This window comes from Shimazuella sp. NTD247 (assembly GCF_059510415.1).
Map to the genome: position 1 here is coordinate 806,504 of NZ_JCAJZU010000001.1, position 47,674 is coordinate 854,177.

General features: G+C 37.7%; 54 protein-coding genes, 1 tRNA gene, 1 pseudogene and 1 other annotated feature (1 of these 57 only partly in view). Of the genes and pseudogenes, 12 read left to right on the top strand and 44 right to left on the bottom strand.

Features of this window, described 5'->3' with window-relative positions:
- The 5 genes from AC5WOC_RS04015 to AC5WOC_RS04035 all read right to left on the bottom strand — a co-directional run.
- Positions 1-827: the 5' portion of a UbiA-like polyprenyltransferase gene (locus tag AC5WOC_RS04015; protein ID WP_496054079.1), read on the bottom strand. Its footprint begins 40 nt before the window's first position; 827 of the gene's 867 nt are visible here — the first part of the coding sequence; its start codon is at positions 825-827; its stop codon lies off the left edge, out of view.
- A gap of 15 nt (positions 828-842) precedes the next feature.
- On the bottom strand, positions 843-1,574 hold the full coding sequence (locus AC5WOC_RS04020; protein WP_496054080.1) for a demethylmenaquinone methyltransferase: 732 nt from the start codon (positions 1,572-1,574) through the stop codon (positions 843-845).
- Positions 1,571-2,227 (bottom strand): heptaprenyl diphosphate synthase component 1, encoded by a 657-nt coding sequence (locus AC5WOC_RS04025; protein WP_496054081.1) that lies wholly within the window; start codon positions 2,225-2,227, stop codon positions 1,571-1,573. Before AC5WOC_RS04025 ends, AC5WOC_RS04020 begins: the two co-directional genes overlap by 4 nt.
- A 146-nt stretch (positions 2,228-2,373) precedes the next feature.
- Positions 2,374-2,592, bottom strand: a complete 219-nt coding sequence (gene mtrB, locus AC5WOC_RS04030; RefSeq protein ID WP_496054082.1) for a trp RNA-binding attenuation protein MtrB — start codon at positions 2,590-2,592, stop codon at positions 2,374-2,376.
- Between the two features lie 59 nt (positions 2,593-2,651).
- A tRNA-Pro gene (locus AC5WOC_RS04035) sits at positions 2,652-2,728 on the bottom strand.
- A 143-nt stretch (positions 2,729-2,871) separates the two neighbouring features.
- Here AC5WOC_RS04035 and AC5WOC_RS04040 point away from each other — a divergent pair.
- The gene (locus tag AC5WOC_RS04040) at positions 2,872-3,072 is read left to right on the top strand and encodes a hypothetical protein (RefSeq protein ID WP_496054083.1); all 201 of its coding nucleotides are present in this window, start codon (positions 2,872-2,874) and stop codon (positions 3,070-3,072) included.
- Between the two features lie 81 nt (positions 3,073-3,153).
- Here AC5WOC_RS04040 and folE read toward each other — a convergent pair whose 3' ends face one another.
- From folE to AC5WOC_RS04070, 6 genes are all read right to left on the bottom strand, one after another.
- Positions 3,154-3,711 carry a GTP cyclohydrolase I FolE gene (folE, locus tag AC5WOC_RS04045; RefSeq protein WP_496054084.1) on the bottom strand — a complete coding sequence of 186 codons (558 nt, stop codon included), beginning with the start codon at positions 3,709-3,711 and terminating at the stop codon, positions 3,154-3,156.
- 97 nt (positions 3,712-3,808) lie between these two features.
- The gene (locus AC5WOC_RS04050) at positions 3,809-4,084 is read right to left on the bottom strand and encodes an HU family DNA-binding protein (protein ID WP_496054085.1); all 276 of its coding nucleotides are present in this window, start codon (positions 4,082-4,084) and stop codon (positions 3,809-3,811) included.
- Between the two features lie 160 nt (positions 4,085-4,244).
- Positions 4,245-5,723, bottom strand: a complete 1,479-nt coding sequence (spoIVA, locus tag AC5WOC_RS04055; RefSeq protein WP_496054086.1) for a stage IV sporulation protein A — start codon at positions 5,721-5,723, stop codon at positions 4,245-4,247.
- Between the two features lie 326 nt (positions 5,724-6,049).
- Positions 6,050-6,175: a hypothetical protein gene (locus AC5WOC_RS04060; RefSeq protein WP_496054087.1), complete on the bottom strand. Its 126-nt coding sequence runs from the start codon at positions 6,173-6,175 to the stop codon at positions 6,050-6,052.
- Positions 6,176-6,228: 53 nt separating this feature from the next.
- Positions 6,229-6,927, bottom strand: coding sequence for a YphF family lipoprotein (locus tag AC5WOC_RS04065; RefSeq protein ID WP_496054088.1), 699 nt, complete (start codon positions 6,925-6,927; stop codon positions 6,229-6,231).
- Between the two features lie 12 nt (positions 6,928-6,939).
- The gene (locus AC5WOC_RS04070; RefSeq protein ID WP_496054089.1) at positions 6,940-7,101 is read right to left on the bottom strand and encodes a hypothetical protein; all 162 of its coding nucleotides are present in this window, start codon (positions 7,099-7,101) and stop codon (positions 6,940-6,942) included.
- Between the two features lie 127 nt (positions 7,102-7,228).
- On the opposite strand from AC5WOC_RS04070, the gene AC5WOC_RS04075 reads away from it, so the two are divergent.
- A complete protein-coding gene (locus AC5WOC_RS04075) occupies positions 7,229-7,831 on the top strand; it encodes a hypothetical protein (RefSeq protein ID WP_496054090.1) in 603 nt (200 codons plus the stop codon).
- 162 nt (positions 7,832-7,993) lie between these two features.
- Here the strand turns inward: AC5WOC_RS04075 and AC5WOC_RS04080 are convergent, their stop codons facing one another.
- From AC5WOC_RS04080 to AC5WOC_RS04140, 13 genes and pseudogenes are all read right to left on the bottom strand, one after another.
- On the bottom strand, positions 7,994-9,013 hold the full coding sequence (locus tag AC5WOC_RS04080; RefSeq protein ID WP_496054091.1) for an NAD(P)H-dependent glycerol-3-phosphate dehydrogenase: 1,020 nt from the start codon (positions 9,011-9,013) through the stop codon (positions 7,994-7,996).
- Positions 9,010-9,627, bottom strand: coding sequence for a glycerol-3-phosphate 1-O-acyltransferase PlsY (gene plsY / locus AC5WOC_RS04085; protein ID WP_496054092.1), 618 nt, complete (start codon positions 9,625-9,627; stop codon positions 9,010-9,012). Before plsY ends, AC5WOC_RS04080 begins: the two co-directional genes overlap by 4 nt.
- A 15-nt stretch (positions 9,628-9,642) precedes the next feature.
- Positions 9,643-10,959: a ribosome biogenesis GTPase Der gene (der, locus tag AC5WOC_RS04090; RefSeq protein ID WP_496054093.1), complete on the bottom strand. Its 1,317-nt coding sequence runs from the start codon at positions 10,957-10,959 to the stop codon at positions 9,643-9,645.
- A gap of 82 nt (positions 10,960-11,041) precedes the next feature.
- A complete protein-coding gene (locus AC5WOC_RS04095) occupies positions 11,042-11,230 on the bottom strand; it encodes a capping complex subunit for YIEGIA (protein ID WP_496054094.1) in 189 nt (62 codons plus the stop codon).
- Complete coding sequence (locus AC5WOC_RS04100; RefSeq protein WP_496054095.1) at positions 11,231-12,106, bottom strand: YIEGIA family protein; 876 nt, start codon at positions 12,104-12,106, stop codon at positions 11,231-11,233.
- Positions 12,088-12,699, bottom strand: coding sequence for a hypothetical protein (locus tag AC5WOC_RS04105; RefSeq protein WP_496054096.1), 612 nt, complete (start codon positions 12,697-12,699; stop codon positions 12,088-12,090). Before AC5WOC_RS04105 ends, AC5WOC_RS04100 begins: the two co-directional genes overlap by 19 nt.
- A gap of 462 nt (positions 12,700-13,161) precedes the next feature.
- The gene (locus AC5WOC_RS04110; protein WP_496054097.1) at positions 13,162-13,551 is read right to left on the bottom strand and encodes a hypothetical protein; all 390 of its coding nucleotides are present in this window, start codon (positions 13,549-13,551) and stop codon (positions 13,162-13,164) included.
- Between the two features lie 181 nt (positions 13,552-13,732).
- Positions 13,733-14,875: a 30S ribosomal protein S1 gene (gene rpsA / locus AC5WOC_RS04115; protein WP_496054098.1), complete on the bottom strand. Its 1,143-nt coding sequence runs from the start codon at positions 14,873-14,875 to the stop codon at positions 13,733-13,735.
- Positions 14,876-14,969: 94 nt separating this feature from the next.
- The gene (locus tag AC5WOC_RS04120) at positions 14,970-15,566 is read right to left on the bottom strand and encodes a lysophospholipid acyltransferase family protein (protein ID WP_496054099.1); all 597 of its coding nucleotides are present in this window, start codon (positions 15,564-15,566) and stop codon (positions 14,970-14,972) included.
- 7 nt (positions 15,567-15,573) lie between these two features.
- Positions 15,574-16,242: a (d)CMP kinase gene (gene cmk / locus AC5WOC_RS04125; protein ID WP_496054100.1), complete on the bottom strand. Its 669-nt coding sequence runs from the start codon at positions 16,240-16,242 to the stop codon at positions 15,574-15,576.
- Between the two features lie 233 nt (positions 16,243-16,475).
- On the bottom strand, positions 16,476-17,819 hold the full coding sequence (gene ypeB, locus AC5WOC_RS04130) for a germination protein YpeB (protein ID WP_496054101.1): 1,344 nt from the start codon (positions 17,817-17,819) through the stop codon (positions 16,476-16,478).
- Positions 17,820-17,831: 12 nt separating this feature from the next.
- Positions 17,832-18,203, bottom strand: a pseudogene (locus AC5WOC_RS04135) (cell wall hydrolase); the annotation flags it as partial.
- A 205-nt stretch (positions 18,204-18,408) separates the two neighbouring features.
- Entirely contained in the window at positions 18,409-18,579 is a 171-nt protein-coding gene (locus AC5WOC_RS04140) for a hypothetical protein (RefSeq protein WP_496054102.1), read from the bottom strand.
- Positions 18,580-18,722: 143 nt separating this feature from the next.
- Between AC5WOC_RS04140 and AC5WOC_RS04145 the strand changes: the two genes are divergently transcribed.
- Together AC5WOC_RS04145 and AC5WOC_RS04150 are read left to right on the top strand one after the other, a co-directional pair.
- Positions 18,723-18,902, top strand: coding sequence for a hypothetical protein (locus tag AC5WOC_RS04145; RefSeq protein ID WP_496054103.1), 180 nt, complete (start codon positions 18,723-18,725; stop codon positions 18,900-18,902).
- A 106-nt stretch (positions 18,903-19,008) separates the two neighbouring features.
- Positions 19,009-19,626: a hypothetical protein gene (locus AC5WOC_RS04150; RefSeq protein WP_496054104.1), complete on the top strand. Its 618-nt coding sequence runs from the start codon at positions 19,009-19,011 to the stop codon at positions 19,624-19,626.
- 41 nt (positions 19,627-19,667) lie between these two features.
- On the opposite strand, the gene AC5WOC_RS04155 is transcribed toward AC5WOC_RS04150, so the two are convergent.
- The 3 genes from AC5WOC_RS04155 to AC5WOC_RS04165 all read right to left on the bottom strand — a co-directional run bounded on the left by AC5WOC_RS04155 (position 19,668) and on the right by AC5WOC_RS04165 (position 22,783).
- Positions 19,668-20,645 (bottom strand): YpdA family putative bacillithiol disulfide reductase, encoded by a 978-nt coding sequence (locus tag AC5WOC_RS04155; protein WP_496054105.1) that lies wholly within the window; start codon positions 20,643-20,645, stop codon positions 19,668-19,670.
- A 68-nt stretch (positions 20,646-20,713) separates the two neighbouring features.
- Positions 20,714-21,982 carry a Glu/Leu/Phe/Val family dehydrogenase gene (locus AC5WOC_RS04160; RefSeq protein WP_496054106.1) on the bottom strand — a complete coding sequence of 423 codons (1,269 nt, stop codon included), beginning with the start codon at positions 21,980-21,982 and terminating at the stop codon, positions 20,714-20,716.
- A gap of 210 nt (positions 21,983-22,192) precedes the next feature.
- On the bottom strand, positions 22,193-22,783 hold the full coding sequence (locus AC5WOC_RS04165; protein ID WP_496054107.1) for a genetic competence negative regulator: 591 nt from the start codon (positions 22,781-22,783) through the stop codon (positions 22,193-22,195).
- 676 nt (positions 22,784-23,459) lie between these two features.
- On the opposite strand from AC5WOC_RS04165, the gene AC5WOC_RS04170 reads away from it, so the two are divergent.
- Complete coding sequence (locus AC5WOC_RS04170) at positions 23,460-23,669, top strand: ferredoxin (RefSeq protein WP_496054108.1); 210 nt, start codon at positions 23,460-23,462, stop codon at positions 23,667-23,669.
- A 340-nt stretch (positions 23,670-24,009) separates the two neighbouring features.
- On the top strand, positions 24,010-24,501 hold the full coding sequence (locus AC5WOC_RS04175) for an inorganic diphosphatase (RefSeq protein WP_496054167.1): 492 nt from the start codon (positions 24,010-24,012) through the stop codon (positions 24,499-24,501).
- Between the two features lie 49 nt (positions 24,502-24,550).
- Here AC5WOC_RS04175 and AC5WOC_RS04180 read toward each other — a convergent pair whose 3' ends face one another.
- The 8 genes from AC5WOC_RS04180 to AC5WOC_RS04215 all read right to left on the bottom strand — a co-directional run bounded on the left by AC5WOC_RS04180 (position 24,551) and on the right by AC5WOC_RS04215 (position 31,775).
- Complete coding sequence (locus tag AC5WOC_RS04180; protein WP_496054109.1) at positions 24,551-24,922, bottom strand: EamA family transporter; 372 nt, start codon at positions 24,920-24,922, stop codon at positions 24,551-24,553.
- Positions 24,923-24,995: 73 nt separating this feature from the next.
- Positions 24,996-25,991, bottom strand: coding sequence for a DNA polymerase III delta subunit-related protein (locus AC5WOC_RS04185; RefSeq protein ID WP_496054168.1), 996 nt, complete (start codon positions 25,989-25,991; stop codon positions 24,996-24,998).
- Between the two features lie 140 nt (positions 25,992-26,131).
- Positions 26,132-27,043, bottom strand: coding sequence for a ribose ABC transporter substrate-binding protein RbsB (gene rbsB, locus AC5WOC_RS04190; RefSeq protein ID WP_496054110.1), 912 nt, complete (start codon positions 27,041-27,043; stop codon positions 26,132-26,134).
- 16 nt (positions 27,044-27,059) lie between these two features.
- On the bottom strand, positions 27,060-27,995 hold the full coding sequence (locus AC5WOC_RS04195) for an ABC transporter permease subunit (RefSeq protein WP_496054169.1): 936 nt from the start codon (positions 27,993-27,995) through the stop codon (positions 27,060-27,062).
- A gap of 5 nt (positions 27,996-28,000) precedes the next feature.
- A complete protein-coding gene (locus AC5WOC_RS04200; protein WP_496054111.1) occupies positions 28,001-29,494 on the bottom strand; it encodes a sugar ABC transporter ATP-binding protein in 1,494 nt (497 codons plus the stop codon).
- A 17-nt stretch (positions 29,495-29,511) separates the two neighbouring features.
- Complete coding sequence (gene rbsD / locus AC5WOC_RS04205; RefSeq protein WP_496054112.1) at positions 29,512-29,907, bottom strand: D-ribose pyranase; 396 nt, start codon at positions 29,905-29,907, stop codon at positions 29,512-29,514.
- Between the two features lie 9 nt (positions 29,908-29,916).
- Positions 29,917-30,792: a ribokinase gene (rbsK, locus tag AC5WOC_RS04210; RefSeq protein ID WP_496054113.1), complete on the bottom strand. Its 876-nt coding sequence runs from the start codon at positions 30,790-30,792 to the stop codon at positions 29,917-29,919.
- The gene (locus AC5WOC_RS04215) at positions 30,789-31,775 is read right to left on the bottom strand and encodes a LacI family DNA-binding transcriptional regulator (RefSeq protein ID WP_496054114.1); all 987 of its coding nucleotides are present in this window, start codon (positions 31,773-31,775) and stop codon (positions 30,789-30,791) included. The genes rbsK and AC5WOC_RS04215 overlap by 4 nt, the downstream gene beginning before the upstream one ends.
- Positions 31,776-32,536: 761 nt before the next feature.
- Positions 32,537-32,762, top strand: a binding site (T-box leader).
- Between the two features lie 54 nt (positions 32,763-32,816).
- Between AC5WOC_RS04215 and AC5WOC_RS04220 the strand changes: the two genes are divergently transcribed.
- Genes AC5WOC_RS04220 through AC5WOC_RS04230 form a run of 3 tightly spaced genes read left to right on the top strand, consistent with a single transcriptional unit; the run spans position 32,817 to position 36,263 of the window.
- On the top strand, positions 32,817-33,971 hold the full coding sequence (locus AC5WOC_RS04220) for a pyridoxal-phosphate-dependent aminotransferase family protein (protein WP_496054115.1): 1,155 nt from the start codon (positions 32,817-32,819) through the stop codon (positions 33,969-33,971).
- Positions 33,964-35,547 (top strand): phosphoglycerate dehydrogenase, encoded by a 1,584-nt coding sequence (serA, locus tag AC5WOC_RS04225; protein ID WP_496054116.1) that lies wholly within the window; start codon positions 33,964-33,966, stop codon positions 35,545-35,547. The genes AC5WOC_RS04220 and serA overlap by 8 nt, the downstream gene beginning before the upstream one ends.
- A 44-nt stretch (positions 35,548-35,591) precedes the next feature.
- Positions 35,592-36,263, top strand: coding sequence for an SDR family oxidoreductase (locus tag AC5WOC_RS04230; protein WP_496054117.1), 672 nt, complete (start codon positions 35,592-35,594; stop codon positions 36,261-36,263).
- A 110-nt stretch (positions 36,264-36,373) separates the two neighbouring features.
- Here the strand turns inward: AC5WOC_RS04230 and AC5WOC_RS04235 are convergent, their stop codons facing one another.
- The 9 genes from AC5WOC_RS04235 to AC5WOC_RS04275 all read right to left on the bottom strand — a co-directional run bounded on the left by AC5WOC_RS04235 (position 36,374) and on the right by AC5WOC_RS04275 (position 45,180).
- The gene (locus AC5WOC_RS04235) at positions 36,374-36,571 is read right to left on the bottom strand and encodes a hypothetical protein (RefSeq protein WP_496054118.1); all 198 of its coding nucleotides are present in this window, start codon (positions 36,569-36,571) and stop codon (positions 36,374-36,376) included.
- 92 nt (positions 36,572-36,663) lie between these two features.
- A complete protein-coding gene (locus tag AC5WOC_RS04240; protein WP_496054119.1) occupies positions 36,664-38,463 on the bottom strand; it encodes an ATP-binding protein in 1,800 nt (599 codons plus the stop codon).
- Entirely contained in the window at positions 38,460-39,188 is a 729-nt protein-coding gene (locus AC5WOC_RS04245; protein ID WP_496054120.1) for a response regulator transcription factor, read from the bottom strand. The genes AC5WOC_RS04240 and AC5WOC_RS04245 overlap by 4 nt, the downstream gene beginning before the upstream one ends.
- A 34-nt stretch (positions 39,189-39,222) precedes the next feature.
- Positions 39,223-40,410 carry a c-type cytochrome biogenesis protein CcsB gene (gene ccsB / locus AC5WOC_RS04250; RefSeq protein WP_496054121.1) on the bottom strand — a complete coding sequence of 396 codons (1,188 nt, stop codon included), beginning with the start codon at positions 40,408-40,410 and terminating at the stop codon, positions 39,223-39,225.
- Complete coding sequence (gene resB / locus AC5WOC_RS04255; RefSeq protein ID WP_496054122.1) at positions 40,407-41,975, bottom strand: cytochrome c biogenesis protein ResB; 1,569 nt, start codon at positions 41,973-41,975, stop codon at positions 40,407-40,409. Before resB ends, ccsB begins: the two co-directional genes overlap by 4 nt.
- Before the next feature lie 117 nt (positions 41,976-42,092).
- Positions 42,093-42,833 (bottom strand): pseudouridine synthase, encoded by a 741-nt coding sequence (locus tag AC5WOC_RS04260; RefSeq protein ID WP_496054123.1) that lies wholly within the window; start codon positions 42,831-42,833, stop codon positions 42,093-42,095.
- Between the two features lie 78 nt (positions 42,834-42,911).
- On the bottom strand, positions 42,912-43,442 hold the full coding sequence (locus AC5WOC_RS04265) for a spore maturation protein (protein WP_496054124.1): 531 nt from the start codon (positions 43,440-43,442) through the stop codon (positions 42,912-42,914).
- Positions 43,443-43,447: 5 nt separating this feature from the next.
- Entirely contained in the window at positions 43,448-44,035 is a 588-nt protein-coding gene (locus AC5WOC_RS04270) for a nucleoside recognition domain-containing protein (protein WP_496054125.1), read from the bottom strand.
- Positions 44,032-45,180 carry a D-alanyl-D-alanine carboxypeptidase family protein gene (locus AC5WOC_RS04275; RefSeq protein ID WP_496054126.1) on the bottom strand — a complete coding sequence of 383 codons (1,149 nt, stop codon included), beginning with the start codon at positions 45,178-45,180 and terminating at the stop codon, positions 44,032-44,034. Before AC5WOC_RS04275 ends, AC5WOC_RS04270 begins: the two co-directional genes overlap by 4 nt.
- Positions 45,181-45,310: 130 nt before the next feature.
- On the opposite strand from AC5WOC_RS04275, the gene AC5WOC_RS04280 reads away from it, so the two are divergent.
- From AC5WOC_RS04280 to AC5WOC_RS04290, 3 genes are all read left to right on the top strand, one after another.
- A complete protein-coding gene (locus AC5WOC_RS04280) occupies positions 45,311-45,673 on the top strand; it encodes a hypothetical protein (RefSeq protein ID WP_496054127.1) in 363 nt (120 codons plus the stop codon).
- A gap of 168 nt (positions 45,674-45,841) precedes the next feature.
- A complete protein-coding gene (locus AC5WOC_RS04285; protein WP_496054128.1) occupies positions 45,842-46,720 on the top strand; it encodes a glycoside hydrolase family 16 protein in 879 nt (292 codons plus the stop codon).
- Between the two features lie 153 nt (positions 46,721-46,873).
- Positions 46,874-47,650 carry an SMI1/KNR4 family protein gene (locus AC5WOC_RS04290; protein ID WP_496054129.1) on the top strand — a complete coding sequence of 259 codons (777 nt, stop codon included), beginning with the start codon at positions 46,874-46,876 and terminating at the stop codon, positions 47,648-47,650.
- Positions 47,651-47,674: the final 24 nt, after the last annotated feature.

Sequence of the window (47,674 nt, forward strand, 5' to 3'; positions counted from 1 at the left end):
ATTACGCTCAATACACCATTCATCGTGAAGAATGCAGTATTCAATCGAGAAAGATCATCATGTGAAACTATGGAATGCTCATAAATTAAAATAATCAATGCAACAATTACACCTAGTCCGAAGATAATTCCTAAATCAGTTAACCATAAAAGGGCAAACAACCCCAAAACTGTCCCAAAGTGCATCAATGAAGAGACTTGAAGACCTCTTTTAATACCAAATCTAGCAGGAATAGAGTGCAGCCCTTCTTTTCGATCAAACTCTACATCTTGACAAGCATAAATAACATCAAATCCGCCAATCCACAATGCTACTGTCAAAAAAAGCAATATACTTTTTATATCAATTTGTCCAGTTGTAGCAATCCACCCACCCAAAGGCCCCAACCCTGTCGCAATTCCTAAAATGATATGACAAGCCCATGTAAACCTTTTTGTATAGGAATAAAATACAAGGAAAAATACAGCGATTGGTAACAATTCCATCGCGAGTAAATTTAGTTGATAAGCGGCAATAAACAATACTACAAAAGAAGCAATAACAAATCCCCATGCAAAGGAGACAGGAATAAGCCCTTTTGGAATATGCCTCTCTGCAGTTCTTGGATTTCTCGCATCGATTTTTCGATCGATAATTCGATTTAATGCCATAGCAGCACTTCTAGCAGCTACCATTGCGATGGTAATCCAAATTATTTGCATCCAAGACGGAAACTCATTTTTCACTTCTAAACTCCCTAGAATTGCGCCCAGATAAGCAAAAGGAAGAGCGAAAATAGAGTGTTCAAATTTAATCATATCCAAAACGAGTTTTAATTTTTTTAACATGATGTATACCTTCTTCTACTTGTAGCCAATATGTAGAGCAGTAATGCCCCCTGATAAAGGATACACCTCTATCGAAGAAAATCCAACCTCTTGCTTCATCATTTGTTCTAATTCTTTGTAATCCGGAAATGATAACAGCGAAGTGGGAAGCCATTTATACTGCTCATAGCGATTTACAAATAGTTTACCCAATAAGGGCAAAATTCGTCCAAAATAGAAATAATAAAGAGCACGAAACGGCTTCCAAGTAGGTTTGGATAATTCAAGTGAAACTACTTTTCCACCTGGTTTTACAACTCTTTTCATTTCTTTTAAAACTGCAATTACATCAGGGACATTGCGAAGCGCAAATCCGATAGTTGCAAAATCAAAAGTATTATCTGGATAAGGTAATTCCAATGCATTTCCTTCAATCAAATTGACACTTTCTTGCAATCCTTCTTTTTCCAATTTTGACAATCCAATTGTAAGCATATTTGCACTAAAATCCAAGCCAATAATACTTCCTGTTTTGGATGCTTTTGCTAAAGCGATTGTCCAATCACAAGTTCCACAACATACATCCAATGCTGAATCACCTGGCAAAACATTCATTTTTTTCATCGCAAACTTTCTCCAAGCACGATGTCGTCGAAAGCTTAAGATACTATTCATTTTGTCATAATGGTCAGCAATATCTTCAAAAACTTGATGGACATATTTTTCTTTTTCTGTCCCTTTTAATGATACTCCTTTCGTTTCCTTCATTGGAGAGCCTCCCTTTCCATGAGCATTTGATCTAATACAGAACGAACTTCAAGATGATCGATGGTTTCCAAATATGCCAAGACATCTTTTCGTTCTATCTCTGGAATTCGATTGTGATCCAAATGAAGAAAATAAGACAAAAGTGAACACCAGATGTAATGCTTCTGAACATGAAAAAAATCGGCTAATGCCGTCAGCAATTGTCGTCCAGTCCAAACTTCTTGTGAAAAAGAGTCAAAAGTACCATCTATATGATGCTGCATATTTGCTTCACATATTTGAATTGCTGTTTTTGATAACATCTGCATACCATCGATTTCTTTGGCATTAGCTAATGTTTTATAAAATAAACTACTATAATAATCACCAGCTAATATCGTTAACTGCTTTTTTCGAACTAGATCATGGTCCTGTTCATCTTCAAGCGTCACTTGTTCATGCACAACAAGTCCCATGCGCAAAAGTGCAGTTGACACACCATACGTAACTATACGATCTGGATTTTCATGATTAGAAGTCAGCATTAGTTGAAGTATTTTTATAAATAGATCTGGTATACTAGGTTTTCCACATCTCTCCAGTAAGTAGTGATGGTCTGTTAATTGATAAAGATAATCAATAATCTCCTCTTGTTTCCTATGTATGGACGTCATTAAAGCGTCCTCCTATATTTGCTATATCTCCGATAGTATAACATAAGTGAGAATCAAAAATCATTTGTAACAAATTTGTAAATCTACCAGAATCCACTGTTCGCAATACACAACAAAAGCCAGAGTAGTTAACTCTAGCCAAATGTTTAATCGTCCGTATCTATTTTTCCAAAAGAAGTAATAATTTCAGCTTTTCCCCGAATTTTCACTGCAGATGTGTGTTCTGTAAACTGCGCAATCATCACTTCTCCTTTATCCAACTTCTCCGAGTGATGAAAACGTGTATCTTTCCCACGAGTAAGTCCTATCACATTCACACCATTTTCTTTTGCTTTTATCACAAAATAATCTACTTGATTACCCATTTTCATACCCCCATTTGTTTGGGAAAAAAAAACCCTCCCGAAACTTGGAAGGGATTTTATGGTCGGGCTAGCCAGATTTGAACTGACGACCTCTTGCGCCCCATGCAAGCACGCTACCAAGCTGCGCCATAGCCCGTTATAAGTGAACAAATAACATTTTATAACGAGCATCATCACGTGTCAATAAAAATGTGAGAATAGCCTATCACTTTCTATTACCATAAACCTTTACCTAGTGTTATACTTATAGAAATCAAGCGGATCGTTTTTGGAGCAAAAGTGAGTGAATCATTTGAGCAGATTGTTTGCCAGAATGATCTTGAAAGCGTAACGCTTCCAGCGATGAGAGGGGCCCTGCGTGATACAGCTAACGAGCACGATGAAGAAGTACAAGCGCACATCAATACGGCTTACGCAGACGACCCACTCCGCCGTCAAGATTGGCTCGATCTCTGGGAAGATCTGAAAAGAAAAATCTAGCCAAACTTCCTCAATCATCACGGCAAATTCCATATTCGATCTATTTGACCAGCTTCTTGTTTGGAGCTGGTCAATCGATTTTTACACACGGATCAAAGTTAATATTTCTGCTCGTTTTTCAGGAGATTCGGCAAATACTCCTCTTACAGCAGTAGTAATTGTTTTTGCTCCTGGTTTTTTTACTCCTCTCATTGTCATACACATATGTTCTGCCTCGATAACAATCATGACACCATGCGGCTCTAGTTTCGACATTATTGCATCAGCTACAGTTGCAGTTATCCGTTCTTGCAACTGTGGCCGTTTGGATAAAACCTCCACAGCACGCGCTAATTTACTGAGCCCTGTTACCCGTCCACTCTTTGGTATATACGCTACATGTGCATGTCCAAAAAATGGGATCAAATGATGTTCACAAATAGAATGAAAAGGAATATCTTTGACAAGTACCAACTCTTCATGTTCTTCACTAAAAACAACAGAGAAAAGTTCTTCTGGTTCTTCGGAAAGACCAGCAAATACTTCTTCATACATACTCGCCACTCTAGCAGGTGTATCGACCAATCCTTCTCTAGTCGGGTCTTCTCCTATTGCTTCTAAAATCATTTTTACAGCTTGTTCTAATTTTGCTTTATCCATCTTTCCATAATATCCCTTCTAATACACAAAAAGACCCGTAAAAAGGGTCCTTTTGTGTTTATATGTAGTCCCATCCGATGGATAGAAGAAGAAGAACCTACTTGTTGACTTCTTCTTTCAATTGCTTCCCTGGTTTGAAAGCTGGAACTTTCATTGCAGGAATATCAATTTCTTCACCAGTTTGCGGATTGCGCCCTTTACGAGCTGCACGCTCGCGGACTTCAAAGTTACCAAACCCGATCAGTTGAACTTTTTCTCCAGCACCTAGTGCATCAGAGATTGCAGACAATACTGCTTCTACTGATTGTGTAGCTTCTTTTTTAGTAGTTTCTGTAGCTTCTGCTACCTTGTTGATTAGATCGGTTTTGTTCATAACCGCACCTCCTGTACAAATCACCTATTGTCTTTCCTATGAGAGACAATACGTGGGACACATCTATACTAATACAAGCAAACCATGTAGTTCAAGTACTAACCGTGATTTTTCCATAAAAAAATCAGGCCGATAGATTTTAGCCTATCGACCTGGTCCTTTATAAGATAATTGCGATTAATCCACCAGAGCCTTCATTAATGATTCTTTCCAGTGTTTCTTGCAATTTATATCGTGCATTTTCCGGCATCATCGATAATTTTGCCTGTATTCCTTCACGTACAATGGAATTTAAGGAACGTCCAAAAATATCAGATTCCCAAATCCGCAATGGATCTTGTTCAAAATCTCTCATCAAATAATTGACAAGTTCTTCTGACTGTCTTTCTGTTCCTATAATGGGAGCAAATTCCGAATTGACATTCACCCGAATCATGTGAATGGATGGTGCCGTAGCTTTCAAACGAACTCCAAAACGGGATCCTTGTTTAATTAATTCAGGCTCATCAAGACTCATTTCTTCTAAAGTAGGTGCTGCTACCCCATAACCTGTTGTCTTTACCATCTGCAATGCATCAGAAACTTTATCATACTCCCGTTTTGCAATAGAAAAGTCTTGCATCAATTGTAATAAATGGTCTCGCCCTCGTATTTCCTCTCCTACTACTTCTGTCAATACACGATCGTACAGTTCGTCTGGTGCATATAGATCTATTTCCGCAACACCTTGCCCCATATGCATTCCAGAAAGTGAAGCTTTATCGATAAATTCATACTCATAAAACTTTCCAACCACGCGATCAACATCTCGTAATCGACGGATGTCTTTTACAGTTTCCCGCACCGAAACTTCAAATTCTTGGCGTAACCAATGCTTATCTTCTAATACCATGACCCAACTTGGTAAATTGACATTTACTTCATGCACAGGGAATTCAAACAAAACTTCTTTTAACACTGCAAGAATTTCTGTCTCATTCATACTGGCAACACTTACGGCAACTACTGGTATATCGTATTTTTCCACTAGGGATAAACGTAATTGTTCTGTTTCTTCGCTCTGTGGTTGCACAGAATTCAAAATCATAATAAAGGGTTTCCCTACTTCTTTTAATTCTTCAACCACACGTTCTTCCATTTCTTCATATGAACTTCTTGGAATGTCAGTGATACTTCCATCTGTTGTCACCACAATACCAAGTGTGGAATGTTCTTGTATGACTTTTCTAGTGCCTACTTCTGCAGCCTCTTGGAATGCAATTGGTTCTTCAAACCATGGAGTGTTAATCATTCTTGGGCCATTTTCATCTTCGTAGCCCTTCGCACCTTCAATCGCATATCCAACACAGTCCACCAATCGAATATTTACATCTAAACCTTCATCTACCATAACATTGATTGCTTGATTCGGAACAAATTTTGGTTCAATAGTCGTAATTGTTTTACCTGCACCACTATGCGGCAGTTCATCGATTGCTCTCGTTCGCTCGGATGTATCTGCTATGTTTGGTATGACTACTTGTTCCATAAAACGTTTGATAAAAGTTGACTTCCCGGTGCGCACCGCACCGACTACACCTAAGTAGATGTCTCCCCCTGTCCGTTCTGCAATATCTTTTAAGATATCTACTTTTTCCATCCAATACCCTCCTCAAAGGCTCATGCTTTGCTAGGTTTATTGCCGGTGCGAAGGCTTTATCCCTCCCTCCGGTTTTGCTATACGCTACTAATATATGAGCCTAATCTCTTAATATGATTAAAAGTAAAGAAAACTTGTCGATTGGCAAGTCGTTAGGCGTAGACAGAGACTTAGTTGCACTTATGCAGATGGAATTATCACTCCTCTTCTATTTCCATCTGCGAAAGAAAACTTGTCGATGTGTCTTGCCGTTAGGCGTAGACAGAGACTTAGTTGCACTTATACAGAAGAAAATAAATCATCTATCCAAAAAAAATAGAGCTACTTTATTCGTAGCTCTTCTCTTTTTCTTTTTGAACAGTATGAAATGCCACAATCCGTATACCTGCAAAAAGATAACCAAGCAAAAAAACGCCCGGAATGGTGATGAGATGAAACAGCCAAGTATTCATCTAACCCCCTACCTCTCTACTTATTACATCCATCTTATGATTCTTGTAATCATTTATGAAGAAAAAAGTATCTCGCCATTTTTTTTAATTTTTAAAACAGGGGAAAACGCTGGAACAAAAATGGAGTTTTCCGCCATAAATTTGCGAAGATCATCCTTTTCATCAGGCTTTTGCTTTGTTGTTTGTAGCAAACGTGTAACATCCCCTCGATAATCCAAAAAGATAAATCCATTTTTATCGACTAGCATAGGTAATTTAGAATCGGAGAAATATGGTGATGGAATCGAAATATCAGACATATTTATCGCTCCTAAATCAATGTCATAATATCCACCCGGTTCCTTTCCTTTAATTGGCAACTTCCCATTTTTCGTTTTAAAATTGATCACTGCCATTTGTACTTTCTCCACCTCATCATTTAGACGCATGTCAAATAGACGCACAAGCGGATTCTTTCCTTCTGCTCCAACAAATACATAGATGAAATTCCCTCCTTTTTCATAAGCTGTCAAGGGAGTTTCTGGCAATAATTGAAAATCAACCTGATAATGAGACGTAAATTTACGATCATCTGTAACATAACGATAAGGAAGCGTTTTATTCTGCCCAAGATACTGTTCTGACTGAGCCTGTACCCTTGCAATATGATTACTGACTTCTGACAATTGTTGTCTTTCTTCGTTAGGATACATACATGCAGTGAGACAAAAAAAACTGATAACAGCAAAAAAGACGGTAAAATATCGTTTCATTTCAAAAACCTCCTAAGAAGATAAAGCTCGAATACCAAATAATACTGCTATTATCAATGTTAAAACTGCAATAAAAAAAAGAAGAATCCGCAGCCAGCCTTTTTGCTGTTGCCTAGCAAACGCGACGAAAAAATTAACCAAAATCAGAAAAAAAATCGTTGCCATCAATGCCATCTTAGTCATTCCTTTCTTACAATAAGCAATTCCACTATTGCCTACTCCAATACGAGATAGAAGTCTAGACCCATGTTGTAAGCCCCGCATATGATAGATGGACTAACGCCTGAATGGAGGAGTAACATTGAAACAATCTCCTGTACGCTCAAGAAGAAACCATCGAAGACCAAGAATACCGACAGGTACTACTGCACGCAGACCTCTTCCTACTCCAGCTAGACTTCCCAACATTAACATTCTAAAGCTAATGGATGGATTTGTCTCGTTTCGTTCCACCGTCCAAAATTTAAGCCAATCGATCCAGCGTCTTGAGTCCATGATGGATCACACCACAAAGTTGTTTTCAGGAGGCAGAGATGCCCGAGCAGGAAGAACACCATTCGTACCACAGTTACCAAAACCACCAGTCAATAAAACTGATTTTGAAAAAGAATTCAAGGATGAGGAAATACCTGTCATACAATTGCCCCAAATGCCAGCAACTCGTTCCCCCTTATTTCAATCTCCGCTATTTCAATCTCCTCTCTTTCGTTTGTTGCAGTACGTAGATATGGGTAAATTATGGGGTATTCTGCAATCACCGATGGTACGTGGGTTTTTATCAAAGATGTTTGTTCCAAAAACAGCAACTACCAGTACACATTCTATCCAATCTTCCATTCCTAGAAAAAGGGTTGTTCGATCATCAGGAAGGAAAAATATTAGAAGAAAAAGGATAAAGCCTTAAGGCTTTACCCTTTTTTTTAAATCATCCTACACACAACAGCATCGAATCGAACTGATCCCTGTCCCAGATCCACCTATGCTCAAGTATTTGTAGGATAATATTTCGAACTACTCTAGAATATGTTTCTTCTCTGCCATGCGATATAGCAAAACGAAAAAAAATTTACCATCCTTGGGCCATTTCTTGCAATTCCCTTGTTTTTCCTCGATTCATTAAGTCTTCAACGGCAGCTTTAGGGTTTTTCCCCTCAAAAAGCACAGCATAAAGTTGTTCTGTGATGGGCATCTCAATATTGTATTTTTCTTTTAACGCATGCCCTGCTCTGGTTGTTTTTACTCCTTCAACTACCATTTTCATTTCAGACAAGATTTCAGATAAACTTTTACCTTGGCTTATAGAATAACCCGCTCTCCAATTACGGCTATGTTTGCTTGTACAAGTACCTATTAGATCACCTACTCCGGCTAGGCCAACAAATGTAATAGGCTCTGCACCCATCGCTGATCCAACACGAGCAATTTCTGCTAACCCTCTAGTCATCAATGCTGCCCTAGCATTATCCCCATAACCTAATCCATCTGCTAAGCCTGTAGCCAAAGCAATAATGTTTTTTAGTGCACCACCGATTTCTACTCCTACGATGTCTGGGTTGGTATATACACGAAAATAAGTATTGATAAATAATGTTTGTGTTAATTCAGCACTGTGCTGGCAGGAAGAAGCTACAACCACTGTTGTAGGAGAGCGCTGTATCACTTCTTCCGCATGACTTGGACCGGATAATACAACAATTCGATCATGCCATTCTGGTAGTTCTTCTGCAATCACTTCGGACATTCTTTTCCAAGATTCTTGCTCAAATCCTTTTGTAGCATGAATGATTAATGTGTCTTTTTGTACAAATGATTTTACCTGTACTAACATATCTCTCATTGCATGTGATGGTACAGCGAATAACACCACTTCCTTGTTTTTGACCACGTTTTCTAGTGAAGAGCTGGCAGCTAGATTCGAATGAAGTGCTGCTTCACCCAAGTAAGATGAGTTTCGGTGAGTATTATTTATTTCTTGCACAATCGCTTCTTTCCTAGCCCATATCGTCACATCATGACCATTATCCACAAGTACATTTGCTAAAACCGTTCCCCAACTACCTGCGCCTAAAACAGCGATTCGCCTCATTGTTTCTCTCCTTCTATCTGTCCAATTTTCCGTTCAGTACCTTGAAATAAACTCTTGATATTTCGCTTATGTCTGACAATGGCAAGAATAGCAATAATAATGCTCAGCCAAAGATAAGGCACTGGATAATGGGAATGAAGAGCTAAAACAGCGAAAGGCAAACCTACAGTAAAGACAAGGGAACCAAGTGAAACAAACCGGGTAATAACAATAAGTAGAATAGCAATAACCCCTGAGATAAGACCAGCATAAAACATCAAAGAAATAACAACACCAATTGTTGTTGCTACTCCTTTTCCGCCTCGAAAACGAAGAAAAACAGGCCAATTATGACCAAGAATAGCCATCAATCCACATAATGCTAAAACTACATCATTTTCCCCACTTAACAAATAGCCAATATAAATAGCAATAATTCCCTTTAAAGTATCTAAAAGTAAAACGATTATTGCTGGACCTTTCCCTAATACCCGGAGAGTGTTGGTTGCTCCTGCATTTCCACTGCCATGTTCACGGATGTCAACACCTTTCACCCATCTAGCCAAGAAATAACTAAAGCTGATCGATCCAATCAAGTACGCCAACACAACAGATGTAACAGAAAAAACGTTCATAAATCCTCCCCATCATTATTTATTCTTTTTTCTAAGTAGTATTCTTAACGGTGTCCCCTCAAATGCAAATGCCTCACGAAGTTGATTTTCCAAATATCGCAAATAACTAAAGTGTGCGAGTTCTGGATCATTGACGAATAAAACTATCGTTGGAGGTTTTACAGCTACTTGTGTAGCATATTGAACCTTAAATCTTCTACCCTTATCAGAGGGGGGTGGTGTTATCGTGATAGCATCTTGAATCACTTGATTAATCACTGATGTGGAAATACGCATCGCATGTTGTTCTGCAACTTCTTTTACTTTTGGTAATACTTTATTAACCCGTTGCTTTGTCTTTGCTGAAGTAAATAAAATAGGTGCATAAGGCATAAATTGAAATTGAAACCGTACTTCTTTGCGAAAACGATCCATTGTTTTCTCATCTTTTTCTACAGCATCCCACTTATTTACAACAAAAATAGCCGCTCTTCCAGCTTCATGCGCATACCCTGCTATTTTTTTGTCCTGCTCAGCTATACCACGTTCTCCATCTAATACGATCAGACATACATCAGACCGTTCAATTGCTTGCATTGCACGCAATACACTAAATTTTTCAATCGATTCGTACACTTTTCCACGTTTTCTTAGTCCTGCAGTATCAATAAGTACAAACGATTCATTATCATGGGTAAATGGTGTATCAATTGCATCTCTCGTTGTTCCAGCAACTGGACTTACGATAACACGTTCTTCTCCTAAAATAGCATTCACAAGAGAAGACTTTCCAACATTTGGTCTTCCAATTAAGGAAACTTTAATCGTTTCCTCATCATAGGTCTCTTCCATTTTATCAGGGAAAAGCGAAACTGTTAAATCCAACATATCTCCTGTTCCAGTACCATGTAATGAGGACACTGCAACAACATGTTCAAAACCTAGTTGATAAAATTCATATGCAAGATCAGCATGTTTATGGTGATCTATTTTATTGGCTACAATAATAACAGGTTTGTTCGTCTTATGTAATAGCCTTGCAACCTCCTCATCTCCCGAAGTAATACCTTCTCTGCCATCAACAACAAACAAAATAACATCAGATTCTTCTAATGCTAAGTCTGCTTGATTGCGAATATGATTTAAAATTTCATCTTGCTCCCCAAATTCTAAACCGCCAGTATCTATAACATGGAAACGTTCTCCGTTCCAATCACTCTGGCAATAAATTCGGTCTCTTGTTATTCCTGGTTCATCTTGCACAATGGCTATTCTCTCGCCTGCTAAGCGATTAAATATCGTTGACTTCCCGACATTTGGGCGGCCAACTATAGCAACAACTGGTAAACTCATGTAAACGATCCTCGTTTCTTTTCACTGTAATGTTCATGTCTTCCTCATTCAGTTTACCCATCGAAGGTTCTGACTTCAACTATTAATGCTTCACGATTATGTAGGTAGAATCATTCAATTGATGCGCCATCGCATCTAATATCTTTTCTAGAAGAAAAGCTCTATCCACTAATTCTTTGTCCGACTCTGTAATAAAAATAGGGGCTCCTCCACCAACTAAATCATGTTTCGTAGTGATAATCGCTAATATTTTTTCATTCAATGTTCTCACCTAATTTCCATCAAATTGATTTGGTTTGCGAACAGCACTCTCCAATACAGGAACATTTTGGATAATTTGAATCAACTTTGTGACATTCTTTTCCTGTGGTAATAAAACTAGTCCCAAGCGACCATCTTTCAAATCTAATTTTGCCAGTGGAGTTAAAGCTGGTTCACCGGAATCTCTTGTAACTCCGAGAATAGAAGAGACATCATGTAAAATTGCTTGCCTTTGTCCAAGATTAGAAATGGTTATCCTACTACTCGCATTCAGAGGTTTAATGATAATACCTACGCCAAAATCCAAAATACGCTTTCGATTGTCTTCTAATCCAATATTCATCAAATAAATATCTCCAGCATACAAACTGGGGCCATCCACACGCAGCGCCACTTCATAAACTTCTCCAATTTCACCTAATTTTTTACCAGATTTCAAAAAACTAGATATAACCACAACAATAACTCCGACTATAAACCCAGCTTTCCATCCGAAAAAAGTTACCACTGCACTTGTAAAAAGTGCAGCCAAAATAACAATATAATTCCTTCCTTCAAACACCATTGCAATTCCTTCAATATAGCTCAAACCACGAGGAACTAATTCCATTTCATCCAACTTTTGCAGGGTTTGTCTCTCCATGTTTCTCACATCACGAAATTGTTGAGCTGCTAACGTCAAAAAAGTGACTGCTGTATAATCTGGTTTCAACAGTGCTGGAATGGCAACAGCACCTAAAGCAGACGCAATCAGCCCAAGTGCCAGATTGATTATTTGTCCATGCGGATATGTAGGATATTGGCGGTAATCACTTTGTAACAACCGTACTCGTGTAATAAATCCAAATGCTACTCCAAATATAATTGCTAACGTTTCTTGATCCAATACACTAACCTCCAATTTCTCAATATCGCCGGCATCTGAAGCTGTATTCCTTTCACAACAATTAGGATGGAAACAATAAACCAAAATGTATCCATCTCTCCTAAACCAGGAAATATGATGGGACTAAGCCGATCTTGATATAAATAGCAGAGAATACATTGCGTAATCCACAACCCTCCAAATATCAAACTAAATTGTTCCACCAATCGATTTGAGGATACTACAGCTTCCCCAATGGATAAAAAAATAGTAAACCACTGAAACCCAGTTGATTTCCACAATAGCTGTGTTTGAGATACTTCATGAAACAAAAACAAAAGGCTGCCTAGCATAATCATTAGACTTACCAAACTCATCACACGCGGAAGTGAAATTTTCGTTAATGAATATACAAAAATAAAAAAAAGCAAAAGATAATCAAGTTTGATATCGATAGAAGATGTCACACTAACTGGTGGTAATAGAGAAGTACAACCAATAATTGTAAAAATAAGTGTAAATTCTTGTTTCGATAATGCAAATTGGGCTGGTAAATAATTAAGCCATCCCGTAGAAACCAAAATAAGAATAACAAATGGAATAAAAGTAGACATGTAACACCCCCTTTCGTTAGTATGGATAAAAACTTCAAAGAAAAACAAAAAACTTCCTTGATTAGGAAGTTTATCTTCATCTTTAACACTGTTTATAGAAATAGGTCAAAATTTTGACAACTCCATACGGCTAAAGCCGTTGGATTCTTGGGACGATAGCCTCATGACTATTTCATAACCAAGCTAACCCCGTGCGCCCCACGGTTTATGTTTGTTGATTTCTTCTTTGCCGCGAGCAAACTTGGTTTTCGTCTGTCATGACTATACATATATTACCATGGGAATGTTTGTTTGTAAGCTTGCTTTTTTCCAAAGGTTGAACTAGTGAAGGAAAATTCCTTACCCTCGTTCAACGCTCGCTTTCATCCCACGATTTAAACCGTGGGTTTTCTCGCTCGCAATGTTATAAGTACTGCCCGTCAGTCCACTAACGCAAACTAACGAGCAAAAGCTTGTGACTTACTATCCCCTAGCTCGAAAAAGATCAGCAATACAGTAGAAGTGACCGGAACCTAGACCCCAAATTAGTACACCAACACCATCCATTACATATCCCCATTTTTGAGGTTTATCCTCTAAACTGAAAGTCACTGTCTTACTAAAAGAGACACGCTTTCCATTAGGAGAAAGAAGAGACTTTGTAGTTTTGATATTGAGTTCCGTTCCCCCATCAGTTGTTTGTGGGCAAATCCACTCGTTTGAACGTCCGGCATAGTCGAGATCGGACTTGTTATTTGGGTCAAGAACGCGAAATTCGCCTTCAAATCGATATTCTGTTCCATCCTCAATAAGTTTTACATTTTTGAGATCAGTGAAATCAAAATATGAATTGCGATTTCCCCTACCACGCATTGTTGTCCCTTTCTTGATTTCTTTATTTTGGACTGTTTTAATATATCATGTTGTATTAATATTTGTACATGGAGTGCCCGAATAAAAGACGAAATTTTCGGACTCCCATTGCCATAAAAATGCCCACTTCTTATGAAATGGGCATTTTTATGCTGTTTCCCTATTTAGGGATAACAATCATTTATTTTAAATTGCGAAGTTCTGGATACATGTCTCCAAGCGTAACTCCAAAAGAACTACTGTCTTCTGTTTTTTCAGTTTCTTTAACTTCTTTTTTCACTGGTGCTGGCTGTTCCATAGCTTCTTTTATACTGAGGCTAATACGTTTTTGATCAGGTTGAATATCCAAAACTTTTACTTGAACTTCTTCGCCTTCTTTTAAAGCTTCGGATGGTGTGCCAATATGGCGATGAGAAATCTGAGAAATGTGCACAAGTCCCTCTACGCCTGGAAATACTTCGACAAATGCGCCGAAAGACACAAGTCTTTTCACTTCCCCTTTTACCACATCATCAACTTGGATTTCGCGAGCTACTTGTTGCCAAGGACCTTCTTGCGTCTCCTTAATGCTAAGGCTAATTCTTTCATTTTCGCGATTTACACTTAATATTTTCACGTTTACCTTATCACCAACATTTAACGCCTCAGATGGATGACCTACCCGATGCCAAGCGATCTGAGAAACGTGAACCAATCCATCTACTCCACCAATATCAATGAATGCCCCAAAGTCTGTCAAACGTTGAACGGTACCTTCTAGAACTGCACCTTCTTCAATATTATTAAGAATTTCGTCTTTCTTTTCATTTGCTTTTTCTTCTAGAACTGCTTTGCGAGATAAGATACATTTGTTTTTCTCTTTATCAAGTTCAACTACTTTTAATTCCAACTCTTTTCCTTTGTAATCAGAAAAATCTTCTACAAAGTGAAGTTCTACGAGAGAAGCAGGGATAAAACCACGAATACCGACATTCACTACTAACCCGCCTTTGACAACATCTGCTACTGTTGCAAAAATGGATTCTCCGGATTCGAATTTCACTTGTAATTCTCCCCAAGATGCTTCAGCATCAACAGCTTTTTTGGAGACAATAAATTGATCGTCTTCTTGATTATATCGGATCACTTTTACGTGAACCTCTTGATCTTCATTTAACTCATCTGCTACTTGTTCTACATGCAGACTAGATACTTCCGAGATTGGTAAAATAGCTTCTGATTTATAGCCTATATCAACTAAAGCTTGATTTTGCTCTACTTTCACTACTTTTCCATTAACGATATCTCCAACTTGCACAAATTCTGCTTTCATTTCCTCTGACATGCTGACAGACCTCCTCCATGAGATAAAACAAATGTGTCAAATTTATTTATTGTAATGATCATTGAGCAAAAACTGTACTCACATTATGATCCACTTACCGATACTTATTTACCAATATTTGAATTTTATCCATCATAATTTTGGTAACTTCTGTTATTACTTCTTTATCAATTTTTCCTGTCGTATATGGAGTCGTATCAATGGGCTCGCCAAAAATTACTCGAACAGATCGGAACATACGATATGGTCCAATCACTGCAACTGGAACAATAGGTGTTTTTGCTTTTAATGCAATATAAACTGCCCCTTCTTCCGCTTCTTCCGGTGCATCTGCTCTCTTACGCGTTCCCTCAGGAAAAATGCCCAATATTTCATTATTACGTAAGATAGTTATAGCAGTTTTAATCGCTTTCATATCACTCTTTCCACGCTTTACAGGAAAAGCATAAATCTTAGGTAAAATATAAGATAATACCGGTACTTTAAACAACTCTTCTTTTGCCATAAAATGGACTTTCCGTTTACAAGCACTTCCCACTAAAGGTGGATCTAATACACTGATATGATTGGAGCAAATAACTGCAGCACCCTCTGCGGGGACATGTTCCTGACCTTCTATTTTCCAACGGTAAACAGAAGCAAAAAGAACACGAAAACAACCTCTTAAAAACACATACCAGCGACTACTCATCCCCATACTACTCTTCACCGCCTACTTTGGTGCGACATAACTGAAGAATTTGATCAACAACCTCATTTGTCGTTAAATTGCTAGTATCTAAAAGAATAGCATCTTCAGCTTTGCATAATGGAGCAAACTGACGATTTTTATCATTAGCATCACGCGCAATAATTTCTTTGCGTAGAACATCTAAGGAAGGTTTCTGTCCTTTTCTTTTTAGCTCATGAAATCGACGTTGCACCCGTTTTTCCACAGACGCAGTTAAAAATATTTTAACATTTGCATTCGGCAATACATGAGTCCCAACATCTCTTCCATCCATAACAACTGAATGAATCCCCGCAAGCTGGCGCTGTTTATCAACCAGCACTTCTCGCACTCCACCTATTTTTGCAACAGCAGAGGCGAGCGCAGAAATTTTCTCTGTCCTTATTTCAGAAGTTAGATGGGTTCCATTTACTTCAATGCCTGAATCTGTAAATGAAAAACGCAATGATTCAGCCAAATGAAGAACTTGTTCCTCATTTTGTACATCGACGTTTTTTTTCAAAACCAACCATCCAACTGCTCGATACATTGCACCTGTATCGATATATTTTGCCCTCAGTTGTTTTGCTACCAATTTAGCTACTGTACTTTTACCAGCACCAGCTGGACCATCAATTGCTACCTGAATGGGCAACATATTTTAGTCGATCCTTTCCGTATGCATAAAAATAAAATGAGCAGGTCTTATAGCCTGCTCAAAGCGATGAACATATTATCATCTAGCTAATTCCATCGATAGACTTCGACCCGACATAACATCATATTTATGTAAACATTCGTGCTCGTTCTACAGGTATTATACTATACTTTGTCGAACTTGCAAGGGGTCAAAAGGTATTCTACTATGTCTGGTGATGCGGTTTTAACGTTCTAAACAGATGATATATCTGCTTTTGTGATCTTCTCAACATATTCTTCGTTTCCATTCTGCGCATTGATAAAGACACGATACTGATCTTTTCCAATGGTCCCAAGAAACTCATAGCATAATGCTTCTTTCGTATCTTCTCCATAAATATAAGCAAGATTGGTCTTCTGTATTTTTAAATGACGGCTGACAAATTTTCTTGCTTGTGCCTCACTGAGCTTTGGTTTACCTTTAACGGTTTCATGAAAATTAAACACATAGTCAGCTGCTTGAATCCCAACAATATTACCATTATCTAAAGCCACTTTCACCGTTAATGCTTGAGGATAAACCAAAATATCTCCTTCACGATGCACATAATTGAGTGAGAGTAAGTTATCCGATTCATTGTACGAGATGACCGACATGTCTGGGTATCCGATTCTTGTTAGGAAACGTCTTGCTCCTTCTTCTGCTTGCGCATATTTTAACTTTCTTTTACCAACTGGTCGTTCATCAATCATCCATACTACTTTCCCGCCAATTTTTGTGACATCTGTATAAACATCCCCAGATTTTAGTGAATAACGTACACTAAATGTTTGGTAATTACCTTTTTTATTCAAAACAGCAGTCATGTTTTTTGTTGTTGATCGGTTCATCAAATGAGCAACTTCTTGTTTTGCTTCTTCTGATGAAATTGTTTTCCCTTTCAAATTATTATACTTTTCTTTTTGTCTTACCTTTAAATTGTTTACAGTAGGTCCCCAATCAGCTTCTGGATATTGTTCCACCATTTTATTTACTTTGTGAAAACCATCAATTATCGTATTATCCATTGTTTTATCTTCTGAAGCTAAAGCCAATTCTACATCCATCCAACGAAGATTTTTATCCATGACTTTGGACTGAAGCTGATGCAGGTTCGTTCGTATTTCTTTTTGATGATTATACAATGACTGTAGTGATTTCCATTCGCTGTTGCTCATTCGTTCTTTATGAAGATCACGAACTCCAATTTTATAAGAAAAAGTACCCAGATCACTCAAAAATTCTTCTGCTTTATGAAAAGGCATTAGTGTCATCGGCAGCTGTGCAATGTCATTTTGAGCTGCATACGTCAAACGCCAAACATTTGTCATGGAGGTTGTTGTTTGTTTTGCAGAATTTATCGCTAATGATTTTCCCATCTCTGCATCCAATTGATCCATATGATCGTTCAGTTCATGGAAAGCTCTTTGGTATTGATTTTCCGCCTTAATCAATACAGAATCTTTATCTTGGCTTTCGTAGTAACCCCACACCCCGGTTGCAACCAAGGCAATTAACGTTACGGGAAATAAAACTGCTGAAATTTTCCTATACAAAGCCATTCGCTCCTATCTACAAAAAATGTGTTTACCAATCTTTTTCACTTGCGGCCTTGACCAGATCCATTTTGAAGTTGCGGTTTGTGGATTGAAGTAATAATTACATCCACTGGTTGGATCCATCCCATTAATTGCATCAAGTACTGCTTTTTTTGCAGTCGCATTCGGTGTTAAGTAAATTTGTCCATCTGCAACAGCTGTGAAAGCACCCGGCTGAAAAATCACACCAGAAACAGTATTAGGGAATCGTTTATCATCTAATCGATTTAAAATAACTGCGGCTACAGCTACTTGACCTATATATGGTTCTCCTCTAGATTCGCCATAGACAGCATTGGAAATTAAACGAATATCATTAGATGAAAATCCACTGCTGCTATTTCCTGCATTCCCTGCATAGGAAGGTTGAGAACCAACCAAAAGAAATAAACTTATGACAAAAAATAAAGGTAAAAAAATCAATTTTCCCATTTCTTCCTTAGCCCTCCCTACTTCCATTTTCAAAAGCATTACTTCTATCGAAATTTGATTTTACATTCTATTGTATTTTGAGCTGTTTTTCCTTTCCTTATACAAAAAAGAGGAGCTAAAAAAGCTCCTCATGGGTAATATCAAATAAATCTTGATTATCACACAAACATTTTTTGAAACCAGTTTCTATTTTCCCTTTCTTCCATCTACCTTTTAAGACAAATTGTTCACCGCATTGATTGCATTGTATATTTACAAGATATTTTGCTTGGTTGTTATCCATCATCGCATTCACCTCGTCTACATTAGTGTTGACAAAATAAAAATAAAAAATAAGTTATTTATGTGAAAATTATCTACAAGAATATACACATTAGAGGCAAAATGTTTTATACTTTAATATAATAAAGCAACGGGAGCTGCTGAAAAATGATCCTATATCAAACGGTCATGAACGGTCCCCAAAATCAAGAGAAATTGAAAGAGCTATTTCATAATCGAGATTACTATGATAACGAGACATTTGAAAAACAACTCCTATCCATCTTGATAGATAAAACCAAAGTTCATACCTTAATTCCATTCCCTTATAAGCAGACAGCTGGCTAGCTGTCTGCTTTTTGTGAATAAGAAACGAAAATAATAGGAAAAACTTGATAATTGGAAATAAATTTAGTTTAATTGGTAGTAGCCTTAGTCTATGGGAGGAGTAAGTTTGGCGGAATCAGACCATATTAAACCTTTAAAACGAAAAAGACCTAAAACACATTGGGTTTGGTATATTGGATGCATTATTGCATCATTAGGTATTGGCTTATCAATCGCTTATGCGATGCAACAAACTAAGGCTGCAGCAGAATTGAAAACATCAAAACCGACAAATGTAGCGTTGAAAAACACATCTAACAGAAATGCTGCCCCCATCACAATCACTCATTCTGCAAAATCAACTACATCGAATACAGCGGTCACACAAATTCCCGCAGCCGAAGACAAAGCACCTGTTTATCAAGTTCTTCCTACACCATCTCAAGCAAAAAAGAAAAATATATCAAAGATTTCCCCATCATCAACAGAAAAAAATGCAGGTAAAACGAATAAGTCAAAACTTAAACCAACAAAACCAGAAAATCATTCTGACAAAGGCACTACTTCAGCACCACCTAAAACAAATAAACCACCTACTCAAACACCAGAAATACCAAAGCCGGAAATACCAGAACCAGAGCCTAGTCAACCAACAAAACACAACAGTGGTCCTATCATAAAATTAGTAAAACGAGTAACAAATACAGTACAATACTTATTGACAGGAACAACTGAAAAAGATTAAAATAACCTCCACTCACTACGGGCGGAGGCTTTTCATCGTATTTATTCATATATGAATTCTTTTTGTTGTATACTTTCCGCTATTTGTTTTCCATGCAATCGACCATTCTCAATAAAAACTTTGCTAGTCTCGTCTCCACATATTACTACTCCAGCAATATATAAATTAGGAATAGTAGTCTCCATAGAACGAGAATAAATTGGTATGGTAGTATTTGCTTTAAATTGAACCCCGGCATTTTTCAACAGAGTAACATTAGGGCGGTATCCTGTCATTGCAAATACAAATTCAGCAGGAATTTTCTTATTCATACCTGAATGATTGACCAAAACTGCATCTTCTAGAATTTCTTCCACGTTTGAATCCCACATCATCTTTACTTTTCCACTAGCAATAGCAGATTCGATTAATGGTTTCACCCATGCTTTCACACTTGATTGGAAAGCGGATTGTCGATAAACCATTGTAACATTTGCATTCACATAAGATAGTTCTAATGCAGCATCAACTGCTGAGTTTTTACCCCCTATTACGACAACATCTCTTCCAGCAAAGGGATGTGCTTCTCGAAAATAATGATGGACATGAGAGAGATCTTCACCAGGTATACCGAGTAAATTTGGTTTTCCATAATAACCAGTAGCTACAATGACATATCTTGACTGAAAGATTTGTTTTTGTCCTCGGTATGTCGTCCAAATCTCAAAATGATCGCTACTTACCTTTATCTCATCAACTGGTTGATACTGCCGGATACGTAATTGATAATGTTCCACCAATCTGCGGTAATAGGTCAAACCTTCAGACCGGGTAGGTTTTTCATGTATAGTAGGAAATGGAATATCACCAATTTCGATTTTATCGGGCGAACTAAAAAATGTCATAGCTAGCGGAAAATGATAAATGGAGTTAACAATGCACCCTTTTTCCAAAAGAAGTGGATGAAAACCTAGTTTTTTCAATTCAATTGCAGCAGATAAACCACATGGACCTGCTCCAATAATAATGATATCTTCCATCTTGTCATCCTCTTATAAGAAAAACACCCGTGAATGGTGGGTGCTTTTCATTTTCTTCTATTATATGGTTAAACCCATCCGCGGAAACGGGAAGCTTCAGCCATTTTTCTTACTCCCACAATATATGCAGCAAGTCGCATATCAATTCCACGGGATTCAGCAGCTTGGTATACATTTTCAAATGCTTGGACCATTATTTGTTCCAGTCTAGATTGCACTTCTTCATCAGACCAGTAATAACCTTGATTATTTTGCACCCATTCAAAATAAGAAACGGTAACACCACCAGCACTTGCGAGAACATCCGGAACAAGCAGGACTCCTTGTTCAGTCAAAATACGCGTACCTTCTAATGTTGTCGGGCCATTTGCTGCCTCTACAACAATTTTTGCTTTTATATTTGCTGCATTTTTCGCTGTAATTTGGTTTTCTACAGCTGCTGGTACTAAAATATCACAGTCTAATTCTAGCAATTCTTGGTTGGAAATTGTTTCTTTAAACAATTTTGTCACCGTTCCAAAAGAGTCACGACGCTCCAACAAATAATCGATATCCAAACCATCTGGATCGTGTAATGCACCATATGCGTCAGAAATACCAACTACTTTCGCTCCAGCATCATGCATAAATTTCGCTAGAAAACTACCAGCATTTCCGAATCCTTGTATAACTACACGCGCACCTTTAATATCGATATTGCGTTTTTTGGCTGCTTCGTTAATCATGATTGTTACACCAGCAGCAGTTGCAGTCTCACGACCACGTGATCCACCGAGAACAAGTGGCTTTCCTGTAATAAATCCTGGTGAATCAAATTCCCGAATTCTGCTGTATTCATCAACCATCCAAGCCATAATTTGGGAATTTGTAAAAACATCCGGTGCAGGAATATCTTTTGTCGGCCCAACGATTTGGCTGATTGCACGAACGTAACCACGAGAAAGCCGTTCTAATTCTCCAAATGACATATTTCGCGGATCACAAATAATTCCACCTTTTCCTCCACCATACGGTAAATCAACAATGCCAGCTTTTAAACTCATCCAAATCGATAGTGCTTTCACTTCTGATTCTGTCACATCGGGGTGAAAACGAACCCCACCTTTGGTTGGTCCAACTGCATCGTTATGCTGTGCCCGATATCCTGTAAATACTTTTACTTTTCCATCATCCATACGAACTGGAATACGGACAGTCAAAATTCTCATGGGCTCTTTTAGTAGGTCGTACACCGCTTCTGGATAACCAAGCTTGTCCAAAGCGTTTTTAACGACTGTTTGTGTAGAAACTAGTACATCTAGATTTTCTTCTTGACCTTTCGCTATTGTTTGTCCCATCCTAACCACCTCGGTATGTTATCGAACTTAATCAATCACGTGAACAGTATACACCACTTCTTTAGCAGGAAAAAGCCTGTTCAAAAAGAAGATCAAACATATAAAATAGGATTGAAAACGCCCTTTTCACATTACTACAAATTGAATAGAAAAATCAAATGAAAATCCATAAAAAAACGCGCTAAAAGCGCGAATTTTATATTCTATAAATTAACCAAAATAGTGGATAATCTCTTGTATTGCATTCTCTTCCCATATAGCCTTTCCATATTCCATTAAAAATACATCAGTTGTTGTTGAAGGTTCACCAAATTCAAGTAATATTGCAATTACACCTTCAAGATGAGAAGTGGGTAATTCATCCCCAAACAGCAAGTAGTAATTATTTTTATAAGCATAAACTTGACCTGCTTGTTTCACTAACGGTTCTAGACGGAGAGCGGCTTGAACCAAATCTTCAAAATCGCTAAAACGGAAAGCGATACGATCACTCTCTTCCATCGTCACCTCTAGCTCATAGACATCGCTGCCATCAAAGTCATCATTTTCAGACTTAGGAACACGTCCACGTGTCACAACAACTACCATCCCTTGCGCTGGTAAGGCAAATACCTCTACGGCTAAAGGCCCAGCAATCTCAAAGCCTAATTCTTGGTATGCATGTTCCATCATATCATTAAATAGTTCATGCACCTTGGGGATATCCCGCCACATATCCTCTTTTTCAATTCCCCGATCCATTAAATCATCCAAAGTTAAAAAGAAACGGACTTTATCCCCACCTAGACGTTCGACACGCATGGCTCTTACCCTCCCTCGCTGGAGACCTTTACTCTCTTATAGTATGTGATTAGAGAAAAATTGTTCCTTCTCCAAGTCTCCATTTCTTTCTACTATTATGATACATGATCACTAAAAAAAATGCTATAAATGATAACTCACTTCTCTTTCATTGGTTGCTTTTTTTCAAGAAGTATTATACTCCTATGTCTTATCCATTCCCTCCATTGATAAAAAGCAAACAAAAAAAAGAATAGAGTTGTATGCGAAGGAAAAAAAAGGAATAATATTAGCAGATTCCCAGTAAAAAATATCATCGACCAACAATGTCTCCAATGCAATCCAGTTATTTTTACATAATGCATCCATTTGTATATTTGTTGGACAAGTAAGTACAAGGATAAAAGCAATGAACAGAACGACACATAATAATTCACACTTAAGTATGACCAAAAATCATCTCGATTAGGAAAAAACACAAGTGATATAATGGTAGCAGTACCAATAAGTAGCCATTTTATATTTTGTTTCATCACCATCCCTCCTTTTTCACTATATGAAAAATAATTAAGTTCGATGTTTGTACTTCACGATTAACGATAATTATCGATATATTTTCGTTATTGCATTATGAACCGAATCATTCTACAATGGTGTATGAAGCTCAGGCTACATACCGGAAGGAGATTTAAATATCATGCGTACTTGGGTAGATAAGGACACATGTATTGCGTGTGGTGCTTGTGGAGCAACTGCACCTGATGTTTACGATTATGACGAAGACGGAATCGCCTATGTGATATTAGATGATAATACAGGTACAGCTGATGTACCAGAAGATCTTCATGATGACGTACGAGATGCACAAGAAGGTTGTCCTACGGACTCCATTAAAGTAGAAGAATAAAAAAGAGGCAGATGCCTCTTTTTTATATTCCACAAACTGTTTGAATTATGGAATATTAACACCTCTTAAAAAAACACATTCACAAACATATATTCGTATGGTGAACTATTTTCCATCACACTTCATGGATACCTTGAACACGAAAACCAAGCACAGGATATCCTAGTTGTTATGAAATAATATGGTCAACCCTGGAGCTCACGAGGTTAGTTTGGTAATAAAGTGGTCACAGGACTACTGTCTTAAAAATCCTACGGCTTTAGCCATATGAAAATGTCAATTGTGGAAATTTGTCTTTGTAACGTTTACAATATTGCTTGTACATATTTAAGGAGGTTTCATAATGTCTCAGGAAATTATTGTAGATGCTTTTATCGAAATTCCAACTGGCAGTCAAAACAAATATGAGTACGATAAAGAAAAAGGAGTTTTCCGTCTAGATCGCGTTCTTTTTTCACCTATGCATTATCCAACAGAATATGGATACCTAGAAGGAACATTGGCAGAAGATGGAGATCCATTAGACATTCTCGTTCTTACCAGTTTTCCGACTTTTCCTGGATGTGTTATTTCCAGCCGTGTGATTGGTGTGTTGGTAATGTCTGATGACAAAGGTCAGGATGAAAAACTGCTAGCTGTACCAACAGAAGATCCACGTTTTGCTAATGTAAAAAGCTTAGATGATGTCGCCCCACATATTTTGGATGAGATCTCTCATTTTTTCCAAGTTTACAAGGATCTTGAGAAAAAAGAAACACATATCGAAGGTTGGAAAGATGCAGCATTTGCCTCCAATCTTTACCAAGCTTGTCTAGCAAGATATAGTAAGTGAACGAATAAAAGCTTTCCTCCAAAAAATGGGGGAAAGCTTTTATTTTGATTCATGACATTTCTTTCGAATTTTGTATACTAGCTTCTTCTAACTTATCTCGATCTAGCATGATTAGCATGATAACACTTGATAGAACCAGTATTATTCCCAGCACTTTCGCTAAATTTATTGACTCGTCTAGCAATAATACCGCACTTATGGTTGTTACAATGCTTTTCGATAAAGTTTTCTTTTCGAAGATCAACGATAATAGTAATACAAATACTGGGTATAGGTAAAGCAGCATAACCGCTAGTGTAGCAATAATATGTTTAATCGCATTGAAATATAGAGTTGTTTGCAGACAATATAAAGCTCCCAACAAAATCAATATCCATAATTGTGAAAATGAAATTCGAAAATTCGTTTTTGAAAATACCATTTCATTTCAATTATAATCTATATATTTGCAAATTCCCCTATTTATTTTGTTCCGTTTAACTCTGCTTAACGTTTTACATTACAATCATCCGCCAATCATTTGGCTTGCTTATTCTTTTTTCTTGTATAGCAATAACCATTTGTTCCAAAATTGCACTTGCAGAAAACTCTGCTCGATTTAATAATCGACTTGCAATGAGAACATTTTCCATCGCAATAAGTATATTTTCTTCTTTTACTCTAGCCCTAATTTTCGCACCTAACTCTTGATGATCTGGAAACAGACCAGCTTCTTTTCTCACAACTTCTTTCAACCAAATTAGGAGTGCTTCCAGCAAACTTCTTCCTCTACCTTGTTCTAATTCCACAGAGATCCAACCAAATTGAACATCAAATAATGCATTTTCCGCTCGCACAAGAAGATGATAGCTCCAATTCACCATTTTATCGATAATTTCTTTTAGTAAAGTAGATTCCATATCCAACCAATCACCGTTCATTTGCATGTTTGATAATAATTTTGCGGTATCTTCTGAATGCCCCTTGTCTATGATTATTTTTTGGAGTTCTTCAGGTACAGGCGGAGCAAAACGTATCCACTGGCACCTCGATTGAATGGTTGGCAAAATACGTTCTTTTTTTTCGGTTAATAAAATAGCAATCATTGGTGAAATGGGTTCTTCTAAAAATTTCAGCAGTGAATTTGCTGTTTCCAGTCTCATTCGTTCAGCAGATTCAATAATCAGTACCCTTCTTGCCTGCTGTGGTGCTCGATAACGAAAAGATGCTTGAACAGATCTTACTTGATCTATTTTTATATAGGAACCATCAGGCTGTATCGTTATCACTTCTGGATGATTACTATGTTCAATCTGTTTGCAAGTCGAACAATGATCGCAAGCATCCAATCCTTTATGTTCACAATTCAATGTCTTTGCAAGTTGCAATCCTAATTTCCGCATTTCACTCAGATTGGAATCTGTAAATAAATACGCATGTGCTAATCTATCTCGTTTGATAGCCGATTGCAGCCAGCTGACCACTCTCTCCTGCCCTAATACATCACGCATCGCCAAACTAAATCGCCTCCATCAGCCTACAATACTTCTATCTTCATGCAAAACGAAAAAACTTGCAAGCAACGAGGCAAAAAATAAAAACGAGTAAAGCTTATTCAAATAGCATTACTCGTTTTTAACAATAATCTAATTTATTTTTTCTCAACTAATTCTAGTTGAACGGGAATATTTGCTTCCACCTTTTGTCCAGCTAAAACCTTTTTAACCGTTTCAATTGCAGTTTCACCCATTACATCAGGTTTTTGGGCAATGGTTGCAGTTAGTTCGCCTTTGTTCACTGCTGTTTTTGCTTCATCTGTCCCATCAAAACCAATTACTTTTACATTTGTTAAATTTGCAGATTTTAAAGCTTCTAATGCCCCTAAAGCCATTTCATCATTTTGAGCAAAAACTCCTTGAATGTTCTTATTCCCTTGGATAATGTTTTCCATTACTGACAACCCTTTGGATCGATCAAAATCAGCAGGTTGTTTGGAAATCACTTTTAATTTCCCATCGATAACTTTATGGAAACCTTGTCCACGCTCACGTGCAGCAGAAGATCCAGGAACTCCTTCTAATTCAACAATATTTGCTCCATTTCCTACAAGTTCTAGTAAACGTTTTCCTGCCATTTCTCCACCAGCTACATTATCAGATGCAATATGGGAAACCACTTTCCCTCCATTTGCCGAACGATCCAATGTAATAACGGGGATATTTGCATTATTTGCTGATTGAACTGCTGAAACTACTGCATCTGAATCTACTGGATTAATCAATAAGAAATCGACATTTTTTTGAATCAAATCTTCTACATCACTCGTTTGTTTTGCAGCGTTATTTTGCGCATCGACAGTAATTAAGGTATATCCCAATTCTTTTGCTTTTTTCTCTGTGGCATTTTTTAATGTTACAAAAAAAGGATTGTTCATTGTGGAAATGGAAAGTCCAATCGTTTTTGCTGAATTTTTATCTTTTGCTTCCTTTTGTCCAGCAGGCTGCATGGAACAGCCAACCAAAAGTAACATCCCCACAAGTGCAAATATAAATAGCTTTTTCATCTGTTTTCATCTCCGATTATGATTTTTTTCGATCAATTAATACAGCTAACAAAATCACAAAACCTTTTACGACCAATTGATAAAAAGGAGATACATTTAATAAATTTAATCCATTATTTAATACACCAATGATCAACGCGCCTATCAATGTTCCTAGTATAGAGCCTTTTCCTCCAGATAGGCTTGTACCACCTAATACAACAGCAGCAATCGCGTCTAATTCATAAGATGTTCCTGCATTGGGATCAGCAGAATTCAGTCGTGAAATTAAGATGATTCCAGCTAAAGCTGATAAAACACCAGAGATGGAATAAATCGCTATTTTCACACGATCAACCTTAATTCCTGCTAATAAGGAGGCTTCTTCATTTCCACCTATCGCATAAGTCTGCCGTCCAAAGACCGTTTTCTTTAATAGAAAAAGTAACACCAAAAACACTACTAACATCGTAACTACTGGGATTGGAATACCGAACAGATAACCTTTTCCAAACAATTGAAATGATAAATCGGTACTCATTCCAGTAATGGGACTGCCATTTGTAAACACTAGTGTAAAACCACGAAAAATAGTAAGTGTTGCAAGAGTAGCAATAAAAGGAGCAACTTTTCCTTTCGTAATCATAAGACCATTAAATGCGCCCATGACAGCCCCTGCAATGAGACCAATAAGAAGCGCTGGAAAAAAGCCGATTCCTTTTGCCATTAATTGAGCTGTCATCGCACTTGAAAGCGCTAGCATAGAACCGACAGACAAATCGATTCCGCCTGTTAAAATAACGAATGTCATACCAAATGCAATCAATGCATTGATAGAAACCTGTCTCAATACATTTAATAAATTATTAACTGATAAGAAATCCGCATTTAAAGCGCTTACAATAATGATAATGAGTATTAAGCCAATGACGGATCCTAACTGTTTCCACCCATGACTCAGTCGTTCACGAATAACATTCACGAAATATTCCCTCCTGTCGCTAGACTCATGATCTTCTCTCCAGTAGCATGTTGTTTCTCTAAAAATCCACTGACTTTCCCTTCGGAAATGACCATAATTCGATCACTAATTCCTATGATTTCGGGCAAATCAGAAGAAACAACAACGATTGCCACTCCTTGATCAGCCAATTCTTGCATAAGAGAGTATATTTCTTTTTTTGCTCCAACATCGACACCACGGGTAGGTTCATCGAGAATGAGACAATCTGGACGAAGTCCAAGCCACTTAGCAAGAACCACTTTTTGTTGGTTCCCCCCACTTAGCGATTTAACTTGTAATGTTTCATTGGTCGTTTTGATATTTAATTTTTTTATCATATTACGAACAAAACTTTTTTCTTTTTGCTCAGATAGGACAATAAAGGATTGAAATTGCTTCAAAATTGGTAAAACCATATTCTCCTGAATCGAAAAATCCAAAATTAAACCTTCCGCTTTGCGATCCTCTGTAATAAAACCCAGCCCATGCCTTATAGCATCTGTAGGCTTACGAATTTTCACTCGATCTCCATTTATTCGGATCTCGCCAGAATGTGCTACTTCATAGCCAAAAATAGCCTTCATAATTTCTGTTCTGCCAGCTCCCATTAAACCCGCTACACCTAAAATTTCTCCCTTGTCTACTTGAAAAGAGATATTCTCAAAAGCTCCCTTTCTTGTAAGTTCCTTTACTTCCAGACACACATTTGCTCCCTTATGACCTGATCGGATGGGAAATCGATCACCGATACTACGACCCACCATCATATATACCACTTCATCAAAAGTAGTTTCTTTTACCAGCTTTGTCGCAATATACTGTCCATCGCGTAAAACAGTTATTGTATCGCATAAATCAAATATTTCTTCCATTCGATGTGAAATATATATAAATGAAACACCTTTTTGTTTCAGTTTGCGAATTAGGCCAAACAATATCTCGATTTCACGATCCGTTAAAGCGGCAGTTGGTTCATCCATTATGATAACTTGAGCTTTCAATCGCAGAGCTTTGGCAATTTCTATCATTTGTTGTTGCCCTACAGACAATGCACCAGCTAGTTTCGATGCTTTAACAGTTAAGCCAAGACTAGCTAAATATGCTTCTGTTTTTTGCTCCATTTGTTTGGTTTTTAATATTCCGGTATGTCTAAACTTTTCTTCATGACCCAAAAATAAGTTCTCAGCAACGGTAAGATTGGGGAAAATATTCAACTCTTGATGTATAAAAGCAATTCCTCTTTCTTCTGCCTCTTTTGCATTTTTAAATCTTATTTCTTGACCATCAATGTAAACTTCTCCTTCATCTTGAGTATAAACACCTGTTAATATTTTCATCAGCGTTGATTTCCCTGCACCATTTTCACCCATAAGCGCATGAATTTCACCTGAATCCAAAGTAAAATGAACCTTATCTAACACAGTGTTTTTAGCAAATGACTTGGATATATTTTTTAATTGTATTTGCATTGGAATCTCCTCCCTTCTTAAAAAATCACTCCTGCATGTAAGATAATATTTGCATAAGGGGTATCTTCGCCTGTTCGAATTACCGCTTTTGCTTGGTGACATGCGGACTTAAATTCTTCATGAGAGATAAACGATTTGTTCTGTGTAGGAATCAACAATTCCATTTGTTTTAATAAATTGGTATTATGTTGTTGTATTTCCGAGGCGAGTGTTATTTTCTCAACCTCCATCTCTTTTAATACAACTTTTAATATTTCAACAAAAGATGGTTTTCCTAGATCAAATGCTAAATCAATTCTTTTCACTTGGTCAGGAATTGGCAGCCCACAATCTGCTATCACTATTGTATCGGTATGTCCCATTCGTGCGATTACTTGTGAAATTTCACTATTTAGGACTCCTGTTCTCTTCATTTGTCTCACCTAAACTTGATTTATTTGTTCTAATGTAGGCATTCCAGCTTGCGCACCTAACCTACTTACCGATAGACTAGCTGCTAAATTAGCAAATTCGATGGCTTGTTTGAGTTCATTCCCTCTCACTAAATCAACTGCCAATGCTGCATTAAAGGTATCTCCTGCGCCAGTAGTATCTACGACTTCCACTTTCCTTGCTGGAATGGTTACTAGTTTCTCACCATCATGAAATGAAACACCCTTTTCTCCCTTTGTTACAATTAATTTTCTTTGATATTTATTTAACATCTCATCTTGATCAGCATCAGGAAACAAAATTTTCATTTCATGTTCATTTGGAGTGAGATATGTTACTTTTTCCAAGAGATCAACAGGCAGTTTCCTAGCAGGAGCCGGATTTAATATAACAGGAATGTGTAATTGGGCACATTGATCAACCACATACATTACTGTCTGCAGTGGGATTTCTAACTGAAGGACAACAATAGACGCATTTTCAATCACATTTGAAACAGATTTTATCATTGGTACAGATACCTCTGCATTTGCCGACGGAATAACCACTATTGTATTATCTCCCTCTGCAACCGTGATATGAGCAGTACCAGTTTTCACACCAGATAACACTTGAATATTTTTTGTATTTACCCTTTCTTTTTGCAGGGTTTGTAACATGAAATCGCCAAAAGAATCAGTTCCAACTGCACCAATCAGGTGTACCTCTGCACCTAATCGAGCAGCGGCAACTGCTTGGTTTGCCCCTTTTCCACCAGGTATAGTAACAAATTCCTCACCAATAATTGTTTCACCCGGATGAGCACGACGAGAAGCAATCACCACTAAATCCATATTTATACTTCCAATTACTACGACACTGCTCATCCAAAGTTCTCCTTTCTTGTTGTGTCACGTTCGATTAACGTAACAGGTAGACAACATGTCAATGCTTTGTTTACTTTGGTTTCAATTAGATTCAATAACATTTTCATTGCTTTTTCTCCAAGCTGATAAATTGGTTGAGCAATGGTTGATATTGATGGATAAAATAATTGTCCAAATAAAATCCCATCGTAGCCAATAATCTGTAAATCTTTTGGAACTGATATTCCACGGCGTAAAGCAGTTTTCAAAACCGATACAGCAATGACATCGTTTGCAGCAAAAATTCCATCTGTTTCTGGATAACGATCAAAAATATCATTTATTAATTGTTCATCATTACTAGGCTGAAATGAACTCTCAAAAATATGAGACGATACTTTATTTGTTTTTACGATATTCATAAATCCTTGGTACCTTGCCTCAGCGGAATCTAAATACTTCGGACCTCGAATATGAACAAGATTTTCCGAACCTTTTTGTAACAATATTTGTGCTGCAATTTGCCCTCCATGATAATGATCCGAATGAATGAAAGGAATTTCAGGATGAATTGGCCTATCTAATGCAACAATAGGAAAATCTAGCAACCGTTTTGAATGTATTTGTTTTTCATTGGTGATCATGATACAACCATCTGCTTGACGTTGTTGTAATACTTCGATATATTGTTGTTCTTTCTCTAATATTTCATCCGTATTACAAAGCACAACTGTGTACCCATGGTGATGAGCAGTATCTTCTACCGCTCGTGCTAATTCTGTAAAAAATGGGTTTGTGATGTCAGGTATGATTAACCCTAGCAATCTCGAATTCTTTTTATATAAGGTTCGTGCTACTTCATTTGGACGGTAATTTAGCTGAGCTATAGCAGCCTCAACATTTTCTTTTGTCAACTTATGCACATAGCCATTTTTGTTTATTACTCGTGAAACAGTGGCAACGGAAACCCCTGCAAGTTTTGCCACGTCACGAATGGTAGCCAATTTTTCACCACCTCCATACTAACCTGTAACCGGTTACATGAAACCGGTTACAGATAATATAACTTTCTTGTGTTTTCATGTCAAGATATATTTTTTTAAAGCAGATAAAAATTTATTTACAAATGATTTGTATTTTTCTAATACTATTCCAATAAAAAAGTCTATCATTCACACGATTTTCTGATTGATCTGAACGTTTGACTATCATATAATAAATATGAAAGTGAGTTTGCCCATACGTTTTCAGCATATTCTTGGAGTACACAAGCTCGATGGTTGCTCTAGCTGCAAGGAAACAAATGGAGTTTTGAAATCAATGCCTTCCCCGTTTCGGTTACGGGTACGTTCTCTTGCTTTATCAATATGGTAAGGCAAGAAAACGTACTCGCATCGGTAACAGGATGTCATTGGGCTTACCAGTAGATGCGACTCGTAATTGTCGAAACAATTGAATTGCTATGTATGGTTGTTCGAACCACTTAATTGTGCTTTGATTTGCTTTGGCCGGATGGTTTTTACCATCCGGTTATTTGTGAAAATTTATGCAAAATCAGATATAATTTTATAATACATTCAACTTTAAATTCAAATTTAAAATTCCTTTCCTTGGTAATAATTTAATTTTACGGAAACGTTAGAACGAGAAAAAACGAACGTTATAGAGATTTTAATCGATATTGTTCATTTTTTATCCCGTTTTTCATAGAAAAAGTACATTGACATACTTTTTCTATTCGTGTTAAAGTAAGCTCAACTTCATAATATAAGCGATGAAAGAATCAAATGAGGATTAGGAATTTTAGAGAGCCGATGGTTGGTGAGAATCGGTATTCCGACCCTGATGGAGCACTCTGGAGCGATTTGCTGAAATATATCTTAGTAGGCAAATACGGTAGATCCGTTATCTCTTAGTCAACCGACTAATCAAGGTTGTTTGTGTGAGCAAACAGCAATTGAGGGTGGCACCACGAGCCTCTCGTCCCTCACCTATATTTGTAGGTGATAGGAACGGGTTTTTTTATTTTTAAGGAGGAATTTTCCATGTTTATTTCAGACAAATTAAATCTTCGTATACCTGGACCAACCCCTATTCCACCAAGTGTACAAGCGGCCATGAATAAACCGATGATCGGACATCGAAGTAATGAAGCAAGTAAGCTTATTAAAGACGTAAGTGAACGCCTAAAACCTTTTTTTGGAACAAAACAATCGCCTCTCTTATTTACCAGCAGCGGAACTTCTGTCTTAGAAGCAGCAGTTGTTAACACCATACACCCTGGTGAAGAAGTTTTGGTTGTAGTCACCGGTGTTTTTGGAGATCGTTTTACTAAGATTTTAAGTGAATATGGAGCAATTGTTCATCGGCTAGATGTCGAATGGGGCAAAACCCCTCAGCAAGAAACACTTATTCAAATGCTTCGAACTCACTCTAGCGTAAAAGCAGTCTTTTTTACTCAATGTGAAACATCTACAGGCGTTTTAAATCCTATTCACTTTTTAAGTCCATTAGTAAAAAAGTACTCTGATGCAATTGTCATTGTAGATGCAGTCAGTTCTCTAGGTGCAGTTCCCTTTGAGATGGACAACTGGGGAGTAGACATTACTGTTGCTGGATCGCAGAAAGCTTTTATGATACCAGCTGGACTTGCCTTTGCAGCCATCAGCTCTAAAGCTTGGGAAATTATCGAAGAAAATAACAATCCAAAATTTTATTTAGATTTTAAACGATACCGAGAAAATCTCCTGAAAGGTACGACGCCTTTTACTCCTGCAGTATCTCTTTTATTTGGTCTTGATGCTGCTTTGCAATTGATAGAGACCGAAGGGTTAGAGCAAGTATATAGCAGACATGAAGGTTTAAAAAAAATGACAAGAGCAGCTATCTCTGCGTTAGCTTTACCATTAATGAACACAGATGAAGATGCCTCTCCAACGGTTACATCCGTATACCATGGAGAAAACTGGGACAGCGAAACACTGCGAGGTGATCTCAAAAAGATGGGTATAGTCGTTGCAGGTGGACAGCAGCATTTGAAAGGAAAAATCTTTCGAATTGGTCATATGGGATATTGTGATCCATTTGATATCCTTCCGGTTTTATCGGGCATTGAAATCTCATTAAAAAAACAGAATGTCCCAATTCAATTAGGTACAGCACTACAAGCTGCTGAGGAGGTTTTACTACAATATGTTTAAAGTTTTGGTAACCGATAATATTAGTGATCTAGGTTTGGCAGCATTAGTCGAAGCACCAGAAGTAACAGTTGTAAAGAAAACAGGATTAAATCCAGATGAGTTGTTGGCGGAAATAGAAGATGCAGATGCCTTGCTTGTTCGCAGTCAAACACAAGTTACTGCAGAAGTATTAGAAAAAGCTCACCGTCTAAAAGTAATCGGTCGTGCAGGGGTTGGCGTGGATAACATCGATGTCGAAACTGCCACCAAACGAGGAATTATCGTAATGAATGCCCCTGATGGAAATACCATCTCTACAGCTGAGCATACTTTTGCTATGTTAATTTCGCTCTCTCGGAATATTCCGCAAGCATTTCGCTCCACAGTAAATGGAGAATGGAAACGCAAAGAATATGTAGGGGTAGAACTAAAAGGAAAAACATTGAGTATCATCGGGCTTGGGCGTATTGGTGCAGAACTCGCACAAAAAGCAAAAGCATTTCGCATGAATATTGTAGCTTTCGATCCTTACTTAACAGAAAAAAGAGCGAAGGAATTAGGTGTAAAAAAAGCAGATTTCGAAGAAGCAATTCGTGCAGGAGACTTTATTACAGTTCATACTCCATTGACAAAAGAAACAAGACATTTGGTCAATAGTGAAGTTTTTCAACAAATGAAAGACGGAGTACGTATTTTAAATTGTGCTCGTGGAGGAATTATCGATGAACATGCACTTGTAGCAGCTATTCAAACAGGAAAAGTTGCAGGGGCAGCATTGGATGTGTTTGAAGTCGAACCTCCAACCTCTGATCATCCTTTGTTTCAGCTTCCACAAGTCATTGTAACACCGCATCTAGGAGCTTCAACGGTCGAAGCGCAAGAAAATGTAGCGATTGATGTTTCCGAAGAAGTACTGCACGTACTTCGTACAGAACCTTTTAAAAATGCAGTTAATTTGCCTTCCCTTTCTGCTGAGCTTCAAGAAAAAATCGGACCATACTTACCACTTGTTGAAAAATTGGGTAAATTTTCTGCTCAACTTGCGACAGGTGCCGTACAGAAGTTGGTGATCACCTATGGTGGAGAAGTAGCAGATTTCGAAGTTTCTGCACTATCGAGAGCACTTTTAAGCGGAGTATTATCCCAGCATCTAGATGGAATCAACCAAGTAAACGCTCCGCATGTTGCAAAAAATCGCGGTATTGAAGTAATCGAACAAAAAGCAGCAAATAGTCACGGTTTTACACAATTAATCACGGTAGAGTTAACTACAAATGAAGGAAAAACAACGATATCAGGCACACTCTTAAATGGATTTGGAGCTAGAATCACCAAAGTGAATGGATATTCTGTCGATGTGGTGCCAGAAGGTCACATTCTCCATATCACCCACCAGGATCAGCCAGGAGTTATTGGTACAGTAGGAACTGTTCTTGGAAACGATAAGGTCAATATTGCAACTATGCAAGTAGGACGGGAGACAATTGGTGGTCAAGCAATCATGCTACTTGGCATTGACAAAGGTATTAACCATACTGCATTACAACACCTGCGTGACTGTGGTGTGGTCAATGGAGTAAAAGTAATTGAGCTCTAACTGAGATATAATATAACTTCAAACCAATAATTTGGAGTGAATCTATGAAAACCGTAGCAATTGTGACAGGAGCAAGTCGCGGTGTAGGATATGAAATTGTCAAACATTTTGTCAAAGCTGGCTATTATGTAGTGGCAACTGCACGTGATGAACAAGCCCTGAAAAATCTTGCATCCCTGGCGGAGGGGAAAATTTTACCAGTCGTGTGTGATATCACCAAAGCAAACAATGTGAAAAACATCATTGATCAAACGATTGCAAAATGGGGGCAACTAGATATTCTAGTCAACAATGCAGGAGTTGGACACTTTGCTCCTGTCGATGAATTGACTGAAGAACAGTGGGACGAAATGTTAGAGGTAAATAGTAAAGGACCATTTCTAACAAGTAAATTTGCTATTCCTCATCTCAAAGAAACTAAAGGTCACATTGTTAACATTTCTAGTGTTGCTGGAACAGAAGCATTTGCCCGTGGCGGAGGTTATTGTGCATCTAAGTTTGCACTGATGGCATTGTCTGATGCGCTGACACAAGAATTGAAGCCATATCACGTTCGTGTCTCGACAATCTGTCCCGGATCGATTAAAACAAACTTTGGTACAACCAAAGATTGGGCTTTACCACCAGAAAAAATAGCTGAAACAGTATACATGGTCGTTTCTTCCCCAAAAGAAGTAATCTATGGCCAGATTATTATGCGTCCGCAAGTACCTTAAAATGAATGGACCACCTACTATCAAACGATAACAGGTGGTCTTTTTTCTTTTCAGTGACAAAAGAAGAAATCAACGCTTCTCTATTTGATCACTTACAGGAGTCTCTGATATCAAGAATAATCGATTCCCGAAACTGCCTTACTATCGCCATCTGCGATTGCAGGTCCAGTATCCGCCACGTCAATCTTACTGCCTCGCGGAGCACGTCCGCTGAATCCACTTACAGCAGTACCGCCATCCGCACTGATCTCGTCTCCAGTTTCCTCCACTACGATGCGTGTGCGACGGAAGCGATCCAGAAATCCCATTTCTATTCCTTTCAGAGATGTTTTGTACAGGAAAATGATAACATACAAATACCAAAAAAGATGTTAGATTCAAAATCTAACATCTTTCTTTTCTATCCGATTAATTCCTCATCATTATCTAACTCTACTTCCACAGGAAGTTGAACAGAGAACGTGGTACCTACTCCTACTTTACTTCTTACTGTAACCTCTCCGCCATGCGCTTTTACCAGATGCTTAACAATGGACAATCCAAGTCCAGTCCCAGAAGCGTTATCTCTTTTTCGCGATTTATCCGCTTTATAGAATCTTTCAAAAAGAAATGGCAAGTCTTCTTCTGGTATTCCTTCTCCTGTATCGACAACATCTAAATAAACATCTTTATCTTGCCAGTATACTTTCAGTGTCACTGTTCCGTTTTCTGGGGTATGACGTATAGCATTTCCAATAAGATTGGTGAGAACCTGTTCTACTTTGTCTGTATCCCAAAATACTTCAGGCAATGGATTGTGGAAATCACTTGTTAACTCTACTTTTTGCTCTTCTGCCAAGTTTGCAAATTTTCGGCATACACGCTGGATAAAAGTATGTAAGTTAATAAAGTTAGGTTCAATTTCAATAAATCCTGCTTCCATTCTTGCCAAATCTAACAATTGACTTACTAATCTCCCCATACGCTGGGATTCATCATTGATTACTTGGGCAATTTCATGTCTGACTTCTGGTGTTTCTGCAATATCATCTAATAGTGCTTCGCTGTAACCTTGCAACATTGCTAATGGTGTACGCAATTCATGGGAAACATTTGCTACAAAATCTTTGCGAAACTTTTCCAATAAACGTTCATCAGTTACATCTCGTAAAACAGCAACCGCTCCTCGTACTTGATCTCTTGCATACAGCGGAGCCATTACAACAGCCCATGTCCTCCCTTGTTCGGTAATATCTCCTTGATACTCTTTTTCTTCAGATAAAACTTGAAGAAAAGCAGATTCCAAAGGTGGCGGCAATAGACGAGAGTGAGGATATTCATACAAAGATAACAATTTTTCGGCAGGTGGATTAGTCACGATAACTTGTCCAGATGCACTTATCGTCATTACACCATCAACCATACTTCGTAGAATACTCGTAAGTTGTTCTTTTTCATGTGATAACAAATTAATTGATTCTTCTAACTGACGAGCCATGCGATTAAATGTAATTGCAAGATCAGCAATTTCATCACGCTCATGCGGCCTTACTCGAACACGCGTAGAAAATTGACCTAATGCCATTTTCTCTGCTGCTTTCTGCATTTGTATCAGCGGCTGTGTGATTCTTGTAGACAAAAAGAATGCAAATACCGTTGTTAATGCTATTCCAATAAGTGCAGAATAAAAAATCCAATGCTTAATATCAGCAACACTCAATTGATCTTTTGTTTGATAAAGCAATATTGCTCCAGCTATTTTACCTGCTTTGTTATAAGGTACTCCAACTAAAAACACATCATTTTTTTGGAATGGACTTTTAAGAAAAGATTCCGTCGATGGAATACGACCAACTGCAACTGTTTTATTTCCAGCAAGTATATTTTTTAAATTGGCTTTTTGAATTAATTCATTGGGAACAGTCTCTTCAATGGTAGTTAGAATAGGTAGTGCTTTTCCTTTTTTATCAACTACTACAACATGTGTGTTAAATTGTTTTGCGATGGCAATCGTATTTGCAATATAGTTAGCTGTGTCAACTTCTGAGCTGTTCAATTTGCGTTGTACGACATCTGCCAGCTTACTTAGACTAATTTGTTGGTCATGCACATATGTCTTTTCTACTTGTTGATTTAAAAACAAACTGAGAAGAATTAGTACGAGTGAAACCAAAATAATAATCGTAAGCCACAGTTTCCCGACAACACTTCGTAAAATCACTCTTTTGGCACCTCAAGTTTGTAACCTACGCCCCAGACAGTAGTAATCATGGATGCTGCTCTGTTTGAAGCACGATTTAGTTTTTCTCGCAATCGCTTCACATGTGTATCCACTGTTCGCAAATCACCAAAAAACTCATAATTCCATACATCTCTGAGCAATGTTTCCCTTGTAAATACTTTGTCTGGAGATTGCGCCAAATAGTAGAGTAATTCATATTCTTTTGGTGTGAGCGATATCGATTTGCCTCCTGCCTTTACCTCATGAGCATCATTATCAATAGTGAGTTCTGGAAAAACGATTACATTATGGGTTTCGGTATTTGTTGACAAGTATGCAGTTGCAGATGCACGCCGCAATACTGCTTTAACGCGATGTACCAGCTCACGTGGACTAAATGGTTTCACTACATAATCATCAGTACCTGCTTCAAAACCTTCTACTCGATTTGTCTCTTCTCCTCTTGCTGTTAACATAATAATAGGAGTAGCTTTATGTTTGCGTATTTCAGCGCAAACTTCCAATCCATCCATACCAGGTAACATTAAGTCCAATAAGATAAGATCATAGTTCTGCGAAGATGCTTTTTCTACTGCAATTTCACCATCTTCTGCTTCTTCAATTACATAACCTTCTCGTTCCAAATACATCCGCAGTAAGCGTCGGATGCGATCTTCGTCATCTACGACTAAGATAGAGTAAGCTTTTCCCTCATTCGATGCCAATTACTTCACCTCTTACGAACTTTTCAATCCATTCCTAAGCATAGGAATGAAGACCAGAAATGACAAGATTTATAACAATCAAGTTCAACATAATGATAACAAACCCACCTACTGCAAGCCAAGCAGATTTCATTCCAACCCAGCCACGGGATAATCGTAAATGGAGGTAAGCACTATAAAACATCCATGTAATAAACGCCCATGTTTCTTTGGGGTCCCAACCCCAAGGTCTGCCCCATGCCTCATTTGCCCAAATCATAGCAAAAATTAACGCACCTAATGTAAACAATGGATAACCAATTGCTACTCCTCGATAGCTGATTTCGTCAAGCAACTCAGGGTCAAGCCTTCTTACTAATGGATATAATACATGGTACAAACTTTTTCTTACGATTAATCGGTAGATTGCATATATAATTAATCCTACCACAATTCCCCAGATTACAGAATTAAATTTACTAGCTGCATGCTCTCCTTTCATCCAGACGGGAGCTTCTATCAATGCATTTTTCCAACCAAGAAATGATCCGACCTTAACAGCTTTACTGTCATGTGGTGCAACAATTGGAGGAAGATTGTATTCTTCTGCAACTTGATTTCCGTCAATGGTGTGAGTAAAACTAGCTTGATATCCAAACGCTTGAAAAAGAAGAGATACCAGTGAAAAACCAACCAGCATTACCATGATTACTAGTGTTGTCTCTAAATACTTTGCATGTTTGGGTTTTGCGCCACTGCCAACTTGATAGATCAGATAAATTAAACCTGCGACAAAAGCTACTGCAAAAGCACCTTGGCCAATAGCAGCTGTTGTGACATGAATATACAACCAATGACTTTGCAATGCTGGGATCAATGGCTGTACATTACGAGGAAAAACGGCAGCATATGCTAACAAGACAACTGCAAATGGCATTACAAATGCACCAAGAACATAAGTTCGGTAAATCGCAAAAATAACGATAAAAGCTAAGACCAAAGCAAAACATAAAAATGCTATAAACTCAAACATATTACTGGTAGGAAAATGTCCTCCAATAATAATTCTTGAAATCATAAAAGCAATATGGATCATAACACCGATAATACTTAAAGAAATAGCGATTTTCCCCCATACATGGGAACGTTTTTTGTTATCCGTGGCAACAACCACAAACGCAATTGCTGATACCAAGTATAAAATAAACGTTCCGTATAAGAGGTTATTCATGATCGCATTCATCTGTCTGCCTCCTTCACTAAGCTGGTAAAGCCAACTTGTGATAACTCTCTGCGAAGTGCAAACCAATTTTTATTGGTATGAGCACCGACGTACCACTTACCATATTCCACTCTTGCCCAGATTCTTCGGTGCTGCCAATAAAATCCCATCACTAAACCAAGCATAGAAATAATTCCCCCAAATAAATAAATGGGTAAACTTTTCTCTACTCGAACCATTAGACCAGCAGTATTGACCATGTGAAAGCCCGCAAGTCCTATATCGTATTTATTACTCTTTGGATTAGGAAACTGCATGCCAGAGATAACCAAGGAGTTCTCCCCTTTTATCTGACCTTTCTCTAGAGTCTCAAATAAAAATGCTGGCTGATTTGGATCTTGTGATTTTGTCACTGGCACCTTATTTTCAATTGCGAAATCAGGATAATAATCTTTTATTTTCACTCTTAGATTACCTACTCGATATACATGATCACCAGTAATATCGGATAGATCCACCGAAAAAACACCGAGACTTTTATTCGTTTTTCGATCGATTATCACGAATTGAATCCCCGTGAGATCTCCAGCCCGAAAATCAGATTGATACAATTTTAGTCCTTGATAGTTTAAAGGATCATTCACTAAAATAGATTTTTTCGATACAGGTACCAATTTTCCGTGGTTATCTTTTTTATACAACACTGCTTTTGTTTGATACTTGCTTACAATTGGTCCTTTTTGGCTTTTCTCGGTTTCTTTATAATACTCTACAGTTGAACCTTCATTTTTCACATAATATTGCGTTTGAGGAACCCGAACTGTCTGTCCTTCTTGCACCCAAACATAATCATCCAGATTCCATCCAGGTAAATAACGCAACAATATGCCTACCAGAAAGATGATTAGACCAATATGATTAATATAAGGTCCCCACCTGCTGAAGCGACCTTTCTCTGCTAATAATGCGTTCCCTTCTTTGCGAACATGGTATCGTTTTGCTGACAACTTTTCTGTTAGCTCATCAAGTTTATCCGATCCTTGTTCGTCTGGGGAAAGCTCCTGTGTTACAGAAATACGTTGTCTTTCAATAAATACTGTGCTCTTTGCTACCTTTTGATTTTTTAATGCTCGATACAAAGGAATAACACGGTCCAAACTACAAATCACCAACGAAACTCCAATCATTGATAATAAAGTAGCAAACCACCAAGAAGAATACATATCAGAAAAACCTAACTGGTAAAACCATTTACCAAGTGTCCCATATGTTTGTTCATAGTATGTATCAGGAGTAGAGGATGGAATAAACTGTTCTTGTGGAAAGATCGTCCCGATCGCTGACATAATAAAAGTAATAATAATGAGGACGACCGCAATTTTTACCGAGGAAAAGAAATTCCAAACCTGATCAATCATCGAATTCTGGTATGTTAATGATCTTCTTGCCTTTCCTTCGTACCGCATCTTTGCATCCAATTTTTCCGTGCTGTCCGTTGTTTCGTCCAACGGTCGTCCACAATGTTCACAAAGTACTGTACCAATTGGATTGTTATGTCCACATTCACATTTCGTATTTTCTATCATCTTGTGCACCTAGTTTCTACCTAATTGCATCATATGGTTCCTTCCTTCACAAAGGAATCTATATTTCGTCACACAACGTACTTGCAAAGCTTTCTCTATTATACAATTAGCGTCAACTTATTTTTGTTTTTTTCTTTTTCGTTCACCACTTAGTAACTTTTTTAGTTGCTTCACTTCCGTTTCAGTCAATTCACGATATTCGCCACGTTTCAGCCCTTTTAGTGTTAAATTAGCCAATCTCGTTCGAATTAAATGCTTTACTGGATGACCTATTTCTTTACACATGCGTCGCACTTGTCTATTTCTGCCTTCATGAATGGTCATTTTTATTTTTGCTTCTTCTTGCCCTTTCTGCATCAATCGTACTTCTGCTGGTGCAGTTGGACCATCTTCTAAAAAAACACCTTTACGCAACTGTTCCAAAGCCTTTTCATCGGGAACACCGTTTACGGTAGCAATATACTGTTTCTCCACTTCAAAGCGAGGATGCAGCAAATGATTTGCTAATTCCCCATCATTTGTTACCAATAATAATCCTTCTGTATCAAAATCCAAACGCCCTACTGGATACACTCTTTCGGGTATTTTCCGAAAAAAATCAGGCACGATCTTGCGTCCTTGTGGATCAGCCATACTTGAGATTACATAAAGTGGTTTGTAAAAAAGAAACGTTCGTTTCCCTTCTTTTTGAATAGCTTTTCCTTTCACTACAATTTGATCTTTCTGTAGATCAACTTTTGTTCCTAGCTCCGTGACTACCTTTCCATTCACTTGTACTTTGCCTTCTTGTATCAATACTTCTGCTTGACGACGTGAAGCTATTCCTGCTTGAGCCAATACTTTTTGTAAACGTTCCAACACATTTCACCTCGCTGTCTATGTTACTTTTTTCACATAAAAAAAGCTAGCTTTCTGCTAGCTTACGAACTTTTCACACTAGAACATAAGAGAACAAATAATAATTGAAGCCACAAAACCAATAAAATCCGCCCACAATCCTACTTTTAAAGCGTACAGTGAACGTTTTATACCTACAGCGCCGAAATAAACAGTTAAGACATATAAGGTAGTATCAGAACTCGCTTGAATAGTAGAGGCTAGTTTACCTAAAAAAGAATCAGGTCCAAAATCATGGTAAATACTCTCCACAAAAGCCAATGAACCAATCCCGGAAATCGGCCGCAATAATCCAATCGGAATCACTTCATTGGGAATATGAAAAAAACTTGTTAACGGAGAAAGAAGACCTAAATAAAATTGCATTGCTCCTGTATCTCGAAAAACAGCAACTGCCACCATCATTGCCACCAGATGAGGAATGATCGAGATCGCCGTTGGGAAACCTTCTTTCGCTCCTTCGACAAAACTCTCGTAAATCGGAACTTTTTTAAAAATTGCATAGAGAGGAATAAATACAACAAGTGCTGGCAACATCCATTTGGAAATAAGGGAGATGATCTCAAACATTGATTTTATCCCTTTCTTTTGTATTTCCGTTGGTAATAACGGTCAATGATCACAGCCATTGAAGTTGCAACAAATGTAGCGATTAAAGTAGGTCCGATAATTTCTGTCGGATTGATAGATTCGTATTTTAACCGAAGACCTATAATAGTTGTGGGAATTAGTGTCAAACCGGATGTATTTAGAGCGAGCAGTGTACACATTGCTGGTGTTGCAGTATCTTTATCCTTGTTCAATTTTTGCAACTCTTCCATTGCCTTTAACCCCATTGGTGTCGCTGCACTACCTAATCCAAACAAATTTGCACTCATATTGGATAATATGTATCCCATTGCAGGATGGTCTTGTGGAACACTTGGAAACAAAAATTTAGCAATGGGACTTAATAGCTTTGCTAGTTTTTTTAATAAACCTGCATCTTGCGCTATTTGCATCATCCCTAGCCAAAACACCAAAATGCTGATGAGACCAAAACAAACGGTAATTGCGTCTTTTGCTCCAACCAATGTTGCAGATGTGACCAAATCAATCTGTCCTTTGGCTGCAGCAGCTATCACTCCACTGAGTAATAAAAACATCCAAATATAATGAATCACCTTGCTACCGCCTCCGAAACAACCGAAAATACCACTTGCTCCCATCGCTGTAAAAAAGTCGGCTTCGATTGAAAGGTAGACAACAAAGGAACGGAACCGATTAACTCATCTTCCAAATATATTTTTGCAAACCCAACTGCTTGATTATTCGTGGTGATCGTTTTGGTTGGTGTACTTTGCACTGTTTGTATTTTTAATTTCTGTTTTTCTTCTCTGGACAATGGATAGACAAAAGATTTTGCTACCATCATATAAAGATCTTTGTTTTGTTTATTTTTTGCTCCCATTAATGCTAACAGTTGTCCTTTTTTTAATACTGTCTCCTTCTCATAGTGAGAAAAACCATAATTGTACATATCAATTGCATCATTCCAGTCATTTCCATCATTTAGTGTAACCGCAACTAACTGCGTTCCTTTTTTCGTTGCAGAAGTCACTAAAGTTCTCCTGGCTTGTTTGGTAAAACCTGTTTTCACACCATCTGCCCAAGGATACATCCGCAATAATTTATTTTTATTATAAAATTTTTGATCCCAATCCAAATTTGGCCAATCAATCGTTTTAATTTGGGTTTTCACTATTTGCCGAAAAGTGGGATTTTTCAGTGCATAACTCGTTAAAATCGCCAAATCTTCTGCTGATGAATAATGATTTTCTTGATCAAGTCCGTGTGGATTCATAAAATGTGTATGTTTTAGCCCTAAAAAACTGGCTTTTTGATTCATCAGATAAACAAATCCTTCTATTGAACCTCCTACATGTTCGGCTATCGCGGTAGCTGCATCATTCCCAGAACGCAGCATCAGTCCGTATAATAAATGTTCCAAAGGAATTTTTTCCCCTTTTTTTAAATAGATTGAGGAACCCTCTACTCCAACCGCATTTGGTCCAATTGTGACAATACTGTCTAACTTTGATTGTTCAATGGCGATCAGTGCGGTCATGATTTTCGTCAAACTTGCAATCTTCATTTCTTTATCAGCATTTTTTGCAAAAAGGATTCTACCAGAATCTCGATCCATTAATATCGCTGCTTGGGCCGAGCCTGCAAGCGGAGGTGTCGCATATACATATATAGGAACAAACAAAACGACTGGAATAAGTACATATAAATACCATCTTTTTTTCCATATCCAATTCAACATTTTCACCTCGACCAGTCATAGGGTTTGTACCAGTCTATGGGACATGATAAATAATTAGAATCGTTTCCCTTTTTATTTTGTTATTTTTGTATAATAGGTAATAATCCGTTGTCTAATGAAAGGTCCTTCTGTGCGTTTCGACGAGTTTATCAAAAACCGCTGGAGTTACAGTACTTTTCAGCTGGTAACTGCTAAAGAGAAACTGCTAAAGCAGAGTGTAGAGCAAGTGCTCAAAAACCTTTCCTTTGATTCTGCTGAACAAAAGCAGAGCAAGCGGATACTTGACAATCTCCTCCGAGATCCTTTTAAACAAGATTCCAAGCAGACAGAAGCAGCTTGGATTGAAGTATCCGGGGATCTTGCAGAAAAGGGATATCAAATTCAAGAACTGGATTTGTACTGGGCAGTCATTCGCTTGATCCAAGTTGCAACAGAATCTGCAAAAAACAAAGATCTAGAAGAGCGTATGGTTTTGCTTATTCATGAACTGTAGATACTGAAAAGAAAAGATAAATATCTCACAGGGTAACAAGATCTTACTTGTTACCCAGTCACTATATAGACAATAAAAGGCTTTGCTTTATTTTTGAATTAACAAGCTATTTATAATAAAATAATTATTATTCAGAATCATCAATATTTCTTATATAGGAGAGGTGCTATGAAATTAAAATTGTTCGCGATAATTGTTATCTTTACTATAACGCTTATTCCTACTTATGGTTCAAGTATAACCAGTCAAAACGTGGATAACTCGATGCCAAAAGGAGATCTCCCTGGTTGGAAGCAAATTTTTGCTGATAATTTTAATGGACAAAACGTTCCAGTTGGATCATTTTCTGATTGTGATCATAATGCAACGGATCCAAAAAATGCTTACTGCAATGGACTCCCAGAACCTCAAAAGAGCAAATGGTGGGCATATCCATACGGTTGGCCGGATACAGCAAAACAGCGAAAATATCCCTTAGGAGGCATCTACAACCCACAAGAAACAATCTCCATTGAATCCCTCAAAAATGGAGACGGCGTGATGAAAATTAAAATGTTTAACAATGGAACTGAAAATCAAGTAGCGGCCGTTGTTCCAAAAACGATAGCGGGTTCCAAATACGGCCGTTATGTCATCCGATTTAAAGCACAAACAACGCCAGGATACAAGCTCGCTTGGCTACAGTGGCCAGATGACAATAACTCCTGTGCTGGATGTGAAATCGATTTTCCTGAGTTAGAGTTAGATGGTAATATTTCTGCTTTTATGCATCACAAAGGTGACCCTGATGGCAAAAAACAAGATGCATTTGATACTGGTCAGCCATATGGCGTATGGCACACTGCCGTCACCGAATGGTCCCCAAATAAAGTAAAGTTTTACCTAGATGGCAAACTAGTAGGCACATCTAATGAAGAGGTACCTGATCAACCTATGTCATGGATCATCCAGTCGGAAAGTGCATTAAACGGCGATAAAGCTGCTAAAGGATCAACAGCCACCATTTGGATTACGTGGGTTGCAGCTTACAAATATACGGGCAAATAAAAAAAGCATCCCATATACCAGGGATGCTCATTGTTTATTCAATCTCCTATACTTTTCCATGATTTTGCTCTTTCTTGGCTTCTTTTTTTGATTTATCCTAAAATATATCGCTTTCTCACATTTACAAAATCCGATGTATTCGAGGAGGATACCATGCACGAAAAATATAAAAAATGGGTTAAATCGTGGAATGCTACCCTAGATCAAGTTCGGCGTGTGATACCAGATGAGAATATTTATCCCCTTACCATTCATCCTCCTGCAACTTCACAAGACATAAAGGTAATTGAAAAAAAACTAGGATATGCTTTGCCAGCTACTTTTCGCCATACCCTCCTTCATTTTTCAAAAGGTGTTGATCTTTATTGGAATATGTATGAAGAGCTAGAAGACATTCTCCCAGAAGATTTTGAAGGGATAAGTTCTGGCACCATTCATTGGGGAATCGATGATTTCCATCTGGAAGATTTGGAAGACCGCGCCGAAAAAATGGATGAAAGAGGAAATGACTATAATAAATATCAATCTTCTATGGAAATAATCTGGCGTGTAACTGGTTCCGGTAACGAAGAAGATTATAAAAAATTCATCGAGGAAAATGAGGAAAAATGGAAAAACAGCAAGCAATATCGTTCTTCCCTGCACAATAAGCTAAAATTCATGTCGGTAGATAATGGAGACTTAATTGCTTTTGATTTACTTGCTGAAGGGGAACCTCCTGTTGTTTACTGGGATCATGAAACAGAGGAAGTAACTTTGCTCGCACCCTCCTTTCATGCTTTTATTGATAAAATTACTCAGTTATACTGCATTGGAAATGGGATCTGGGAGTATGGCGCTTTCCTAACTGACGAAGGCATCAACAGTGAGGGAGAATATGCAAAAAAATGGAGAAAATGGTTTCAAACTTTTCTTTCTTCAAGTAAATAAAAAACCACTTCTTAAAGAAGTGGT

What these genes read in the sequence shown, in the direction of transcription:
- AC5WOC_RS04230 (WP_496054117.1), top strand. Translation starts at nt 35,592, where the DNA reads ATGAAAACCGTAGCAATTGTGACAGGAGCAAGTCGCGGTGTAGGATAT.
- rpsA (WP_496054098.1), bottom strand. Translation starts at nt 14,875, where the DNA reads ATGTCAGAGGAAATGAAAGCAGAATTTGTGCAAGTTGGAGATATCGTT.
- der (WP_496054093.1), bottom strand. Translation starts at nt 10,959, where the DNA reads ATGAGTTTACCAGTTGTTGCTATAGTTGGCCGCCCAAATGTCGGGAAG.
- AC5WOC_RS04065 (WP_496054088.1), bottom strand. Translation starts at nt 6,927, where the DNA reads ATGAAACGATATTTTACCGTCTTTTTTGCTGTTATCAGTTTTTTTTGT.
- AC5WOC_RS04120 (WP_496054099.1), bottom strand. Translation starts at nt 15,566, where the DNA reads ATGAGTAGTCGCTGGTATGTGTTTTTAAGAGGTTGTTTTCGTGTTCTT.
- resB (WP_496054122.1), bottom strand. Translation starts at nt 41,975, where the DNA reads ATGATAGAAAATACGAAATGTGAATGTGGACATAACAATCCAATTGGT.
- AC5WOC_RS04285 (WP_496054128.1), top strand. Translation starts at nt 45,842, where the DNA reads ATGAAATTAAAATTGTTCGCGATAATTGTTATCTTTACTATAACGCTT.
- AC5WOC_RS04110 (WP_496054097.1), bottom strand. Translation starts at nt 13,551, where the DNA reads ATGCGTGGTAGGGGAAATCGCAATTCATATTTTGATTTCACTGATCTC.
- AC5WOC_RS04290 (WP_496054129.1), top strand. Translation starts at nt 46,874, where the DNA reads ATGCACGAAAAATATAAAAAATGGGTTAAATCGTGGAATGCTACCCTA.
- AC5WOC_RS04105 (WP_496054096.1), bottom strand. Translation starts at nt 12,699, where the DNA reads ATGTCTACTTTTATTCCATTTGTTATTCTTATTTTGGTTTCTACGGGA.
- AC5WOC_RS04155 (WP_496054105.1), bottom strand. Translation starts at nt 20,645, where the DNA reads ATGGAAGATATCATTATTATTGGAGCAGGTCCATGTGGTTTATCTGCT.
- AC5WOC_RS04265 (WP_496054124.1), bottom strand. Translation starts at nt 43,442, where the DNA reads ATGTTTGAGATCATCTCCCTTATTTCCAAATGGATGTTGCCAGCACTT.
- AC5WOC_RS04160 (WP_496054106.1), bottom strand. Translation starts at nt 21,982, where the DNA reads ATGGGACAAACAATAGCGAAAGGTCAAGAAGAAAATCTAGATGTACTA.
- AC5WOC_RS04235 (WP_496054118.1), bottom strand. Translation starts at nt 36,571, where the DNA reads ATGGGATTTCTGGATCGCTTCCGTCGCACACGCATCGTAGTGGAGGAA.
- AC5WOC_RS04185 (WP_496054168.1), bottom strand. Translation starts at nt 25,991, where the DNA reads ATGCGTGATGTATTAGGGCAGGAGAGAGTGGTCAGCTGGCTGCAATCG.
- AC5WOC_RS04080 (WP_496054091.1), bottom strand. Translation starts at nt 9,013, where the DNA reads ATGAGGCGAATCGCTGTTTTAGGCGCAGGTAGTTGGGGAACGGTTTTA.
- AC5WOC_RS04220 (WP_496054115.1), top strand. Translation starts at nt 32,817, where the DNA reads ATGTTTATTTCAGACAAATTAAATCTTCGTATACCTGGACCAACCCCT.
- ccsB (WP_496054121.1), bottom strand. Translation starts at nt 40,410, where the DNA reads ATGAATGCGATCATGAATAACCTCTTATACGGAACGTTTATTTTATAC.
- AC5WOC_RS04050 (WP_496054085.1), bottom strand. Translation starts at nt 4,084, where the DNA reads ATGAACAAAACCGATCTAATCAACAAGGTAGCAGAAGCTACAGAAACT.
- rbsK (WP_496054113.1), bottom strand. Translation starts at nt 30,792, where the DNA reads ATGAGCAGTGTCGTAGTAATTGGAAGTATAAATATGGATTTAGTGGTG.
- rbsB (WP_496054110.1), bottom strand. Translation starts at nt 27,043, where the DNA reads ATGAAAAAGCTATTTATATTTGCACTTGTGGGGATGTTACTTTTGGTT.
- folE (WP_496054084.1), bottom strand. Translation starts at nt 3,711, where the DNA reads ATGGATAAAGCAAAATTAGAACAAGCTGTAAAAATGATTTTAGAAGCA.
- AC5WOC_RS04070 (WP_496054089.1), bottom strand. Translation starts at nt 7,101, where the DNA reads ATGGCATTGATGGCAACGATTTTTTTTCTGATTTTGGTTAATTTTTTC.
- plsY (WP_496054092.1), bottom strand. Translation starts at nt 9,627, where the DNA reads ATGAACGTTTTTTCTGTTACATCTGTTGTGTTGGCGTACTTGATTGGA.
- spoIVA (WP_496054086.1), bottom strand. Translation starts at nt 5,723, where the DNA reads ATGGAAAAAGTAGATATCTTAAAAGATATTGCAGAACGGACAGGGGGA.
- rbsD (WP_496054112.1), bottom strand. Translation starts at nt 29,907, where the DNA reads ATGAAGAGAACAGGAGTCCTAAATAGTGAAATTTCACAAGTAATCGCA.
- AC5WOC_RS04020 (WP_496054080.1), bottom strand. Translation starts at nt 1,574, where the DNA reads ATGAAGGAAACGAAAGGAGTATCATTAAAAGGGACAGAAAAAGAAAAA.
- AC5WOC_RS04140 (WP_496054102.1), bottom strand. Translation starts at nt 18,579, where the DNA reads ATGATGGATAACAACCAAGCAAAATATCTTGTAAATATACAATGCAAT.
- AC5WOC_RS04060 (WP_496054087.1), bottom strand. Translation starts at nt 6,175, where the DNA reads ATGAATACTTGGCTGTTTCATCTCATCACCATTCCGGGCGTTTTTTTG.
- AC5WOC_RS04275 (WP_496054126.1), bottom strand. Translation starts at nt 45,180, where the DNA reads ATGTTGAATTGGATATGGAAAAAAAGATGGTATTTATATGTACTTATT.
- AC5WOC_RS04200 (WP_496054111.1), bottom strand. Translation starts at nt 29,494, where the DNA reads ATGCAAATACAATTAAAAAATATATCCAAGTCATTTGCTAAAAACACT.
- AC5WOC_RS04170 (WP_496054108.1), top strand. Translation starts at nt 23,460, where the DNA reads ATGCGTACTTGGGTAGATAAGGACACATGTATTGCGTGTGGTGCTTGT.
- AC5WOC_RS04025 (WP_496054081.1), bottom strand. Translation starts at nt 2,227, where the DNA reads ATGACGTCCATACATAGGAAACAAGAGGAGATTATTGATTATCTTTAT.
- serA (WP_496054116.1), top strand. Translation starts at nt 33,964, where the DNA reads ATGTTTAAAGTTTTGGTAACCGATAATATTAGTGATCTAGGTTTGGCA.
- AC5WOC_RS04145 (WP_496054103.1), top strand. Translation starts at nt 18,723, where the DNA reads ATGATCCTATATCAAACGGTCATGAACGGTCCCCAAAATCAAGAGAAA.
- mtrB (WP_496054082.1), bottom strand. Translation starts at nt 2,592, where the DNA reads ATGGGTAATCAAGTAGATTATTTTGTGATAAAAGCAAAAGAAAATGGT.
- cmk (WP_496054100.1), bottom strand. Translation starts at nt 16,242, where the DNA reads ATGTTGCCCATTCAGGTAGCAATTGATGGTCCAGCTGGTGCTGGTAAA.
- AC5WOC_RS04180 (WP_496054109.1), bottom strand. Translation starts at nt 24,922, where the DNA reads ATGGTATTTTCAAAAACGAATTTTCGAATTTCATTTTCACAATTATGG.
- AC5WOC_RS04165 (WP_496054107.1), bottom strand. Translation starts at nt 22,783, where the DNA reads ATGCGTGTCGAACGTCTAGGTGGGGATAAAGTCCGTTTCTTTTTAACT.